38 protein-coding genes and 1 pseudogene are annotated in these 46,415 nt (G+C 67.7%); 22 read left to right on the plus strand and 17 right to left on the minus strand.

The features are described from left to right. Positions 1-189 (minus strand): annotated as a pseudogene (locus ENSA7_RS45000) (hypothetical protein); the annotation flags it as partial. A gap of 127 nt (positions 190-316) precedes the next feature. After that, positions 317-715: a hypothetical protein gene (locus ENSA7_RS08185; RefSeq protein WP_106088658.1), complete on the minus strand. Its 399-nt coding sequence runs from the start codon at positions 713-715 to the stop codon at positions 317-319. A gap of 159 nt (positions 716-874) precedes the next feature. On the opposite strand from ENSA7_RS08185, the gene mmuM reads away from it, so the two are divergent. From mmuM to ENSA7_RS08215, 6 genes are all read left to right on the plus strand, one after another. After that, positions 875-1,813, plus strand: coding sequence for a homocysteine S-methyltransferase (gene mmuM / locus ENSA7_RS08190; RefSeq protein ID WP_106088659.1), 939 nt, complete (start codon positions 875-877; stop codon positions 1,811-1,813). Positions 1,814-1,958: 145 nt separating this feature from the next. Continuing rightward, the gene (locus ENSA7_RS08195) at positions 1,959-2,501 is read left to right on the plus strand and encodes a hypothetical protein (RefSeq protein ID WP_146157460.1); all 543 of its coding nucleotides are present in this window, start codon (positions 1,959-1,961) and stop codon (positions 2,499-2,501) included. 80 nt (positions 2,502-2,581) lie between these two features. Continuing rightward, positions 2,582-3,823, plus strand: coding sequence for a Mur ligase family protein (locus ENSA7_RS08200; protein ID WP_106088661.1), 1,242 nt, complete (start codon positions 2,582-2,584; stop codon positions 3,821-3,823). Positions 3,824-3,854: 31 nt separating this feature from the next. After that, complete coding sequence (locus ENSA7_RS08205) at positions 3,855-5,558, plus strand: FG-GAP-like repeat-containing protein (protein WP_181233441.1); 1,704 nt, start codon at positions 3,855-3,857, stop codon at positions 5,556-5,558. A 158-nt stretch (positions 5,559-5,716) separates the two neighbouring features. Next, on the plus strand, positions 5,717-6,337 hold the full coding sequence (locus ENSA7_RS08210; protein WP_146157462.1) for a hypothetical protein: 621 nt from the start codon (positions 5,717-5,719) through the stop codon (positions 6,335-6,337). A gap of 226 nt (positions 6,338-6,563) precedes the next feature. After that, complete coding sequence (locus ENSA7_RS08215) at positions 6,564-7,862, plus strand: protein kinase domain-containing protein (protein ID WP_106088664.1); 1,299 nt, start codon at positions 6,564-6,566, stop codon at positions 7,860-7,862. Here ENSA7_RS08215 and ENSA7_RS08220 read toward each other — a convergent pair. From ENSA7_RS08220 to ENSA7_RS08230, 3 genes are read right to left on the minus strand one after another with little or no spacing between them, the layout of a single operon-like run. Continuing rightward, a complete protein-coding gene (locus ENSA7_RS08220) occupies positions 7,848-10,061 on the minus strand; it encodes an ATP-binding protein (RefSeq protein WP_181233443.1) in 2,214 nt (737 codons plus the stop codon). The two genes, ENSA7_RS08215 and ENSA7_RS08220, sit on opposite strands and share 15 nt — an antisense overlap. After that, positions 10,061-10,741 (minus strand): hypothetical protein, encoded by a 681-nt coding sequence (locus ENSA7_RS08225; RefSeq protein ID WP_146157463.1) that lies wholly within the window; start codon positions 10,739-10,741, stop codon positions 10,061-10,063. The genes ENSA7_RS08220 and ENSA7_RS08225 overlap by 1 nt, the downstream gene beginning before the upstream one ends. Positions 10,742-10,746: 5 nt before the next feature. Beyond that, positions 10,747-11,772, minus strand: a complete 1,026-nt coding sequence (locus ENSA7_RS08230) for an aldo/keto reductase (protein WP_106088667.1) — start codon at positions 11,770-11,772, stop codon at positions 10,747-10,749. A gap of 68 nt (positions 11,773-11,840) precedes the next feature. On the opposite strand from ENSA7_RS08230, the gene ENSA7_RS08235 reads away from it, so the two are divergent. Then, complete coding sequence (locus ENSA7_RS08235) at positions 11,841-12,569, plus strand: SDR family oxidoreductase (protein ID WP_244923751.1); 729 nt, start codon at positions 11,841-11,843, stop codon at positions 12,567-12,569. A gap of 77 nt (positions 12,570-12,646) precedes the next feature. Here ENSA7_RS08235 and ENSA7_RS08240 read toward each other — a convergent pair whose 3' ends face one another. From ENSA7_RS08240 to ENSA7_RS08250, 3 genes are all read right to left on the minus strand, one after another. After that, positions 12,647-14,029, minus strand: a complete 1,383-nt coding sequence (locus ENSA7_RS08240) for a DUF1552 domain-containing protein (RefSeq protein WP_244923752.1) — start codon at positions 14,027-14,029, stop codon at positions 12,647-12,649. After that, positions 14,026-15,678 carry a DUF1592 domain-containing protein gene (locus ENSA7_RS08245; protein WP_244923753.1) on the minus strand — a complete coding sequence of 551 codons (1,653 nt, stop codon included), beginning with the start codon at positions 15,676-15,678 and terminating at the stop codon, positions 14,026-14,028. The genes ENSA7_RS08240 and ENSA7_RS08245 overlap by 4 nt, the downstream gene beginning before the upstream one ends. Positions 15,679-15,742: 64 nt before the next feature. Beyond that, positions 15,743-17,752, minus strand: a complete 2,010-nt coding sequence (locus ENSA7_RS08250; RefSeq protein WP_146157464.1) for a nucleotide-binding protein — start codon at positions 17,750-17,752, stop codon at positions 15,743-15,745. Positions 17,753-18,055: 303 nt separating this feature from the next. Here ENSA7_RS08250 and ENSA7_RS08255 point away from each other — a divergent pair, with 303 nt between their 5' ends. Next, entirely contained in the window at positions 18,056-19,468 is a 1,413-nt protein-coding gene (locus ENSA7_RS08255) for a CotH kinase family protein (protein ID WP_106088671.1), read from the plus strand. An 84-nt stretch (positions 19,469-19,552) separates the two neighbouring features. Here the strand turns inward: ENSA7_RS08255 and ENSA7_RS08260 are convergent, their stop codons facing one another. The 4 genes from ENSA7_RS08260 to ENSA7_RS08275 all read right to left on the minus strand — a co-directional run bounded on the left by ENSA7_RS08260 (position 19,553) and on the right by ENSA7_RS08275 (position 25,427). Then, a complete protein-coding gene (locus ENSA7_RS08260; protein ID WP_181233445.1) occupies positions 19,553-19,786 on the minus strand; it encodes a helix-turn-helix domain-containing protein in 234 nt (77 codons plus the stop codon). Positions 19,787-20,186: 400 nt separating this feature from the next. Beyond that, the gene (locus ENSA7_RS08265; RefSeq protein WP_106088673.1) at positions 20,187-21,542 is read right to left on the minus strand and encodes a Vgb family protein; all 1,356 of its coding nucleotides are present in this window, start codon (positions 21,540-21,542) and stop codon (positions 20,187-20,189) included. 55 nt (positions 21,543-21,597) lie between these two features. After that, a complete protein-coding gene (locus tag ENSA7_RS08270) occupies positions 21,598-23,727 on the minus strand; it encodes a glycosyltransferase 87 family protein (RefSeq protein WP_106088674.1) in 2,130 nt (709 codons plus the stop codon). Continuing rightward, the gene (locus ENSA7_RS08275) at positions 23,724-25,427 is read right to left on the minus strand and encodes a DUF8728 domain-containing protein (RefSeq protein ID WP_106088675.1); all 1,704 of its coding nucleotides are present in this window, start codon (positions 25,425-25,427) and stop codon (positions 23,724-23,726) included. Before ENSA7_RS08275 ends, ENSA7_RS08270 begins: the two co-directional genes overlap by 4 nt. A 105-nt stretch (positions 25,428-25,532) precedes the next feature. Between ENSA7_RS08275 and ENSA7_RS08280 the strand changes: the two genes are divergently transcribed. The 7 genes from ENSA7_RS08280 to ENSA7_RS08310 all read left to right on the plus strand — a co-directional run bounded on the left by ENSA7_RS08280 (position 25,533) and on the right by ENSA7_RS08310 (position 35,757). After that, entirely contained in the window at positions 25,533-26,660 is a 1,128-nt protein-coding gene (locus tag ENSA7_RS08280; RefSeq protein WP_106088676.1) for a glycosyltransferase family 2 protein, read from the plus strand. Between the two features lie 5 nt (positions 26,661-26,665). Further along, positions 26,666-27,298: a class I SAM-dependent methyltransferase gene (locus ENSA7_RS08285; protein WP_106088677.1), complete on the plus strand. Its 633-nt coding sequence runs from the start codon at positions 26,666-26,668 to the stop codon at positions 27,296-27,298. Beyond that, positions 27,295-30,054, plus strand: a complete 2,760-nt coding sequence (locus ENSA7_RS43350) for a putative glycosyltransferase family protein (protein WP_181233447.1) — start codon at positions 27,295-27,297, stop codon at positions 30,052-30,054. The genes ENSA7_RS08285 and ENSA7_RS43350 overlap by 4 nt, the downstream gene beginning before the upstream one ends. A 19-nt stretch (positions 30,055-30,073) precedes the next feature. Further along, the gene (locus tag ENSA7_RS08295; protein ID WP_146157465.1) at positions 30,074-30,997 is read left to right on the plus strand and encodes a hypothetical protein; all 924 of its coding nucleotides are present in this window, start codon (positions 30,074-30,076) and stop codon (positions 30,995-30,997) included. 47 nt (positions 30,998-31,044) lie between these two features. Beyond that, complete coding sequence (locus ENSA7_RS08300) at positions 31,045-32,727, plus strand: DUF2330 domain-containing protein (protein WP_106088679.1); 1,683 nt, start codon at positions 31,045-31,047, stop codon at positions 32,725-32,727. Between the two features lie 178 nt (positions 32,728-32,905). Beyond that, entirely contained in the window at positions 32,906-34,321 is a 1,416-nt protein-coding gene (locus ENSA7_RS08305) for a CotH kinase family protein (RefSeq protein WP_181233449.1), read from the plus strand. A gap of 284 nt (positions 34,322-34,605) precedes the next feature. Further along, positions 34,606-35,757, plus strand: coding sequence for a VWA domain-containing protein (locus ENSA7_RS08310; RefSeq protein ID WP_181233451.1), 1,152 nt, complete (start codon positions 34,606-34,608; stop codon positions 35,755-35,757). A gap of 8 nt (positions 35,758-35,765) precedes the next feature. Here ENSA7_RS08310 and ENSA7_RS08315 read toward each other — a convergent pair whose 3' ends face one another. The 3 genes from ENSA7_RS08315 to ENSA7_RS43355 all read right to left on the minus strand — a co-directional run bounded on the left by ENSA7_RS08315 (position 35,766) and on the right by ENSA7_RS43355 (position 37,581). Beyond that, positions 35,766-36,305, minus strand: a complete 540-nt coding sequence (locus tag ENSA7_RS08315) for an SRPBCC domain-containing protein (RefSeq protein ID WP_106088682.1) — start codon at positions 36,303-36,305, stop codon at positions 35,766-35,768. Between the two features lie 63 nt (positions 36,306-36,368). Further along, entirely contained in the window at positions 36,369-36,983 is a 615-nt protein-coding gene (locus ENSA7_RS08320; protein ID WP_146157466.1) for a hypothetical protein, read from the minus strand. Between the two features lie 136 nt (positions 36,984-37,119). Then, a complete protein-coding gene (locus ENSA7_RS43355) occupies positions 37,120-37,581 on the minus strand; it encodes a hypothetical protein (RefSeq protein WP_181233453.1) in 462 nt (153 codons plus the stop codon). A 108-nt stretch (positions 37,582-37,689) separates the two neighbouring features. On the opposite strand from ENSA7_RS43355, the gene ENSA7_RS08330 reads away from it, so the two are divergent. Beyond that, positions 37,690-39,240, plus strand: a complete 1,551-nt coding sequence (locus tag ENSA7_RS08330; RefSeq protein WP_181233455.1) for a CapA family protein — start codon at positions 37,690-37,692, stop codon at positions 39,238-39,240. Here ENSA7_RS08330 and ENSA7_RS08335 read toward each other — a convergent pair. Together ENSA7_RS08335 and ENSA7_RS08340 are read right to left on the minus strand one after the other, a co-directional pair. Next, the gene (locus tag ENSA7_RS08335) at positions 39,153-40,235 is read right to left on the minus strand and encodes a tRNA dihydrouridine synthase (RefSeq protein ID WP_146157467.1); all 1,083 of its coding nucleotides are present in this window, start codon (positions 40,233-40,235) and stop codon (positions 39,153-39,155) included. The genes ENSA7_RS08330 and ENSA7_RS08335 overlap by 88 nt on opposite strands. A 40-nt stretch (positions 40,236-40,275) precedes the next feature. Beyond that, a complete protein-coding gene (locus ENSA7_RS08340) occupies positions 40,276-40,635 on the minus strand; it encodes a hypothetical protein (protein WP_106088687.1) in 360 nt (119 codons plus the stop codon). Positions 40,636-40,763: 128 nt separating this feature from the next. Here ENSA7_RS08340 and ENSA7_RS08345 point away from each other — a divergent pair, with 128 nt between their 5' ends. The 6 genes from ENSA7_RS08345 to ENSA7_RS08370 all read left to right on the plus strand — a co-directional run bounded on the left by ENSA7_RS08345 (position 40,764) and on the right by ENSA7_RS08370 (position 45,970). Next, positions 40,764-41,513: a class I SAM-dependent methyltransferase gene (locus ENSA7_RS08345; RefSeq protein ID WP_106088688.1), complete on the plus strand. Its 750-nt coding sequence runs from the start codon at positions 40,764-40,766 to the stop codon at positions 41,511-41,513. A gap of 127 nt (positions 41,514-41,640) precedes the next feature. After that, a complete protein-coding gene (locus ENSA7_RS08350) occupies positions 41,641-42,651 on the plus strand; it encodes a hypothetical protein (protein WP_146157468.1) in 1,011 nt (336 codons plus the stop codon). A 104-nt stretch (positions 42,652-42,755) separates the two neighbouring features. Beyond that, the gene (locus tag ENSA7_RS43360) at positions 42,756-42,917 is read left to right on the plus strand and encodes an MYXO-CTERM sorting domain-containing protein (protein ID WP_181233457.1); all 162 of its coding nucleotides are present in this window, start codon (positions 42,756-42,758) and stop codon (positions 42,915-42,917) included. A 175-nt stretch (positions 42,918-43,092) separates the two neighbouring features. Then, positions 43,093-44,616 (plus strand): SBBP repeat-containing protein, encoded by a 1,524-nt coding sequence (locus tag ENSA7_RS08360; protein ID WP_106088691.1) that lies wholly within the window; start codon positions 43,093-43,095, stop codon positions 44,614-44,616. A gap of 102 nt (positions 44,617-44,718) precedes the next feature. Further along, positions 44,719-45,126 carry a thioesterase family protein gene (locus tag ENSA7_RS08365; RefSeq protein ID WP_106088694.1) on the plus strand — a complete coding sequence of 136 codons (408 nt, stop codon included), beginning with the start codon at positions 44,719-44,721 and terminating at the stop codon, positions 45,124-45,126. A 172-nt stretch (positions 45,127-45,298) separates the two neighbouring features. Next, a complete protein-coding gene (locus ENSA7_RS08370) occupies positions 45,299-45,970 on the plus strand; it encodes an alpha/beta hydrolase (RefSeq protein WP_106088692.1) in 672 nt (223 codons plus the stop codon). The last annotated feature ends 445 nt before the right edge of the window (positions 45,971-46,415 follow it).

Raw genomic sequence — 46,415 nt, forward strand, 5'->3', positions numbered from 1 at the left:
GTCTGCGTCCCCGTCCCCGTCCCCGTCTCCGACACCTTCACCGCCCTCGGCGCCGCCGCTGCTACCCGAGTCACCTGCCTCCGTCGCCCCCATGTCGACACCCGCATAGTCGGGGTTGGGGACGAAACAGGCTTCGACGAACATCGAGGTGGCCAACACAGCCACTGAGCGCACCCGAAGACCGACCATCGGCGCATTGTACCCGAGCGCGACGACTTCGGAGCCGCACATCGTGCGCGCTCGCCTCGCCCGAGCCCCGGATCAGTGGATCAGTGCCCGGATCAGTGCCCGGATCAGGCTTGAAACAGGCGACCTCTCAATCGCCGACGAGATACGCCCGGTCAAACCGAGTCGTCTCCTCCTCGGTCTCCGCGACCGCGAGGACCTTGCGACTCTGCGAGCGCAAGAATTCACGCGTGCGTTGAAACTCGAAGGCGACCGGCACCCCATCGTCTATCGCCACCGACTCCAAAGCAATATCTGCGCCCACTGGCCTCGACGACTCACGGAAGCCAGCGAGCGGGGCATTGTGGTGGATTGCCCGGGGTAGCTCGCCCGCAGCGTCGGGCATATCATCATCGTCATCGAGTGCACGGGTGAACTTTCGGGAAGCCACCATACGCCCCAGCCCGAAGATGCATAACGCCAGAAGTGATCCAATTAGCAGCGGGGTAAAGAGTGCGAGGGTGAGTTTGGCTGCGAGTAGGGCGATCATGGGTGTCTCCTCCGTGGCGAGTCATCGTACCCCGCCGCATATGGGCGCTGGAGTTGCAAGGTACATGCCTGCGCACAGCTCGGACTTCCGGCGACGTTCACCGGTTTTCGAGCGCCATCCTTCTAGGCGTGGCCACATTTTCTGCCATCATTCACGCGAATGATCAACCGCCTTCGCGAACTGCTCGAGCGCGCGCCCTTTGTGATCCTCGATGGTGGGCTGGCCACCGAGTTAGAGCGCGATGGTGCGACACTCGATGACCCGTTGTGGTCGGCCAAAATGTTGATCGAGCAGCCCGCGCGGGTGCGGGCGGTACACCGTCGTTATGTCGAAGCTGGGGCCGATCTGATCACGACCGCCAGCTACCAGGCGACGATCCCCGGGTTGCTCGCGCGCGGGCTCGACGAGGATTCGGCGCACGCCTTGCTGCGAGACTCGGTCGTGATTGCGCGGGCCGCCGCGTCCCCAAGCACGCTGGTCGCCGCGTCAATCGGCAGCTTCGGGGCGTTCTTGGCCGATGGTTCGGAGTACCGCGGCGACTACGGGCTCGACCGCGCGGCCCTCGTCGCGTTTCACTCACCGCGCGTCGCCGTGCTGAGCGCGGCGGGGCCCGACCTGCTCGCGTTCGAGACCATCCCCAGCGCGCTCGAGGCCGCGGCGATCGCCGAGCTCCTAAACGCCAGCTCGGGTCCGTGCGCCTGGGTGTCGTTCTCACTGCGGCCGGGGTCGGACGTGGCAGTGAGTGACGGAACGCCGCTGCGTGAGGCCGTGGCCCCGTTGCTCGGGCACCCACGGATCGCGGCCATCGGGGTCAACTGCGTGGACCCGCGCGAAGTCCTGCCGGCGATCGACGCCCTCGTCACGCTCGAGGCCAGCGCGGGCTCGGGCGAGGTGATCTTCGCGTACCCAAACTCCGGGGAGCGGTGGGTCGAGCACGCGTGGACGGGCCCCCAGACCGAGCTCGAGCAGTTCACCGAGCTCGCGGGTCGGTGGCTAGACGCGGGCGCGCGCATGATCGGCGGGTGCTGCCGGACCGGCCCAGGTCACGTCCGCGCGCTCGCCCAGCTCCGCCGCGCCCGCGCAGGTGGGATCATATAATGCCACATGACCTATGGATGGTGATCGGAAAGGGGCTACTTCAAGAATACCGAGAGCGATACAACAAATGGCTACAAAAAAGAAGAGTAAGAAACAAGCCGCGTCAATGCAAGGCGCGTCATTCTGCAGCTCCCTCGATTCGGCGATGGGCGTCCGTTCGCTGGCAATGAGCGCCGGGGACATGGGCGTGTTCGTGATGCAAGAGGTCACGCGCATCATGGAGGACCACAAAAACAACCAAGCCCGCGCGATTCAAGTAGGCATTGATCGCCTGCAGGCCGACGGTCACATCTCGCGGCCCGAGGCCAAGGATCTCAAGGCGATCGCCCGGACGGTGCTCCGCTCGACCCGCAAGAACCCCGACATCGCGGGCGCGGCGATGGAGCTGCGCCAGATGTACAAAGAGATGGCGATGTCGAGCAAGGCCAGCCCCGTCGCGCTGGCGATCTCCAGCGCCGCCAGCGCTTCGCTCGTCAACCTGCACATGCAACGGGCCTCGATGCCGAAGGGCGCCGCAGCCAAGCTGGACGTGATCCCGGGCAACGCGGGGGTCGGAGCGGTCGTCGGTGGTGTGCTCGGCGGGGTGATCGGTGGGATCGCTGGTGGGGGCTTTGGAGCTGGTCTGGGCGCCGCGATCGGAGCCGCGGCCGGTGGCGCGATCGGCTACTGCAATGAAAAAGGTGTGTAGAGGGGCCGCGGCCAAACTCGGCCGCGAGTAAACCCGAATCCACGCGCGCGCCCCAACTGTGGGATTATTCGCGCGCGGACATGCACACAGCAACAGCGACCCGACCGGTCCCGCCCGCGGCTGCGTGGGCCGAGGATATGTTCAGCTTCGGTGTGACCGGCACCAACGGCAAGACTTCGACCACGCACCTGCTCGCGGCCGCGGTCGCGGCTGCCGGGCACTCGACGCTGCGGGTGGGCACGGTGGGGGTCGAGCTCGACGGCGAGACCCTGCCGCGCGGCAAGAATTTTCACGACTTCCTGGCGACCATGCGGCACGCGGCCACCCGCGGCTGTCGTCACGCCGTGCTCGAGGCGACGAGCCTGGCGCTCGCGCAGGGCTACGCCCGGGCGTGGCGCTTCGACCTTGGCGTGTTCACCAACCTCTCGCCCGATCACCTCGCAACCCACAAGACCTGGGAGCACTACCTGGCCGCCAAGGCCCAGCTATTCGTGCACCTTGGGCCCGGGCGCACGGCCGTGCTCAACGCGGGGGATCCGTACGCGGCGTTCATTGATCAAGCGATGCCGGCCGACGTGGTGCGCCGCTACTTTGCGGTCCCGTCGCGCGGTCCGACCCACTGCCCCGCAGATCTGGAGGCCGCGCGGGTTCAGGTCACGCCGACCGGGACTCGGGTCGAGCTGCTCGCGTCGCCGCTCGCGGACCAGCTCGGCGGCGAGCTACGCACGCGCATGGTCGGCGAGGTGTTCGGCGAGAACGCGCTCGCGGCCGCGCTCGCTGGCCTCGCGGCAGGGCTCCCCGGCGAGGCCGTGGCCCGGGGGATCGCGGCGTGCCCAGTGGTCCCCGGTCGGTTCGAGATCCTCTGCGCTGATACCCAGGGCCCGGTGATCGCCGTGGACTACGCCCACAGCCCCGACGCGCTCGCGCACACCTGCGCGACGGCTCGCCAGCTCGCGGGCGCCAGCGGGCGAGTGATCGTGGTGTTTGGGGCGGGCGGGAACGCGAGCGCGGACAAGCGTGAGCCCATGGGCGCGACCGTGGGCGCGGGGGCCGAGCTGGCGATCGTCACCAGCGACAACCCGCGTGGCGAGGATCCCCAGTTGATCGCCGACATGCTGCTCGTTGGGCTGCGCCGCGGCGAGGCCCGGGTTGTCGTCGAGCTCGATCGAGCCCGGGCGATCGAGCTCGCCCTCCACGAGGCAGGCCCGGGCGACGTGGTCGTGGTCGCAGGCAAGGGCCACGAGACCGGCCAGGTCGTCAACGGGCGCACCCTCCCGTTCTCGGACGTGGAGCAGATCAGGCGGCTGCTCGACCCAGGTTGATTTTGCGCGTTAACCTTGAAAAGGTATGCCCATGTTGTCCATCCCTCGAGTGTCTGCGCTGTCTGTAATCTGCCTGAGCTCAATTGTGGGCTGCGGCGGTTCGTCCGACGAGGGCGGCTTGATACTCGACGGTCCGGGCCCGATCACGGCCGCGCCGAACGACACCGAGACGGGCGACGACAGCTCGACCGAGACCTCGTCGCCGACCAGCTCGACCGACACCGACTCCGACACGGACACCAGCGACAGCGCCGAGGGCGGCACCAAGTTCGACATGGCGCAGCTCCCCGACACCGACGACGAGCCGCCGCCGCCCAGCTGCAAGGTCGTCGACGACATGGACGCGGTCGGGATCTGCCGCGAGTCGGCGCCGCCCGACAGCTTCGACCCCGACGTGCAGTGGACCTTCATGGGCCCGCCCGGCTTCGACGAGTCGATCGTCTCGCCGCTCGTCATCAACCTGACCGACGACAACGACGACGGCGAGATCGACCTGTGCGACATCCCCGACGTGATCGTGGTCGCCGGCCCCAGCGGGCAGCTGAGCGATACCAAGCCGTCCAAGATGTTCGCGCTCGACGGCGAGACCGGCGAGCTCCAGTTCGAGTTTGCCGCGCTCGTGCAATTTGGCGCGACCCCGGCGACCGGCGACATCGACGGTGACGGGCTGCCAGAGATCATCTCGGTCCAGCCGGGCGGCAGCGGGCGGCTGCTCGCGTTCGAGCACGACGGCGCGCTCAAGTGGACCAGCGACACGGTCTGGGGTTCGGCCCAGTCCAGCGCGATCGCCCTGGCCGACGTCGACGCCGACGGGGACGTCGAGATCATCGCGGGCCACGTGCTCTACGACCACACGGGTCAGCAGATCTGGGCCCAGCCGGGCGACCACATCTACAGCGCGTCGACGGCCGCGGACCTCGACGGTGACCAGCAGCTGGAGATCATCACGGGGGTCGGCGCCTGGCGCCCGGACGGAACCCAGTACTTTCTCAACCAGCAGATCGTCGCGGCGACCCCCAGCATCGCATCGCATCCGCAGGTCGCCGACGTCGATGATGACGGCGAGCCGGAGGTCGTCGTCGCGGTCGACAACGGGATCTACCTGCTCGAGTCCGACGGCAGCGTGGTCTGGTCACAGTTTCGGCCGACCGGCGAGGCGGGCGACTGGAACCGACCGCTCAACATTCACGACCTCGACGGCGACGGCTTCCCCGAATTTGGCGCCAGCGCGCCCCAGCACTACGGCGTGTGGGAGTTCGACCAGAGCACCGTGTGGTCGGCCAACATCGCCGACCCCAGCGGCCAGGCCGGCGGGACGGCCTTCGACTTCCTGGGCGCGGGCCAGGCTCAGACCGTGTACGCCGACGAGAACAACCTGCACGTCTACGACGAGACCGGCTTCGAGCTGCTCTCGACCCCGCGCAAGAGCGGGACGATCATCGAGTTCCCGGTCGTCGCCGACATCGACAATGACGGCTCGGCGGAGATCCTCGTGGTCTCGAATTCTGGCTTTGGCGGCAACTTTCCCTATACTGTACGCGCGATCCGAGACGTCCAAGATCGCTGGATTCAAGGCCGCCGAATCTGGAATCAACACACTTACCACGTGACCAATGTGCGCGAAGACGGGACCATCCCGCAATTCGAGCCGCCCAACTGGGAGGGACTCAACACCTTCCGTACGCAAGCGCAGATCGAGGGCGGCGGGCTGTGCCTGCCAGAGCCGCAGGGCTGAGCGCCAGATCTCAGCCCAGCGCTCGCGCCGTCCCCAAGGTCGGCGCCCATCCAGTCATATTCAAGCGTTTCGACGCGCTTGCAGTGCGTGCCCACACGGCCCTCGGTGCCATTTTCGGCGCCTTGCTGCTCGACCACGAGCGACCGAGCCTGGCACCTTTGATCCTGATTTCGGAGCTCAACATGAAGATCGACCTCAAAAAATTCTTGGCCATCACCGCGTTCATGAGCCAGGGCCTCGCGGCCTCCAGCGGCTGCCTGATCGTCTCCAGCAACGACTCGGACTCGAGCACCAACAACGGCGACGGCGATGGTGACACCGCCGAGACCGGCTCCGAGCAAGGCGACGGCGACGGCGATCCCAGCGGCGACGGCGACGGCGACGGTGATCCCAGCGGCGACGGCGACGGCGATCCCGGCGATGGCGACGGCGATCCCGGCGACGGCGACGGCGACGGCGACGGCGACGGCGACAGCTGGATGTGCACCGACGGCTCGACGATCCCACTCGACTTCGTGTGCGATGAAGAGGCCGACTGTCCCGACTACTCCGACGAGATCTCGGGCTGCGGTATCCCGGCCGCGCACTGCGGCGACGGCATGGAGATCCCCGAGAGCTACCTGTGTGATGAGTTCGAGGACTGCTTCGACGCCTCGGACGAGATCGAAGGGTGCGGTCTCGAGAGCTTCGTGTGCGAGGACGGCTATCACATCCCGGCCGAGCTCGCGTGCGACACGGTCGAGGACTGCCCCGACGGGTCCGACGAGCTGAACTGCTGAGCGCGACGTCTCGATCTGATTGATCCGACGACCCCTTTCGCGCTTCCGGGGCGGTTCCGGCTGCGGTCGGTTCGCGCCTCGGGGTCGCCAACCCACATACTTTCGCGATGATGCATTGTTTGCGGGGAGAGGTGCCGTGATACGCGCCAACTTTGCTGCCACGAACCCGACGAACTACCAAAAGTGAGCCGCGCTCGGCGCGACTAAAGGTCTATCGTATGAATAGGTGGCGAACTATCGAAAGCGGATCGACACACCGGCTGACGCCGTGACATTGGTCGACGATGCGCCGCCCAGCAACCCGCTCGCGCCCGAGCCCGGTGAGCTGCTCGAGCATGTCTACCGGGTCCAGCGCCTGCAGGGTCGTGGCGGCGGCGGCACGGTGATGCTGGCCCACGACGAGATGTTGGATCGGCCGGTCGCGCTCAAGTTTCTCCACCCCACGCTGACCGAGCTCGAGGCGCAGCGCACCCGGTTCTTGAACGAGGCGCGGGCGATGGCGAGGATCCGCCATCCGAACGTGGTCGGCATCCACGGCGTCGGTCAATGGGAGGGCACGCCCTACCTGGTCATGGAGTACCTGCCGGGGCCGACGCTGCAGGCCTACCTCGACGAGCGCAACCATGACCTGGCACTCGATGACGCGATCGGTCTGTTCGAGCAGATGTGTCGAGGCGTCGCCGCGATCCATGAGGCCGGCGCGACCCACAACGATCTCAAGCCGTCGAACATGATCATTGGGCCCGCGTCGCGCCTGGGGATCACCGACTTCGGGCTGGCCGAGTGGGCCCGCAAGCAGGGGATGCGGCGCGGCGGCACGATCGGCTTCATCGCCCCGGAGATCATCCGCGGCGAGCCGATTCCGGCCCCGCTGCGGACCGCCGCCGACATCTATAGCCTCGGGGTCCTCGCCTTCATCCTGTTCGCCGGTCAGATGCCGTTTGGCAACGACACCATCGAGGGCGTGGTCGGGCGGCAGCTCAACACCGACTCACCCAGGCCCAGCTCGCTGCGACCGGGGCTGCCCGTCGAGCTCGATCGACCGGTCACGCAGGCCCTGTCCAAACACCCGGGGTTCCGGCCGCGCCGGGCGGACGAGCTGCTCGGCGCGTGCATGGACGCGCTGTCGAGCCGGACCAGCGCCGTGGTCGGGCCGCGGATCCTCGCGATCGAGGACGACCTCGTCATGCACCCCTGGCTCGAGGCCTCGCTCCACGCCGTGCTGCCCGACGCGACCGTGGCGTGCTTCGCCAGCCCGGTGGCCGCGCTCACCGACGCGATCCGCAACCCACCGCAGCTGGTCATCACCGACCTCAACATGCCCGAGATGACCGGCTTCGAGGTCGTCAAGACGCTCCGTGCCCGGGCCCGGACCCGGCATGTGCCGATCATCGCGATCACCGGGACCGCTGCCCAGGACGACTGGGATCGGCTGACGATCCTCGGCGCCGACGGGTTCTTGGCCAAGCCCTTCGAGCCCTGGGCGCTCCGTGCCGTGGTCCGCAGAATGCTAGTCAGAGCTTGACCCGAGGTTGGTCAGGGCCGAGAGCTCGGGTCGGACAGCCTCGAAGGTCGCGCGCAGCTCGGCGACGCGCAGACCCGACGCACGGCCCGAGCGGGCGTCGGCCTCGATCAGCGCCGCGACACCAGCGAGCGCGCGAGCGCCCATGGCCGCGCTCGATCCCTTGAGCGCGTGAGCGGCCTCGGCCACCGCCGCGAGGGCCTCGCCGCCGGCCTGCTCGATCAGCTGAACCTGCCGCTCCGACTGCTCGAGGAATTGGCGGCTCATGCTGGCGAGCAACCCGGGCTTGACCCCCTCGAGCTCGCGCAGCTCGGCGAGCGTCTGGGGATCGAGCCGACTGTGGCGGCCCGGAGCCACCGCGCGCAGGGCCGCAGCGAGGACCTCGAAGCGCACTGGTTTGGCGACGAACTCGTGCATCCCGGCCGCGATCGTCAGCTCGCGCTGGCGCTCGGAGTCGTGGGCTGTGACGGCGATGAACGGGGTCTCGCGGTTGGGCCCCGGCCGGCCCCGAACCGCCCGCGTCAGCTCGAGGCCGTCCATGCCCGGGAGCTGACAGTCCATCAAGACCACGTCGAAGCGGCGGGCAAACAGCAGCTCGAGCGCGTCGGAGCCGGTGGTCGCGGGCACCCGGGTGTGGCCGAGCCGGGCCAGCATCGCGTCGCTGACCTCGAGGTTCACGGGGTTGTCCTCGACGATCAGCACCTCGAGCGGAGCGCTCACGCGCTCGACCGTCCACCAGGGCGACGCGAGCTCACCGGGCAGCGGGGCGATCGGCGCGGCGAACTTCAGCGTGAATTCGAAGCTGGTGCCCAGGCCCAGCGTGGACTCGAGGGTCAGCTCCCCACCCATCTGCTCGACCAATTGCTTGGCGATCGTCAGCCCGAGCCCGGTCCCGCCGTACTCGCGGGTGGTCGACGAGTCGGCCTGGACGAACGGCTCGAACACGCGCTGAGCCGCGTCCTCGCTCATGCCGACGCCCGTGTCACGAACCCGGACCCGGACCCACACGCCGTCGGGATCGAGGTGATCGAGATCGGCCTCGACGCTGACGCTACCTTCGGGCGTGAACTTGACGGCGTTTCCGGCCAGGTTGGCGACGATCTGCGACAGCCGGTTGGGGTCCCCGCGCAGCCACCGGGGGATCGCGTCGTCGACCTTCAAGCCCAGCGCGAGCTGGCGCCGGGCCGCGACGACCTGCAACGGCGCGAGCGCCCCCTCGAGCGCGTTGGTCAGCCCAAAATCGAGCTGTTGCAGCTCCACGCCCTCGGCCTCGAGCCGCGAGAAATCGAGCACGTCGTTGACGAGCCCGACCATGGTGGTTCCGCAGTTGCGGATGGTCTCGACGTGACGGCGAGCCGGCTCGGGGAGATCGGCCTGGGCGAGCAAGTCACCGATCCCCAGGATCCCGTTGAGCGGCGTGCGGATCTCGTGGGACACGTTGGCCACGAACCGAGCCTTGGCCTCGGTCGCGGCCTCGGCCTCGTTGCGGGCGTCGAGCAAGTCGGCGTGGATCAAGTTACGGATCTGAACCTCGTCGTGGAGCTTGGCGTTGGCCTTGCTCAGCGCCGCGGTCCGCTGCTCGACGCGGACCTCGAGCTCGGCCAGCACCGTCTGCAGCTTCTCGGTGGTCGCCAGCCAGCCTGCGCGGGCGCGCTCGGTCGCGGCCACGGCCCGCGAGACCGCCCACGCCGCCATCAGCAGCCCCGTCAGCGCCGCGATCACCGTCGTGGTCACGCCCCCGGGGTAGTCGGGCACAGGCAGCAGCCCGCGCTGCTCCGCCAACAGCAGACCCACGACCAGCACGCCGCCAACAACCGCCAACGCTGCGATCGCCTGGCGACCCAGGGCCAGGCCGGCCATGAAGATCGCGATGGCGTAGAGGTAGACGACGTCGAGCACGGGCGTCGTCCACACGGCCGTGACCGTGATCAGAGCGTAGATCGAGAGCACCAGCAGCAACGCCCCACTCCGCACTCGGCCCTGGCGCGTCAACCACAGCGCAACAGTCAGCGGGACCGCGGAGCTCAGCGTCACCCACGTGGTCACGGTGATCAGCTGGGCGAGCACCGCCCCGACGATCGTGGAGCCGACGGCCGCGAGCAGGGCCGCCCAGCAGACCGGCTCGACGACCTCGGACCGCCACCGCGATCCATCGTCCATGGTCTCCGCGTTGCGCGTCGCCGCCTCGGTTAGATCGGGCATCATGGGTCCACGCTCTCGAGCCGAAGCTCGAACGCCTCGCTCGGGATCCCCTCGGTCAGTCGAGCGACACGCTCGGCCCGGCGGTCGAGCAGCGGCAGGTGCTCGGGCAAGAACTCGCCGATCACGTCCGCGAACGGCTGGGCGCAGTACAGCGTGAGCCGCGAGAAGATCCACAGATCCATCCGCAAGATGCGGGCGCTCGAGCGCGACACCTGGCCCGCCAGCGCGGTCGCCCGCGCGTCGGCCAGCCGACCCATGGCCCGCCCGAACAATGCCAGCGTCGAGCTCGGCCAGTCGACGTAGACAAACAGATGGGCACCAGCGGCGAGCAGCCCACGCAGGACCCGGACATGCGAGGCGAACAACAGGTCGCCGAGCTCCTCGCGCTCGTGATCGTCGAGCTCGGGATCGAAGCGGACTCTCGCGGACGCGTCGTCGTTGGCCCCACGAAACACGAACACCCGCGGCCTCGTGCGGGCGCTGACGAACGCGTTGATGATCTCGGCGTCGCGCGGGGAGTTGGCCACGCGACGCCGCATCTGCTCGAGCTTGGACCGGTCCCAGTCGATCTTCTCGGTGGGCGTGACGACCAGCGCGCCCCACGAGCCACCGAGCGCGCGCTCGATGTAGCTCAGACCGCTCTCGGCGACAGCGGCGTGGGGCGCGACGGCGTCGGGCATGCGCGTCACCAGCTGGCTTGGATGCCCTTGATCATGCTGTAGGGGTAGCCAAGCTCGAACGCGCTGGCCTCGTCGAGCCGCTGCATGTCGGCGTCGCTCAGCTCGAGCTGCGCGGCTTTGAGGTTGTCGTCGAGCTGCGCGACGCTGCGAGCCCCGAAGATCACCGAGGTCACCGCCGGCTTCTTCAGCAACCACGCCAGCGAGACCGCCGCCGCGGTTGACTCGTGCGCGGCTGCGATTGCCTTGACCGCGTCGAGGATCGCCCAGTTGCGCGGGGTGTTGAAGCCCTCGTAGCGCTGCTTCCACTTGTCGAGCCGGCTGCCCGCGGGTGGCCCACCGACCTGCTCGTACTTGCCCGTCAAGAACCCGCCGGCCAGCGGCGACCACGGGATGATGCCGAGCTCATGCGACCGGCACAGGGGCACGTGCTCGCGCTCGATGTCGCGGGTGACCAGGCTGTACTGAGCCTGCAGCGCGATGAACCGCTCGAGCCCGAGCCGCTCGCTCGTCATCACGCTCTCCATCAGGCGGTAGGCCGCGTAGTTGCTGGCGCCGATGTAGAGCACCTTGCCGGCCCGGACCAGATCATCGAGGGCGCGCAGGGTCTCTTGCTCGGGCGTGTCGATGTCCTGCATGTGGATCTGGTAGAGATCGATGCGGTCCGTCGCGAGCCGGCGCAGGCTGTCTTCGACGGTCTTCACGATCCGCCGCCGCGAGGCCCCGGTGTTGTTGGGGCCCTCGCCCATGCGAAACCGAAACTTGGTCGCGAGCACGACCTCATCGCGGCGCTTGGCCTGCGTGAACCACTTGCCGATCACCCGCTCGGTCAGGCCGTCGTTGCCGTAGACGTCCGCGGTGTCGAAAAAATTGATGCCGGCGTCGAGCGCCTTGTCCATGATTGCAAACGAGGTGGCCTCGCTCGCGCCGACCCCATGCATGAACGAGTTCTCGTCGGCCTCGCCGAAGGTCATGGTGCCGAGGCAGAGGGTCGAGACCTTCAGGCCGCTGTGTCCGAGCTTGCGATACTCCATTTGCCGGCCATGGTGCCCCACTTCCAGGTCGATCTGACAGCGCCGTCGGTTGCGGTGTACGTTCACCCGTGGCCACGAGCGGACCTGTGTTCATCGCTGGCGCGACCGGTTACACCGGGCGCGAGGTCGTGCGCGAGTGTGTCGCACGCGGGCTCGAGACTGTCGCCCACGTGCGGCCGGACAGCTCGCGGCTCGACCATTGGCGCAAACATTTCGGGGCCGTCGGAGCCCGCGTCGACACCACCGCGTGGAGGCTCGACGAGATCGGAGCCACGCTCGCGCGCCTGCAGCCGAGCCAGGTCCACGCGCTGCTCGGGACCACCCGCAAGCGCGGCAGCGGATCGGGCAGCGGATCGGCGGTCGTCGACACCTACGAGGCGGTCGACTACGGCCTGTCGATCATGTTGCTCGAGGCCGCGCTCGCGTGCGGCAGCAACCCTCGGTTCGTGTACCTGTCTGCGCTCGGCGCCGACGGACGAGCCGTCAACGCCTACATGGGGGTGCGCAAGCGGGTCGAGGCGGCGATCCGGGGCAGCGGCCTCCCCTACCTGGTCGCGCGGCCGGGGTTCATCACGGGCGACGACCGCGATGAGACCCGCGCGGCCGAGCGGATCGCGTCGGTCGTCGGCGACGGACTGCTCGGACTGCTCGGGGCGCTCGGGGCCAAGCGGACCCAGGCTCGCTACTCGTCGCTGACGGGGGCGCAGCTGGGGGCGGCGATCGTCGAGCTGGCGTGTGAGGCACGCGAGCACGCGGTGCTCGCGGAGACCGAGCAACTGCGGGCGTGCGTGAGCTAGGAGCGGCTCGATATCTGGACTTGGGAGTCGTTCGCGGGGGTCGGGCGCACACGGACGCTCAGAGCTGCGAACCTTCGTCACGTCAGCCCGCTCAGCGGGCCCGTTCCGTAGATCGGGTTGCCGAACTCCGTGGCGTCGATGTCCATCGCGTTGAGCAGCGAGACCAGGAGACGGTTGTGGCCCGTGTCGCCGGGGAACTCCACGTAGCGCCCTGTGTTGAACACGCTGTCGACGCCGCCTGCGAGCACGTAGGGCAGATCGTGGCGGTCATGATTGTTGCCGCGGGCCTGCTCGTTGGTCCACAGGATCACCGTATTGTCGAAGACCGTTCCGTCGCCCTCGGGGATCGCCTTCAGGCGATCGATCAATGCCCCGAGTTGACTGGCGTACCAGGTGTTGATCAGCGTGTTGTGATGGACCTTGACCGTCTCCTCGTCACCCTTGTGGGCGAGGGCGTGGTGCCCGTCCTTGATCGCGGGATCGATGAAGGAGAGCACGGCGCTCGATGTCGAGTTGGTCCACATCAAGGTTGCGACCCGGGTGAGGTCGCAGGCGAAGGCCATCGCCAGGAGATCCATCTGCAGGCCGCCGATGATCGGCATGTTCTCGATCTTGTTGACGTCGAGCGCGGGGCCGAGGTCGAGCGGCTGGCAGACGCCGTCGAACTTGACGACGGCCTTGTCGAGTCGATCGCGGATCGCGTCGATCCCGAGCAGGTGGTTGTGGAGCTTCTCCCTGTCTTCGCCCCCAAGCCGGTCGCGCAGGCGCTTGTAGTCTTCGGCGACCACGTCGAGCACCGAGTGGCGCCGGGCGATCCGTTGCTCGACCTCGAGCGGGTCGCCGAGCGAGTCCCCGAACAGGCGCTGGTAGGCGGCGTAGGGGCTGTTCTCTGGGGGCAGGGGCTGGCCGGGGCCGCGGTAGGAGATCCGCCCGCCGACGTTGGCGCCCTGTACGGCGACGCCGAGCTCGACCGATTTATAGGGTGTGTTTTGGCCGATGTGATTGGCGATTGCCTGGTCGACCGAGATACCGCCGGCCCAGCCCGCCGTCTGTCCGCCGCCGCCGATGAAGTTACCCGGGAGCAGCTCGGTCGCGGTCAGGCACCCACCGGTGCCCTTTTGATGAGCGTCACCGGGGGACTTGCCGTCGAGGTTGGGCGCCATCGCCGAGAGCATGTCGACGCCGCCGATGATGAGCAGATCGTCTTTGTGCTTGGCGAGCGGCGTCAAGATTGGCGAGAGCTGAAACTCGGTCTCCGAGAGCACGCTCGTCGGCCAAAAATTCTTGGCGATCGTGCCATTCGGCGTGTACATGACGATGAATCGCTTGGGGTGCTCCGACCCGCCCGCGTGGGCCGGGGACCCGCGCATGGCGTCGAGCAGGGGCAGGCCAAGGGCGAGGCCACCGAGGCCACGCAGGACCGTACGTCGGGTCAGGGGGATGCGGCGAATGAGGGTCATGGCGAGTTCTCCTGGACCGCGTGGCGGTAGCGGAACGCGTCGGTCTGCGTGAGCGCGACGATCAGCTCCTTGATGTCGTAGTTGGAGGCGGCGAAGGCGGCTCGGATCTCGTCGACCGAGCACTCGTCCTGCTCGGTCTCGATCCGGCCGTAGCCAAATCGGAACCACTGACTGACCACGCAGTTCTTGACTTGATCACTGCTGGCGAGCAGCTGGGCAAGCTCGATGACGCCGTTGAACGCTCCGTCGATGTCGGTACCATTGAGCTGGCCGGTCGCGTCGATCTCGAGACCCCACTCGGTCTCGCGGTAGCGTCCGATGCCATCGAAGTGTTCGAAGCCAAACCCGATCGGGTCCATGAGTGAGTGGCAACCTGCGCATACTGGATTCTCCGAGTGCTCGGCGAACTGCTCCCGCGTCGTCTGGGTCGTGTCCACCGAGGGTGGCTCGGGGACGTTGTCGGGCGGCGGCGGCGGGACCTGACACAGGATCGTCTCGCGCACGAACTTACCGCGGTGGATCGGCGACGAGCGATCGGGCTTTGCGAACAGGGCCAGGAGCCCTGGCTGGGTCAGGAATCCCGCGTACTTGCCAGGGTCGAGGTCGACGCGGGTGAACTCGACGCCGCCCGGGCCGTCGACGCCGTAGAAGTTGGCGAGCTCCTGATTCATCATCGTGTAGGGCGCCGTGAACAGGAGCTCGACGTTGGCGTCCGCCTCGAACACCGCGTGGTCGATGAACGCCTCGGTCTCGGAGCGCCACAGCAGTGGCAGGCCGTCGTAGAAGTCTGGGTACAGGCCGGGGTCCTTGCCGCTCGCCAGAATCAGCGGCTCGATCGCGTCGAGCTGCAGCCACTGGCGGTGGAAATTCCTGACCGCCTCGCGGGCTCGCGGCGTGGCGAGCATGCGCCGGGCCTGCGCCTCGATCTCGGCCGGGTCACCGAGCTGCCCGGCGTCGGCGGCGTCGAACAAGATCGCGTCGGGCATGCTGTTCCACAGCAGATACGACAGGCGCGAGGCGATCTCGTAGTGGGTCAGGGCGACCACGTCGCCGTCGACGGGCTCGGCCATGCCGAACTCGACCCGATAGATGAAGTTTGACGACTGCAGCAACGCCTGAACGACCAGCTGGATGCCCATGGTCGCCGAGAACGGCGCCTGATCGAGCGCCGCGCCCTCCGTGAACAAGCTGACGTAGGTCTGGACCTCCTCGTCGGTCAGCGGGCGTCGAAACACGCGCTTGCCAAAGCTGCGAATGAACTCGTTGGCATCGCTGCCGCAGCTGGCCTGATCGACCGGGAGACCCTGACAATTGACGAGTTCCTGCACCAGGGTCGGCGTGTGGGTCGCCGCGAGGGTCTCGGCCGCGACCAGGTAGTGCTCGGCGAGCAGCGGGCTGACGACGAGTACGTCGGCCTGGTTGTCGAATCCGCCGGCCTCTTCGTCGGGTGGGAACGCGTTGGCCGGCTGGCTGTTGTCGCCGAACAGCTGGTAGACCGTGTTGTTGTACTCGACCCGCGTGAGCCGGCGGATCGGGGTGGGCCCGGGCTCGGGGGGCGACTTCACCTCCCCGTCCCCGTCACCATCACCTTGTGCGCTGTGCGTGCCCAGCTCTCCCGACCCCAAGCTACAGGCGAGGAGCAGGAGCAAGACAGCCAAGCCGATCGTAGTAATTCGAGATACCGGCATAATCATGATCCCGGGTAATGGTGGCTCACAGCGGGGCCAACTTGACGAGGAAGCCGTCGCTGCGACCGGCGTTCTTGAAGCTACCGAGCTCCCCGAAGTCGACCATGAGCCCGAGGCTGCGCCCGGCATGGAGCACGTAGCCCGATTCGGTGATCGCGATGTCGTGACCGAAGTCCGACCCGGTGTCGCCAAACCGCCAGCCGCCGATGTAGTCGCCGTCGGCGCTCAGCTGGGCGTGAAAGACGTCGGGCTTGTCGCCGTCGGTGATCAGCTGATCGTCGCCGCCGAAGTCGAGCACCCCATAGAACGCGCCGCCGATGTGAATGTCGCCGTTGGCGGCCAGGGCCAGGCTGAGCCAGCTCTCGGTGCCACCGACCTCGAATTGATCAGTCGCGTCGCCGTAGCTGGCGCTCCACACATGATTGCCCTGGCCATCGAGCGTGGCCACGAAGATGTCGCGCGCGCCCTCGCTGGTCAGGGGGCCGCCGCCGAAGTCCACGCTCTCGGAGATCGCCCCGATCAGCACGATGTCGCCATTGTCCTGGAGCCGGAGATCATGGATCTCGTCGGTGCCAGGGCCGCCGAACGACCGCGCCCACAGGACGTCGCCCGCGTCGTCGAGTCGAGCGAGGTAGATGTCGAGGTCACCGGAGTGGGTCAGCATCTCGCCGCCGAGCTCGAGCGGCGCGCCGAACCGGCCAGCGATGACGACGTCGCCGTCTTGGTCGACGTCGACGCCAAACCCATAGTCGTCGCCCGGTCCGCCGATCTGCAGGGCAAAGGTGGGCTCGCCCGTGTCGCGATCGAGCTGGAGGACCAGGGCGTCGCGCATGCCCGCAGCCACGAGCTCGGCGGCGCCGAAGTCGGCCGTGCCCGTGAACGCCCCGGTGAGGATGACGTTGTCCTCGGCGTCAAATGTCAGACGGGCGGCTCGGTCAGGCTCGCTGCCGCCAAAGATCCGACTCCAGATGTGGTTGCCCTCGCCGTCGAGCTTGAAGACGATGATGTCGTTGCCGCCGGACGCGTGGAGCTTGCCGCCGCCGACGTCGATCGTGCCGTACATGCGGCCGAGAAACACGAGCTCGCCCTCGCTGTCGATCGCCATCTTCTGGGCGATCTGGGTGCTGCTATCGCCAAACTTGCGGCTCCACAGCGGGTTTCCGTAGCGGTCATGCTTGGTGACCACGAGGTCCTGCCGCAGCGGATCCGACGGCTCGGCGGTGAGGGGCGCACCGCCGAAGCTGACGGCCCCCTCGAAGTCGCCGAAGCTGTAGATGTCCCCGGTGCTCTCGTCGATCGCGAGCGAGCGAATCGCCTGGTCGTCGGGGTTGCCGAACCGACGGGCCCAGACCTCGGTGCACTCGGGGACCGCACCGTCGCAGTCCTCGTCGAGCTCGGCGGTGAAGCAGTTCTCGCCGAGCGGCGTGGTCTCGCCCTCGCACGCGCTCCAGCCCAGACCGCTCGTCAGGCATGTATGCGTTCCGCTCTTGCACATACCGACGTTGGCCGTTCCCGCGGGGCCATTGTAACAATCCTCGACGATGCCCGGCTCGCACAGGCAATCGTCGCATTCGTCCTCCGGCGGCAGCAGGCCAGAGATCCAATACTCCATGCACGTCACCTCGTCGTCACCGAGCGGATCACCACCGAGCGGCATCAAGACGCCACAGTCGGGTTGGGTGACCTTCGTGTAGAGCAGGCTGGCCTGAGGATTGGACGAGTCTGCGAGGATTCCGCCACAATTCGTGCCCGAGACTCCAGACACCCTGGCTTCGACATTTGGAGAGATCAGGTCGAGAACGGACGTAGAAGACACCCCGGTGCCATGGCATGTCTCACCACTGCAACGCTGAGCAAACAGCTCGGGAACGTCGCAAGTGAACACCGGCTCCTCGGGGGCGACCTCGGGCATCTCGCCGTCGGTCCCGGTCTCGGACTCCGCGCTCGTTTGTACCGTGGTGTCCTTGCAGCCGAGCATGAGCACAAGGGTCGCCACGGGCAGCGCGACCCGCTTCGAAGCAAGAGAAATATCCATTTGACGGTGTTGATACCCCCATTGCCGAGAGGTCTCAAACTCAAACTTTGCGCGTTTTATCGCCGGCTGCGCAGGTTCGGGTGTGTAGCGAGCGCGAGGTGACGGTTCGGATACAGAGTGAATGCGCGCACATCCATAACTACTATCTGGTAGGGCGACAAGCCCCGCGGATCTCGCGCGAGCCTCAGCTCGCGGGGGCAATGTTGTGAGCAGCGCCGGTCTGCTGCTGCCTCGCAGATGTCTGCTATACAGTAGCCCGGAGGATACAACATGATACAATGTGTCAGTCGTTCTCTAATCATATTGTCGCTCGCAGCGACCCTGGCTTGCACAGATAGCACGAACGCATCGGACACCACCGCATTCGCATCAGTCTCGGATACCGGCGCCGCGGACTCGACCGACGGCGGCGCCGCAATTGACACCGGTGACACGACCGACGGCGGCGACCCCGAGATCCGGCTAGACCTGGACCCCTCGATCGAGATCCTCGACCTGCCACCCGACCCGGGGCCCCCACCCGATCCCAACGAGCAGCTCCCGCCGCCCGACGACGACGGCTGCCACGGGCTGTATGCCCAAGATCTGCTGCCAACCTTCAATCTCACCCTCGAGCCGGTCGTGTGGGAGCAGCTTCAGTACGAGTGGAACAACGGCGCGGACATTGACGACGACGGCGGCAACCCCAAGATCTACCACCCGATCACGGTGTTCGAGTACGAGGACATCGCGATCTACAACGCCGAGATCCGGCTGCGTGGCAACACCACCTGGTGGGACCCAATCCCCGACGACAAGATGCAGTTTCAGATCGGCTTTCACACGAACGACGAGAACGGCCGATTCCTCGGCCTCAAGCGCCTCGCGTTTGACGCTGCCACCGCCAATCGGCACCTTCTGCGCGACCGCCTCGCGCTCAGGATCATGCGCAGCGTCGGGATCGTGGCCCCGTGCGCGAACAATGCCCGGATCTTCGTCAACGGCGAGTACTACGGGATCTTCACCAACATCGAGAAGCTCGACGAGACCTTCCTCGAGCGCAGGTTTGACGATCCGACCGGTGACCTGTGGTACCGGACCAACTGGGAGCTCAAGACCAACCTCGACACCGCCAACGACGACCGGATCGAGGCGCTCAACGACGCAGAGACGCCCGAGGAGCTGTACACCTACCTCGACCTCGAGCAGGCGCTGCGGGTGTTCGCCGCCGAGTCCGTGCTGCCCTTCTCCGACGGCATGTGGGCCGGCGGGCTCAACTACTATTTTTACGATGAGCCGATTAGCGGCAAATTCATGATGCTGACCTGGGACCTCGACAACACCTTCGAGCGGTTTCACGACAAGCAAAACGGCGAGTACCCCCATAACCCCGACCCGGTCGTGTGGGAGAAGTGGACCAGCCACGGTCGCCCGATCTACGAGCTCGCGCTCGAGGACTCGATGTGGTTCCAGTACTACATCCAGATGATCGGCGAGGTGTTCGAGGAGGGCTACCAGCCCGATGACCTGCACGAGCTGATCGACACCTACACGGCACAGATCCAGGAGGCCGTGCTGGCGGACACCAACAAGCCCTACTCGAACGAGGTCTACCTCGAGCATGTCGAACTGCTGCATTGGTACGTGCAGCAGCGCGCCGAGTGGCTCGAGGACTGGCTCGAGTGCTGGCAGGACGGCGGCGTCAACGACGGGGACGGGTTCTGCGAGGAACCGTAGCAAATCTACGATCCGGCCAGGACGACGGCCCCGACTCGTCGGTCGAGGGCGTCGTCCCTGAGCCGGTCGATGGAGGCGGCTGAGTCACTCGGTCTCGTCACCGCCCGAGTCCTCCAGCGCCTGCGCCTCCCACATCGTGAAGATCATGTGCAACGGGATCCCGAGCCCGCCCGCGAGCTCCGTCAGCGTGTCGAGGTCCGCCGGGTGCTCGCCACGCTCGAGCGCGTGGATCACCTCGGCGTCCAGCCGACAGCGCTCGGTGAGCTGCTCGATCTCGAGGTTCAGCGCGAGCCGTAGATCGCGGAGGTGGCGGCCCAATTCCACCTCCGAAGGCCGAGGCCGGGTTCGCTCGCTGCTGTCCACATCTCATGCTGGCGCAGTTGTCGCGACTTTTGGAGCGAGCAACCGCGCGGATAGATCAGACACATTTGCCAGGTCGTGTCGCGAAATGTGTGGGGTACCCATCACCGGTCGAGGCACCGCCCCAACAAACGATTGGGTATGCGCGAGTCGAGCCGGCATATCAGCTGGGTATGTTCATGCACCCACGACCCCGGTCGGGGCCATCCCCACACCGATCGGTGGGGTCAGCCCGACACATCGATTGGGTAGGTGCAGGCCTACGCGATGGCTAACTCACGAACCCAGCCTCGTGATCGGCCACCAAGCTGCCCAAATCGGGCGGCGCCGGCAGGCGTGCCCGGGGTGAGCTCGCAAATCAGCCGTTGGGGATGCCGACGTTGCTCAGCGCGTAGCCTGTCATGTCGGAGTAGGTGTACGCGCCGACCAGGCCGCCGTAGGTGGTGAACTGCCCGGTGTCGGGGTCGACCTTGTGCGCGTTGTTGCCGAACGCGACCGCCCACACGTAGCCCTCGAAGTCGATGCTGATCCCGTAGGAGCCGCCGGTGTTCCAGTTTTTCTCGACCTGCAGGGTGTCGCGGTTGACGCCGACGATGCCCGACCCGCTGGCCATCCACAGCAGGCCGTTGTCACTCGCGTCCGCCATGCACCCGGACGAGCCGCCGGCTTGCGCGGTGGCCCACGTCTGTGTCTGCGGATCGAAGCGGCCGACCGTGGCGCTGCACAGCCAGACCATGCCGTCGGCGTCGACGGTCATGCCGTACCACCACGGGCCCGCCGGCGCCGCCCAGGTCTGCCAGGTCATGTCGGCGCGATTGACCCGGATGATCCGCGCGTTGCCGCCCAGCTGCGAGCCCCAAAAGTCACCGTTGCCGTCGACGGCCCCGCCGTAGATCCCGTAGGTGATCCCGTTGCCGTCGTTGGAAAGACCGTTGCCGCCGGTTGGCACCGAGATCATTTCTTTGGTCGTGCCGTCGTCACCGTCGAGTACGTAGATGTCGATGACGCCGTTTTGATTGGTGCCCGCGGTCCACAGCTCTTCGTCTTCGTACTGGCACGTGCCCTGGTTGAACTGCCCGAGCCCCCACGCGACCGGGCGCTGCGAGGCGTAGGCCATGGGCTTGTGCCACGCGATGCACTCGTCTTGGCCCCACGGCAGGTAGGCCGCGCTGTTCGAGGTCTGGATGCCCGGGGTGCCGTTGCTCTCCTGGCAAAATTGTTGGTCGGCGTAGACCTTGGTGACGCCGCCGTTGCGATTGGCGACCGCCACGTGCCCGCTGAGACTGACCGAGGTGCGCGAGGGCGAGCCGGCGCTGTCGGGGCGGACGATATAGCGACCGACCTCGGTCACGGTCTTGGTGTCGATCTTCGAGATCGTGCCTTGCTGGCTGTTGGCGGCCCACAGGTAGGAAAACTCGAAATCGTTGGCACCCCCGCCGCCGCAGCTGGTGCCGCTGTCCGGGATCACGCTGGTGTCGAATTTGGGCGGGCCGCCGTCGGCGCTGCCGGGGTCGCCGTCGCCGTCGCCGTGGTCGCCGTCGCCGTCGCCGTCACCAGACATGCTCGCGCTCGCGCTGCCAGTATCGCTGAAGGTGAACGAGCTGATCCCGGTCGCGCCGGACTCGGAGCCGTCGGAGCGGGCACCGTCGCCGCCGCAGCCTAGAACCACGCTGGCACCCAACACGGCAATGATCGTCTTTTGCATGTCTCGCATCTCGTCTCTCTACCGGGCGCCCAGGCGCGCCGCTACGCGCGGAAGGATAGCAGGATCACCGACCCGGCGGCGCGACCTCCCACACCCATAGATCATCGACGAGCAGCGCGGCCTTTGGATCATCGTCGACCACGTGCAGCCGAACCTGCACACCAGCCCACTCACTCGGCACGACCCAACGCACCGGGCGAAGATCCAGGCGGGTCTTGGGTAGCTTCAAGCTGACGCTGCGGCCGTCGTCGCTGACCAGCTTGGCGGCCAGCCGCTTGCGCCGACCCGTGGTCCCCAGCGAGAGCTCGACGGCGCCGCCCTCGGGCAGCACGAACGGGGGAGAGCGCAGCTCGCCGCGCGCTTCCAGCAGCTTGCGCGAGGCCGCGCTCGACAGCAGCCGAGTCCCGCCGTGAGGTCCGAGCGGCGGCAGCTTGCGCGAGAAGCTGCGCACCGAGCCGTGACCGAACGCTGTACCGGAGACCTGCTCGAAGCCGTCGAGGGTCCCGTCTTCGAAGTCGGCGATCACCTCCACGCCCTCCGGGACCTCGCGTGGTCGCGGCGGCGCGAGCAACAGCTGCTCGCCGCGCCAGGCCGTGACCATGCCCGCCTCGGACATCCAGCCGCTGAGCGGACGGACCCGCTGGCCGCCCCAGCGGCGCTCGTGGACCGTCCAGCCCGACAGCTCCCGCGTGAGCCAGCCCGGCACGCTGCCGTCGATCCACACCGCCTGGATCTGTCCCGAGGCGACTCGATCGCGGATCGCCTGCTGCAGCTGCGTGCGCTGCTCGGCCGTGACGTCGGTGATGCCCATGGCTCCGACATGTCCCGCGCCGCCGGCCATGATCGGCCACCACGGTCGGTGCAGGGCCAGCAAGCTGGCGCCGTCCATGGCTTCGATCGTGGTTCGCAGCCCGCGGGCGTTGGCGCGCTGGCGCCCGGTCGGAATGGTTCGCCAGGGATCCTGCCACGCGTAGCTGTGGCGCAGGCCGACGCGAACGCCGTTGGTCTGGATCGGCTGGTACATCGGCTCGACCGCGAGCGCGAAGCCCAGCTGGAGGGCGACGAGGGTGAGCCCGACCAGCTCGGCCCACTTGGCCCACTCGGCCCGCTCGGCATTCGCGTGCGGCAGCGCGACGGCCAAGAACGCCGCGCACAGGCACACCCCGGGGATGAACGCGTTGGGCTCCGCGAACTGAGTCGAGTAGCCGAGCGCGCTCACCAGCAGGCCGCCCGCCGCCATCGCACCCCAGTAGATCGTGCCTCGGCTCGCGCGCAGGCCCTGCCACAGCGTGCGGAGCCCGAGCGCGTCGCGACCCAGCCGCATCGCGCGACGGATCACCACGCTCACCCCGAGACCGAGCAACACCGCGCACAGGCCCGCCGCGAACGGCTCGGCGTGCAGGAACATGCCCCAGGTCTTGGACCAGAACCGCTCGTCGTTGAACGCGTGGCCCTGGTGCATCTCGTAGATCCACGTCCACAGCCAGCCGTCCGTCAGCCACTGGCCAAGCAACACGCCGCCGCCGTCGATCAGCGCGATCGTGCCCGCGTAGGCCCACAGCTGGCGCGGGGCGATCAGCAGTCCAGCCACGCCCGAGATCACCACGAACACCGCCGCGGTCTGCTTGGTCCAGAAGGCCAGCGCGACCAAGACCCCCGCGAGCGCGGCCCGCTCGAGGCTGCCTTCGGACTCGCGCAGCAGCACCAGGCCCCAGAGCAGCAGGGCCAGGAACAGCGCGTCACCGCGGGCGATGTCCAGCCAGCGAAAACAAAACACGTAGCCCGACAAGAACAGCCCGATCGCCAGCCAGCCGTGCGCGCTGGGCTTGGCCTCGATCCGACACAGCCGCCACAGCGCGACGCCTGTCGCGATCACGGCACAAATCGAGACCGCCCGCGCCAGCACGTAACCCAGCGGGAACACGACCCCGAGCAGCGCGACCAGGGCCGGGTACAGCGGGGTGTACAAGAACGGCACGAAGTCCGGGCTGGGCGGGCCGTAGACCGGCAGGCCGTGTTGCACGCGCCACGCCTGCTGCAAGCTGCCGCCCTCCATCCACTCGAGCTCGAGCGGAAACCCGATCCGGCAGGCGAACACGATCGCGATCACCAGCACCCAGACCAGCGACAAGCCGGTGACCACGCGGCGCATCCACACCACCGGTCGCGTCGCTGCGGCTGCGTCGGCGCTCACTCGTCGAGCTCCTCGAACCGGCCACGCGGGCGCGCGCAGCAGTAGTGATGGCTGGGCAGCTCACCCGCTTCGGCGCGCGGATCTGGGATCGCGCCGGTCTCGACGCAGGCCCAGCCGGTCCAGCCCCTCACGCCACGCAGCCGGCGGGCCGCGGCGCGCGAGGGTGGGCGGGTGCCCGCGTAGCCAATGTGACACAGCAGATCCGGCTGGTGCGCGCGCAGCATGTAGTCGAGCGGCGCCTGCAGCTGGTGACCCGGTCGCGCCCCCTTGGTCTTGGGTTCGGCGACCGCGACCACGCCCGGATCCACGAGCCCGTAGCTGTCGAAGGCCGGCAGCTCCGACGCGTAGGGCAGCGCCCCCGCGGCGCCCACCGTGATCCGCGTGTCGGCCGGGACGCTGGCGCGAAACGCCAGACCGGCCGCGTAGCGAACCGCGGCGAACCGGTGCATCGCGTCGACGCCCTCGAAGCCCGGGGTCTGCTTGGGATCCTCGTAGTCGATGTGCAAGAACGCGTGCTCGCGATCTTCTTGGATCCGCGCCGGGATCTGCCGGGCGTAGCCAACCATGAGCGCGAGCGCGACCCCGGCCCAGACCAGCTCGGCCCAGACCAGCGACAGCCACCCGCGCAGACGCAGCTGATCGCGTGCCTCACCCAGAACCAGACCCAGCAGCAGCAGCGTCAGCGTGGTGGCGGGGAGCAAGAACCGCCCGTAGGCCATGAAGTCGCCGCCGATCGACCACGCCCACCCCAGCTGGACGGCGATCGGGAGCACCAGCGGCAGGTGACGCGGCCGCAGCAACAGCGCCGCCGGGATCAGCCACACCAGGTCGACGCGATCCGCCCAAAATTTCAGGTAGCCGACCCCGTAGAACTCGCGCAGTCCAGCCCCGTGGTGCTTGACCGCCCAGGTGTTGGGCAGCCACTCGCCGTAGTAGCTCTTGCGCGCGATCAGCTGGATCACCAGGGGGACCACGAACAGCGCCGAGCCGATCAGCACGCGCCGCCACGGGATCTGCCTGGGCCCGCGCTCGAGGCCGACCACGCTCAACCACCCCAGACCGAACGCGGCGATCCACACCAGCGCGTCGAGCCGCGTGAGCCCGGCCAGGCACGCCGCGACCGCGGCGAGCTCGATCCGCCCGCCGAGCCACAGCCAGATCGCCGCCAGGCCCAGGCTCAGCGCGACGCTGGTCTCGAGCCCGCTGCTGCCCCAGACCACGAACTCTGGCAGCGTCGCGAGCAGGGCCGGGGCGAGCAGGTCGGCATACTCGAGCTCGTCCGTGTCCGAGCTCGGGCCCAACTGGGCGCCACGCCTGGCCGGACCAAATCGGCGCCGCAGCTGCGCGCTGATCAGCGCGACCAACAGCAACCCCGCGAGCGAGGCCACCGCCGTCAGCACGGGCGCCAGCGTCTCGGCCCGGACCCCGAGCGCGTCGCCGAGCCCGAGCATCAGCACCCACAGCAAATTCGTGTAGCCCTCGACCCGCTCGAAGGGCGCGAGGTTGTAGACCAGCGCCCCGTGCTGCCCGAGGTTGCGAGCGTAGCGAAAGCTGATGAACGCGTCGTCGCACACGAACGACCACTCGCGCAGGTGCAGCAAGAACCCAGCGCCGATGCCCACGGCCAGCAGCCGGGCCGGGAGCTTGGATCCCGGGCTTGGCTGTTTGACCCCGGTTCGAGCCTCGTCGCCCTCGCGCATGCGTGCTCGGCATGGTAGCGGTTCAAGCTCTCACCGCGAGTCCTCGCGGTGAGGGCCTGAACGCGAGTCCGCAGCGCAACAGGCGCAAGTTCGATGAACGCACCCATGACCGAGCTGACGACCGAGCCAACGCTGGCCCCCGCGCCCGCGCCCGGTGCACAGGCGCCCCAGCAGGGCGCCACGCTCGAGGGTCCCAAGCTCATCATTCAGATCCCCTGCCTCAACGAGCGCGAGCACCTGCCGGGGACCTTCGCGGATCTGCCCCGCTCGATCCCCGGCGTCGCCCAGATCGAGGTCCTGGTGATCGACGACGGCAGCAGCGACGGCACCCGCGAGCTGGCGATCGAGCTCGGCGTCCACCACATCGTCCGCTTCCCTCGCAACCGGGGCCTGGCCGCGGCCCACACCGCGGGGCTCGACGCGTGCCTGCGGCTCGGCGCCGACCTCGTCGTCAACACCGACGCCGACAACCAGTACCGCGGAGACGACATCGCCCGGCTGGTCGCGCCCGTGCTCGAGGGCCGCGCCGACATCACCGTGGGCGATCGCCAGACCGACACGATCGCCCACTTCTCCTGGCTCAAGCGGGTCCTGCAGCGCTGGGGCTCGGCCCTGGTCCGGCGGGCCTCGGGCGTCTCGGTCACCGACTCGACCTCGGGGTTCCGGGCGATGAACCGCAAGGCGGTCTCGACCCTGTTCGTCCACAACAGCTTCACGTACACGCTCGAGACCATGATCCAGGCCGGCAAGGCCGGGCTCGTGGTCGACAACGTCAAGATCGAGACCAACCCCCAGACCCGCGAGTCGCGGCTGTTCTCGTCGATCCCCGAGTACCTGCGCCGCAACGGGCTGGTGATCCTCCGCGCCTACGGCATGTACTGGCCGCTGCAGACGTTTGGGTTCATGGCCGCGTTCCTGGTCCTGCTGGGCGCGGCGCTGGGCGGGCGCTTCTTCTACTTCTACATGCTCGAGCCCGACGTCTCGGGTCACATTCAGAGCTTGCAGATCGGCGTGGGCGCGGTCGTGCTCGGGTTCGTGGTCGGGCTCATGGCCTACCTCGGTGATCTGCTGGCCGCGAACCGCCGGCTCAACGAGGAGCTGCTCGCCCGCGTGCGGCGGCTCGACGCCGAGCTGTCCAGCGAGCGACGACGGCGAGGGAGCCCGATCGAAGGCATCCACAGCACAGGCGCCGCCGTCTGGCAGCCCGACCCGCCCAGCCGTCCACGCCCCTGACCGCCATGGCCACCCACGCGGATCCCAACAACGTCGTCGGCAACTTCGAAGACAAGTACGCCTCGCGCAACCCGATCGCCCGGATGCTGGTCACCGGGTTCCTCAACGCCGTCACCGAGCTGTTCGTGCACGCCCAGCCCGGTGGCAAGACCGTGCTCGAGGTCGGCTGCGGCGAGGGCAAGCTCGCGACCCAGCTGATCCGCAACGCCAGGGCCCCGAGCCGCTACCTGGCCACCGACGTCTCGCTGGACACGATCAGCGCCGAGCTCGACCCCCGGATCGAGACCCAGGTCGCGTCGATCTACGACCTGCCGTTCGAGCCGGGCAGCTTCGACATCGTGGTCTGCTGCGAGGTGCTCGAGCACCTCGAGGATCCCGCCCGCGGGCTCGCGCAGATCAGCCGGGTCGCGCGCGAGCGCGTGTTGCTGTCGACCCCGCAAGAGCCGGTCTGGCGCGCGATGAACATGGCCCGCGGCAAGTACCTGCGCGCGCTCGGCAACACCCCCGGACACATTCAGCACTTCTCGCGGCGCGAGCTGCAGGCGCTCGCGGCGACCCAGCTGCGGCTGCTCGAGGTCCGCACGCCGTTGCCGTGGACGGTGATCCTCGGCGAGCCGCTGGCGCTGGCCCACGCATGACCGAGCCCCGCCCCGATCCGTCGAACCCAGACCGCGCCGCGGCGATCCTCCGCGCCCTGGTTCCGGCGCTGATCGTGATGGCGTTCGCGGGCTGGCTGCTGTGGCCGGTCCCCACCGGGGTCATGCCGCTGTCGGCCGACCACACCGTGCACCTGACCCGGATCGTGCTCACCGCTCAGCGCTTCACGACCACGGGCGCGCTCTCGGGCTGGGAGCCAACATGGTTCTTCGGGTTTCCGCTCGGCGATCTGTACCCGCCGCTCGGCGACCTGCTGATCATGCTGATCCACGCGCTCGGCCTCGGGGCCCTGGACTGGCCGTCCGCCTACGCGCTGGGCTTTTATCTGGTGTTTGCGATCCAGGGCCTGGTCTTGATCCGGATCGGTCGACTGTTCGGATTTGGCGCGTGGCCGGGCCTGATCGCGGCCCTGTTGATGCTCGCCGACGCCGGCTTCACCCGCGAGGGCGGCTGGATGTACACGGTCTACTTCGGGGTCTGGCCGCAGGCGCTCGCGACCAGCCTCGCGTGGCTGGGCCTCGGCGAGCTCGCGCGCGCGCTCGGCTGGCGGTCCACGCAGGCGCTCGCCGAATTCGACCCCGAGCCCGTCACGGAAAACCAGGGCCTGCGCGCGAGCCTGTGGGCCGGGCTGTGGTTCGGCGCCGCGCTGCTGGCCCACCCGATCGTGCTGCCGACCCTGGGCATCGGCGGGCTGCTGTTGATCATCACGCTGATCCCCCGCGCCCCCGTCAGCTGGCGCGTGGGCCTGGCCCGCTGCGCGCTCGCGGGCATCGGCGCCGCGCTGCTGGCCGCCTGGTGGTGGGTGCCCATGCTCCAGCACAAGGCCTGGATGGCGAGCTACGGGTGGCTGTTCGCAAGCTTCGAGACCATGGCCAGCTGGCTGGCCGAAGACGGCCGCTGGGCCCAGCGGATGCCGGCCGCGGTCGGGTTCGTCGCGCTCGCCGGGATCGCGCTCGCGGGCCTCGGCGCCGGTCGGGTCGCCCGCTTCGTCGCGCTGTTCACCCTGGTTCAGTGGCTGCTCGCCAGCTCCGACGCGTTCTGGCAGCTGCGCCTGGATCGCTTCAGCGAGGGCTTTACCCACATTCAGTATCAACGGTTCTTGATCGGCGCGAAGCCGGGTCTGTACCTGTGCGCAGGGCTGGCGAGCGTCGCCCCGGCCGGCTGGGCCCGGCGGCTGTTCATCGAGCGCGAGCGGCTTCACTGGCCAGTGTTCAGGTCGCGCGCGGTCCCCAGCCAGCTCGCGGTTGGAGCCGCGATCTTGCTCGCCCCGATCTCCGTCGCCGCGTGCCTGTGGCTGATCGACGACGTCCGCGCGAGCCTGACCAAGCACGAGGTCGGCGAGGTCCAGACCCAGCGCGTCCCCAACAACCCCGAGTTCGACGCCGACTATCAGGCGTTCTTGCAGTGGGCCCGCGCGCAGTGGGACGCACGCGAGCACGACTACCGGATCGCGGTTCGCGACCAGCGCAACAGCCACGTGTTCATGGACGCGCCCGTGTGGACCGCCACGCCGCAGTACAAGATCGGCTTCACGCCCGGCGACAACTTCGTGCACAAGCCCGAGTCGGCCGACCGCGAGCTGCTCGACAAGCTCGGCGTGCGCTGGGTCGTCGGCCGCGATCGACGGCGCGGGCAAGCGCGCGCCAACGAGGTCGCCCGGTTTGGCAACATCTTCGTCAAGGCCCACCGCGGTCAGCCCCGGTCGCTCGCCTGGCTCGAAGGCGCCGGCCAGCTCGATGTGCTCCACGCGGATCTCCGCGGCGGGCTCGTGCGGGTCCGGGTTCGCGACGTCGAGCCTGGCGCCCGCGTCGTGTTTGGCGTCGCCGGGTACCCGCGCTGGCAGCTCACGCTCGACGGGCAAGCGCTCGAGTGGTTCGAGCAACCCGTGCACGGCGACGCCGCGCCGATCAGCCTCGACGCCCGACGGGCGGGTCAGCTGCGCGGCGGCAAGGCGGCCGGCGACGACGGCAGCGAGCCCACGCTGATCGCCGCCGAGCTGCCCGCGGGCACCACCGACGCGATCCTCGAGCTGCGCTACCTCGAGCGCAACGGAGTCGAGTGGCTCGCCGAGCTGCTCTCGCTGCTCGCCTGGGTCGCCGTTGGCCTGGCCCTGATCACGACGCGGCCCGGCCCGAGCGCACGCCTCGCGCAGATCCAGGCCAGCCTGGTTCGGCTCATCCACCCGCTCACCGTCATGGTCCTGATCCCCGCGATCATGGGCCTGGCCTACGCCCGCTGGCAGCTGGCCGCGCAGGACGAGGCCGACGAGCTGCTCGGCTGGGTCGAGGCCGGGGCCGCAACCACCTCCCGCGTCGAGCCCGGCCCCGTCAAGACCGAGATGCTGATCCGCCCGGCCGTGATCATGCGCCCGCGACCGCGCAAGCCGGCCGTGATCGAGCTCGAGCTCGAGCGCGTGCCCGAGACGATCAGCGGCTGGGTCGGCATCGACGACGATCAAGCCCAGACTGGTGGCCGCTGGGCCCAACATAATCTACGCCTGGAGATCCGCTGGACCGGCCACCCCGAGTCGCAGTGGCTGGTGCTCGAGGAGCTCACCGTTCCCCACGACGCCAAGCGGATCGAGTTCAGCGCGAGCACGGGGGCGCTCTCGTACCTCCCGGTGTACTTGCGGATCACGGATCAGACCGACGGCAAGCGGCTGCCTCGGCTGGGGATCAACCTCGAGCTGGGGGCGGTCCCCGACAGCTCGGTGGACCAAGCCCACCCCAGGCGCTAATAATCTGGGGACCACCTCGATGGACACCTCCAGCATCAATCAAATGATCGAGACCGCCCTCGCCATCGAGGCGAAGGAGGGCCACCTCGCCAACTACCTGCAAGATCGCGCGGCCGAGCGCGGGCTGGCGCTCGGGCACAAGCAGCGGCGCGAGGCGATCGAGCTGTTCGAGGGCTACGTCCGCAGCGTGCCCGATCACCTGTCGGCGGCCTCGGCCTCCTCGCAGGGGACCCCCGTCGAGGCCACCATGGCCCAGGTGATCCGCTCCGCGGTCGCCTACTGGGACGAGCCCGACGACCTGATCCCCAACGAGCTCGGCCTGCTCGGTCTGCTCGACGACGCCTACTTCACCATGCGCGTGCTGCAGCTGGTGTCCGAGCGGCTGCAGGCCGAGTCGGGCCAGGCCCTGATCAAAGACAACCTCGCCCCGCTCGAGGTCGTGATCCGCGAGATCCTGGGTGACCTCGCCGACGTCCTCGACGAGCTGGTCGAGCTGGCCATGGCCAACACCGCCGTCGACGAGCTGATCGCCAAGGTCATGCAGTACAGCGGCTCGTTCATCTTGAAGTCTGCGCAGACGTCGTTCGCCGGCATGTCCATCGACGCGCTCGTCGAGAACCGCCTGAGCTTCACGACCGCGCCCGACGACTCGCTGCGCGACGAGCTGATCGCCGCGCTCGACTCGGTCTCGACCAGCTTCGCCAACCAGACCACCGCCCCGACTCCCCAGCAGATCAGCGCGGGCACGACCGCGCTCGAGCAGGTGCTCCGGCGCGAGCGCGACGACTACCCGTTCGCCAGCGAGTCGGACATCGAGGCGATCAAGACCATGCTCGTTGGCGCGCTGGTCGTGCGCGTGCTCAACAGCGGTGACCAGGGCTACGCGCCCAACCGCGGCTTCGTCGAGCGCTGCGTCGATCTCGTGCTCGACGGCGCCGAGTAGTACGATGCTCGCGGCCGCCTGCCTCTGCGCGCGGTCGATCGAGCACCATGTCCACCGCCACCGTTGGAGTCCTCCGCAAGCTGGGTCTCGGCGTCGTCCTGATCGCCGCCGCCGCCACTGTCACGCTCTCGAGCCCGCGCGAGGCCGAGGCGTTCTGTGGGTTCTACGTCGCCGGGGCCGACGCCAAGCTCTACAACAACGCGACCATGGTCGTGTTGATGCGCGACGGGACCCGCACGGTGCTGTCGATGGCCAACAACTACCAGGGCCCGCCGCAGGACTTCGCCATGGTGATCCCGGTCCCGGTCGTGCTCGGCGAGGACGACGTCAAGGTGTTGCCGGCCGAGATCTTCGATCGCGTCGACAAGCTCGCGGCCCCGCGGTTGGTCGAATACTGGGAGCAAGATCCCTGCATGCCCCAGATGGTCTACCCATCGGCCATGCCATCGGGCGCCGCGGACTTCAACATGGCCGAAGCGGGCGGCGGCGCCCCCGAAGACCACGGCGTGACGGTCGAGGCCCAGTTCGAGGTCGGCGAGTACGAGGTCGTGATCCTGTCCGCCAAAGAGTCGACCGGCCTCGACACCTGGCTGCGGCAAGAGAAGTACAACATTCCCGCGGGCGCGCAGCCGCTGCTCGAGCCCTATGTCCAGAGCGGCAGCAAGTTCTTCGTCGCCAAGGTCAACGCGAAAAAGGTCAAATTCGACGCCCAGGGCATGGCCAAGCTGTCGCCCCTGCGGTTTCACTATGACTCCCCCGAGTTCGCGCTGCCGGTTCGGCTGGGGCTGATCAACGCCCAGGGCCCGCAAGATCTGCTGGTTCACGTGCTCGCCCGCAACACCCGCTACGAGCTGGCCAATTACGACAATGTCACGATCCCGACCAACATCGACGTCAAGGACGCGGTCCGCGAGCGCTTTGGCCAGTTCTATGCCTCGCTGTTCGATCACACCCTCAACAACAACCCCAAAGCGGTGATCACCGAGTACTCGTGGTCGGCCGGCAGCTGTGACCCGTGCCCCGAGCCAGCCCTGACCCTGTCCGAGCTCGTGACCCTCGGCGTCGACGTGCTGCCCAGCTACGAGCAGGCCTTCGCGCAGCAAGCCGTGCCCAGCGGCTACGAGTGGTCGGTCCCCAGCGAATTCGTGCTCACCCGCCTCCACGCCCGCTACGACCAGCGCTCGCTCGGTGAAGATCTGGTGTTTCAAGCCGCGCCCGCGATCGTCGGTGGCCGCGAGTTCATGCAGCAAGACGGCCAGCTCGAGCGCGGCGCGGTCCAGGACCAGGGCGGGTACAATAATTTCCAGGCCCGCTACATCATTCGCCACGAGTGGACCGGGCCGATCAAGTGTGACAACCCCCAGCGCGGCGTCTGGGGTGGCCCCTGGGATGACGCCGCCGCCCAGGGTGCGAGCGCCCAGCCCCAGGTCGCGCGTGACCTCGCGTTCGCCGAGCGCGGCGGCTCGCTCGCCAACTTCGTGACCAAACCCGGCGCCGCACAAATCGAGGCCGAGGTCGGCCGAATCCCCGCAGGCCCGATCCGCGCTGCCCTCCCCGATCCCCGCGGTGGTGGCAACAAGGCCGGCACCAATGGTGCCAATAGTACCAACGATGGCGGCTGTGCCCATTGCACGACTCAGCCCGGCGGTGGTGGAGCCCTCGGCCTGGGGCTCCTCGGTCTGCTCGGGCTCCTCGGCGTCACGCGTCGCCGCCGCGGCCGTCGCTCATGACCCAGTCCAGCTTCGCCCGCACGCTGGCGTGGCGGCAGCTTCGCCGTGGTGCGCCGCGAGCTACGAACAGTGCGGATGGCGGACGATCGGACGATCCGAGCCGGCAGAACGCAGCCAAGTGGTGCAGGCCTGCTAGACACCCGTCAGAGCGTGGACCATGGCGAAGTGTCTTACCCCAATGTCTGTCGCAATCGCGCTGGGATCGAGCCTGGCGTGCTCTGGTGCTCGAGACACGCAGTCCGACCCCACCAGCTTCGGGGGCGTCTCGACGACGGACGCCACCACCGAAGATTCCCTGACCACTGGCGCCGAGCCTCATCCCGTCGAGACCGACACCAGTGACCCGGAGCCCGGCACCACCGACGAGAGCGGCGAGACCGACGACGGCGGCCTCCCGGATCCTCCTGGTGACGACATGCCTCCGCCGGACGAAGAGGGCTGTCACGCGATCTATGCGCAAGATCTGCTGCCGACATTCAACCTCACGATCGACCCCGTCGTCTGGGACCTCCTGATCTATGAGTGGAACCACGGCCAGGAGATCGAGGACATGGGCGGGAACCCCAAGAATTACCACCCGCTCGCCGCCTTTCAGTATGGCGACATCGTGATCCAGAACGCCGAGATTCGGCTGCGCGGCAACGCGACCCACTGGGACCCGATCCCCGGCGACAAGATGCAGTTTCAGATCGGGTTTCACACCAACGACGACAACGGCAACTTTCTGGGCATCAAGCGGCTGGTCCTCGAGGCCGCCACCTACAATCGGCACATGCTCCGCGACCGGCTCTCGCTCGCCTTCATGCGCGACGTTGGGGTCGACGCCCCCTGCGCCAACCATGCCCGCGTCGACGTCAACGGCGAGTACTACGGACTCTTCACCAACGTCGAGAAGCTCGACGAGGTGTTCCTCGAGCGCGTGTTCGACGACCCGACCGGCGACCTGTGGAAGCGCGCCAACTGGCAGCTCAAGACCAACACCGACAGCAGCAACGACGATCGCCTCGAGGATCTGAAGGACGCCGAGGGCTCCGAGGAGCTGTTCACCTATCTCGACATCGAGCAGGCCCTGCGGGTGTTCGCCGCCGAAGCTGTGATCCCCAACTCTGACGGCATGTGGGCGGGCGGGCTCAACTTCTATCTATATGATGAGCCGATCGGCGGAAAATTCTTTCTGCTGCCCTGGGACCTCGACAACACCTTCGAGCGCTTCAATGACCCGCCTGACGGCGAGTACCCCGAGAACCCCGACCCGATCGTGTGGGAGAAGTGGACCAGCCACGGCCGTCCGTTCTATGACATCGCGCTCGAAGACCCGATGTGGTTCAGCGCCTACATCGAGCTAATCGACGAGATCGTCCACCACGGCTACACGCCCGACAAGATGCACGAGCGCATCGACACCTGGACCGCGCAGATCCAGTCCGCCGTCGAGCAGGACCAAAACAAGCCCTGGTCGAACGAGAAGTATCTCGACGAGGTCGAGGACCTCCACATTTATGTCCAGGCCCGCTTCGAGTTCCTCGAGGCGTGGCTCGAGTGCTGGAACAACGGCGGCGTCGACGACGGCGACGGCTACTGCGAATCGCCCTGACAACCCGGATCAAGCAGCGACTGAACCGGCATTAATTGCCGGTGTCCACAATAGCGGAGTTTCGCGCGATTACCCGCGACTCCGCCGGCCCAGCGCCCAGTTTCCCCGATGAGCTTCGCCTCGAGGTCCGCATCAATTTGTCTTGGCCAAGATCACAAATACACTGGATCACGAGAGTACGAATGAACACCTGGATAAACGTCTCGCCAGCCATCCCTGGTCGAGGAACATGTGGTGCAACGCCTCGCGCCGCCTCGCTCGCCCCCGTCGCCAAAGCTCGCGGGTTGCCCGGCGGGCTGTTCACGGCCCTGATCGTGCTGTGTGCGTCGCCGGGCTGCGGCACCAGCCCGGCCGGCTCGAACGACGAGGACGCGATCAACACCCTCGCCTCGAGCGGGGGCGAGAGCACGGAGGGTCCCTCGTGCGCCTCCAACAGCGAGTGCGCCCCGGGTGAGCTCTGCCAAGGTGGTGCCTGCACTCCCAACCTGCCCGGCGGGCCGTGTGAAGACAGCTCGAATTGCGTCGACGACGAGACCTGCGAGAACGGCACCTGCGTGCCCGAGCAAGGCACCGACGACGGCATGGGTTGCGGCGGCGAGGTATACACCGCCACCGCGATCCCGCCCAATGTACTGATCGTTCAGGATCGCTCGGGCAGCATGGACCAAAAGGTCGGTGACGAGGGCACCAAGTGGATGCTCGCCAAGGCTGCGATCGAGCAGGTCGTGACCGACTACGCCGACGAGGTGTTCTTTGGGCTGATGCTCTACCCCGGCCTGGATCCGGACTGCGACGACGGGAAGAGCTGCGGTCCGGGCGTGATCGCCGTCGACGTTGGGCCCGCGACCGCGACCGCGATCACCAGCGCGCTGAACGACGCCGACACCTGCAGCCTGGGTACCCCCACCGCCGAGACCCTGGAGGTCTTGCAGGACTACTCGGGCCTCGCGGATCTTGGGCGGCCCAACTATGTGTTGCTGATCACCGACGGGCAGTCGAGCTGTGACGACCCGGTGCCGATGGTGGCTGAGCTGCTCGAGCAAGATCCGCCGATCAAGACCTTCGTGGTCGGGTTTGGCGACGGTGTCGACGTCGCCGAGCTCAACGAGATGGCCGAGGCCGGCGGCACCGCGCTCATGGGGGATCAGATGTACTACCAGGCGGGCAATGCCCAGTCGCTGGTCGACGCGTTCGCCGACATTGCCGGGAGCGTGCTGTCTTGCTCGTTCGTTCTGGATGTCGTGCCGCCGGATCCCGACAAGCTGTTTGTGTTTATCAATGATGTCGAGATCCTGCGGGATCTCGGACACGACGACGGGTGGGACTATGAGGCTGAGAGCAACCAGGTGACGTTCTATGGGCCGCCCTGCGAGCTGATGCAGTCTGGGCAGATCATGGACCTGCAGTTCGTGTTCGGGTGCCCGGAGCCGCGCTGAGGGGTTCGTCATCGAGCTCGACGCGCGACCTCTTCGCCGAGCGCCGTGGTCTCGTTCACCAACGAGGTCTCGAGTCGCGCGCCGTAGCGTGTCTGCACGGTCTTGCGGAACGCACCGCCGATCGTGAGCACCACACGAAAGTCCGTGCCGCCGTGCCCGTCGGTGACCAGCTCTCGACAGCGCATGCCCGTAGCGAAGCCCGTGGTCGGTCCGGCGTCGCGCCAGCAAAACCGGTGGGGCGCGTCGACGTGAACGACCCGATGCCACATGTCGCGGGGCTTGTCCCCGAGCGTGTAGGTGATGTCCACGCGGCCACCAAGCACCGCGGGACCCGAGGCCCACACGACCCATGGGTTCCAGTCGGTGTAGCTGTCGAAGTCGACGAGCACGGCCCAGACTTGCTCGGGTGGCGCGTCGAAGTGGGCCTGGTGAGTCCACTCGATGACCTTCGGCGGCTGTGGGATCTTGCGATCTCCGGCCGGGTCGTAGGCACACCCGGCGACGAGCCATGCGAGGGTGACGGCGATCCAGCTGCGAACGAGGTGCATGCGCAAATGGCTGGCGCGTATGGTCCAGAGGACGACTGAGACGGGGCGTGCCTCTCGACCCGGCTACGGGCAAGGGATCTCGAGCTTCGGCTGCAAGTTCGGAAACCCATACGCCTCGTTCGACATGTAGAGCTCCTGCGTCACCACCCACTGCGCACCAATATCGGCGATCGTCTCATCCTTCTCGCTCAGCACCGGAATGTCCCCCGCAGCGTAATGCAAGAACATCCCGAGATCAGCCTTCGAGCCAGGATACTGAGCCTGGTACATCTCGAGCTGCTGCTCGACATCGGCGAGCTGTTGACACACGTTGCTGCCAAACGAGAACTCACCCTCGAGCCTGATCTGATTGTCGGCCGCAAGCGTCGCAGACAGGATCTCGAAGCGCGAGTACGAGTACTGAGAGCCGTAGTCGAACGTGCCGATGTCGGCGTAGAAGCTGCCCTCGTAGGTGTAGCTCCCGTACTGCGGATCGGTGTAGGTCACCGAGTAGGTCTGAGCGACGCTGATCCGAAAGTCGTTGGGGTCGATCTCGTCAACGTTCGCCACGGGCCGGCTGAAGGTCAACGTGATCGTCGCGTCGCCGTCGAAGTCGACGCTCGTGATCCTGAACGGCCCGCCGTCGCCGATGTCACCGGGACCGCAGCCCAGCAGCGGCAGGCTGGCAACGAGTGTCACGAGCGGCCAGCGAGCACGCGACGCGGAGGGAACATCGAGTTCGTAGGTCATGCCGGATCATCCCACGCGGCGCGACGGCAGGAAACCGCGACCCACGATAACTGCTCAATCGCCGATACAACCCGTTCATGGGGGTCTAAGCGGTGATCCGCTGCATGAGATCATCATGGGCAGCGACCAGTCGGGCGGGATCGAGGCCGACCAGCTCCCTGCACATGCGCTCGGCCCCGACGGCGACGCTGGTCGTCATCTGTAGGTCGACGCCGAGCAACACGCCGATCCCGGTCGACGCCCCCGAGGCCGCCGATGCCCAGAACCCGAGGCCGAGCATCGAGCAGACCATGGTGAGGTGATCGTTGTAGGGCTGCAGACGGTCGGCGACGTAGCGGCGCACCGAGCTGTCGGGAACCGGCGCGCCATGGTGGGCGACCACCCAGATCCCGACCGCGGACCACCGCTGGAACGTATCGTCGACCAGCCCGACCAGGTCGTCGATGTCGGTGATTTCGGTGGGCGCCGACGCGATGATTCGAATCACCACGGGCCCCACGCAGCCCACCGCCTGCTCGCTGTCTACGTAGTGAGGGACGAGCTCCACGCATGGATCCTAGATCGTTTGTGGCGGACCGGCCGCCGCGCCCGGTCCACAGATGACCAAACTGGCCAGAGTTCGGTTGAGATCGCAAAACCCGGTACTCTGCGCCGGATGTTCCGCCGATCATTCCTCGGACTGTGCGCCGCGCTGGCCCTGACCCTCGCCGCTGGTGGGTGCATCCGCGACAACAAGCCCGACAGCCGCAGGCGCCCCGGCAGCGAGCTGCAGACCCGCGTGGGCAACAACGATCCGCGCGGCGTCGACGATCAACCAGACTGGGACCGACAGGCGCGCGAGCTCAAGCAGCGCGTCGATCCCCGCATGCCCAACGAGCTCCCCGCCGACGCGCGCACGGCCTGTGAGGCGATGCTGGGCGAGGCCGCGACCTTCTACATCTCCGTCGAGGGCGATCCGGAGCAACGCGCCGCTCGCATGGCCCAGATGCAGCAGACCCGCGAGCGTGACCTCGAGGGTTGCATCCGCGACACCAGCGTGGCCGCGGCGGTGTGCGTGACGCTGCTGCTCAAAGATCGCGACAGCGAGTTCCCGTGGTTGCTGGATCAGTGCAGCCGCGCGTACCCAAAAGACGAGCAGGTCGGCGCGCGCGAGGTCCGGGCTCCCGAGCTCGAATTCACGTTCGTGGGCGACGTGATCTTTGGCCGCTACCGCGAGGACAACCGGTTCGACGCGATCGTCGAGCCCGACAAGGTCACGGAGAAGCTGCCGCTCGCTGGGCCGTTTGCCGAGCTCGAGACCCAGCTGCGCAGCGATGTGCTGGTCGGCAACCTCGAGACCCCGGTCGTGGAGGTGCGGCCGGAGAGCTCGCCGATCGGCAGCTCGATTCGGTTTGGCGGCGGCCGCGAGGACGTGCAAGGGCTCACCGACGCCGGGTTCTCGGTCATGTCGCTGGCCAACAATCACTACTACGACCTGCGCGTAGAAGGCCAGCTGCAGAGCCCCAAGGTGCTGGCGGACGCGGGGATCTTTGCGATCGGCGCGAGCCGGACCGAAGCGCCGCTCTATCGGGTCGAGAGCTTCGAGACCCAGGGCTGGCGGATCGGGTTCATCTCGGTCACCAACCGGATCAACACGCCCGTCAGCACCGACACGCCGACGCCAGACAAGCCGCAGGTTCCCTACATCGAGGCCGGCGACATGCCCGAGAAATTGTTGCCGCTCGTCGAGCAGGCCCGCGCCGCGCACGATCTAATGATCGTCGTGGTCCACTGGGGCGACGAGTACGCCGAGCAGCCCAGCGGCAAGCAACAAAAGGTCGCGCACGCGCTGATCGAAGGTGGCGTCGACATGCTGATCGGGCACCACCCGCACGTGCTGCAGGGGATCGAGCAGCACCAGGGCGGGCTGATCGCCTACTCACTCGGGAACTTCTTGTTCGAGAACACGGGCGGGATCCCGCGCCTGACCGGGGTCCTGCGAGCCAAGTGGGTGGCGGGCGACAAGCCGTGCCTGGGCGACGTCGTGTTTCACCCCGCGTACGTGAAGCGCTCGCCGTATCCGCACCCGACCGCGGCGACGGGGGGTCTGGGCAAGCAGGTCCGCAAGCGCGTGATCGATCAAGCTCGGGGGCTCGGCGGCGCCTTCGTGGAGATCGAAGGCAGCGAGGACTTGCGGCTCGACAGCTTGGCGACCTGCGGGGCCTGAGTGAGCGTGGCCTCGGCTTCGGCCAGGGTCTGCAGCCGCTTGATGTCGTCGAACCACTGCGCCATGTCGGCGCGCAGCAACCCGCCCATGCGCAGCCACTGCTTGAGCCGGCCGAGCGTGGCGTGCTGGCCCGCGCCGTCGGCCAGTAGCTGGGCGACGTAGCGCAGCAACAGCTGCTGCATGTCCGCGCGGCTGAGCGACTCACGATCGCTTCCTGTCCGCGCTTGCACGAACAGCTCTGGCCGACCCATGGCCCCGCGGCCGATCATGAACGCCGAGCACCCGCTGACCTCGGCGCAGCGCTGCAGCGCGCTGACGCTGAACAGATCCCCGTTGGCGACGACGGGCATCGAGACCGCCTCGCGTGCGCGGCCGATCGCGTGCCAGTCGACCGGCGGCTTGTAGAGCTGCGTGCGGGTGCGGCCGTGGATCGTCAGCCACGTCGCCCCACCCTGCTCGGCCGCCATCGCGATGTCGACCATGGGCGCCGCGTCGTCCCAGCCCACGCGAACCTTGACCGTGACGGGGATCGAGGCCGGCACCGCAGCTCGGACCGCGTGGGTGACTTGCTCGACGCGGCACGGCTGCTTGAGCAAGGTCGCGCCGCCGTCGGAGTTGTTGACGGTCTTGGCGGGGCACCCGAAGTTGAGATCGATGCCCGGTGCCCCGAGCGCGACCGCTCGCGCTGCGGCTTCCGCCATCCATGCGGGATCGCTGCCGAGCAGCTGCACGAACACCGGCACGCCCGCGCGGGTGCTGCCGCCGCGCGCGAGTTCGGGGCAGTGGCGCAGGAACACCGCCTCGGTGACCGGTTGCCGCAGCACCCGCACGAATTCGGACACGCACACGCTGATGCCGGACCGACCGCCGAACATCGCGGTCAGGACCTCGCGATAGCTGCCGTCGGTGACCCCGTCCATCGGCGCGAGCGCGAGGAACAGACCCGGTGCATCGGGGCGCCGGGCGATCGGGTGCTCGATTTTGAAACTAGCCAATTTTCTCGGCCAATTCGGCGTTTTGAGGCGGAGTTGTGGATCAGCGCTTGGACGACGCCGCGCCCTCGAGCGGAGCTTGCGTCGCGGCCGGCTGCGGATCCGTGCCGCCGAGATCGAGCTCGAGTTGGGCGTCGAGCGCGGGCGACCAGGGGATCAGCACGAACTCGTAGGTGCGGGTCTCCGCGCCGCGTCCGCTCTGGCTGGGCTTGCGAACCTTGCGACACACGAACCCGTTGGGGGTCAGGCGGCGGCGCTGCATCAGCCGCCAGATCGCAAGCTCGACCTCTTGCTCGGGCCCGCCATCGGCGACGAGGTGGTCGACGATCTTGCCCATCGTCACGCCGGTCTTGGCGTGGGCTTCGACGATCGCAAGCACCGCGTCCTGGAGCTGGTCAGCCATGGCGCGGCGAGCATGGCCCGTGCGGTCCAGACTGACAAGGGCAGCCGCCGCGCTCGCCGAATCCGGGCCTCCTGGCGAACGTCGAGAACCGTTGGGTGGTCAGCGGCCGCGGGGTAGCATCAGATCGCATGCGCGCGTGGTCGTCACTGTTGGTCTGCCTCACGCTTGCGACGTCGCTGATCGCGTCGCCTGGCTGCAGTGGCCACCCGCCCACGACGGCGCCGGCGAGCTCGCCGATCGAACCCGAGCCGGGCGGCCTCGTCAGCGTTCACCCGGGCATCAACGACCGCTACTTCGAGGACGACGCGGTGAAGGTCTGGACCGACACGCTCGAGGCCGAGCGGCGCGAGGTGATCGCCGAGCGCGATCAGATCGTCGCCGCGCTCGAGCTCACGCCGGGCAGCACGATCGCGGACATCGGCGCGGGGACGGGAGCGTTCTTGGCCGCGCTCAGCGCTGGCGTGGGCGAGGCGGGCACGCTCCTCGCGATCGAGATCGTCCCGGTGTTCGCCGCCCACCTGCGTGAGCGGGCCAGGGCCGAGGGCCTGTCCAACGTGGTGGTCGTCGAGGCGAGCGCGACCGATGTCGGGCTCGAACCCGACAGCGTCGACCTCTTGTTCATGTGCGACGTCTATCATCACATTGAGTATCCCGGCGTGTATCTGCCGACCCTGTATCGCGCGCTGCGACCGGGCGGGCGGCTGGTGATCGTCGAGTTCGATCGGATCCCCGGCAAGACCTCCGAGCGCATGATGAAGCACGTGCGCCAGGATCAGGCGACCCTCACCGCCGAGGTCACGGCCGCAGGGTTCGTGCTCGACCACGAGATCGAGCAGGTCCCGCTCGACGAGAACTACATGTTGGTGTTTCGCAAGTGACCGCAATCGCCCGCCCGCACGCCCCACGCCCGCACGGACGGGGTGCGGAACCCGTGACGCGTGCAGTCTGTCGCCCCGCGCCGCTCGAGTTGTTCCGGGGCGGCCGTCACCGTCTATAGTGGCGGTCGTGGACCGAGCGCTCAGCGATCCTCTCGAGCGCGCGCTCGCACCGGTCGATCGCCTACGGGTCCGCCTGCTCCGGGCCACCATGCCGGTCTCGAGTCGTCTGGCGGGCGCCCGCGAGCTGCGGGTCGCGGTGATCGGTGTCTCGGTCGTGATCGTGGCGCTGCTCGCCAGCTTGATCGCGCCGCTGTGGATGCTGGCGCTCGGACCGATCGTGCTCGGGGTCCCGCACCTGCTCGCGGATCTTCGCTACTGTGTAGTCCGACCGGGGTGGCATCGTGACCGGAGGCTGTGGCTCACGGCCGCGGCTCCGCTCGTCGGAGTGGGCCTGGGGGCACCACTCGAGTATGGCTTGCTCGGCGTGGCTGCGAGCGCGCTCGTCATTGATGGGGCGTGGGCTCGCCGGATCGCCGTGGTGGTTGCGGCACTCGGGCTCGGCGTTGGCGTCCGCGCGCTCGGGTCCACCGCCGATCTGATCTTCGCGCACGCACACAACTTCGTCGCGGTCGGGTTGTGGGCGGCCTGGCGGCCGCGCGAGGGCAAGCTCCACCTCGCGGTGTTGGGTGCGTTCGTGCTCGTGAGCGCTGCCCTCAGCCTGGGGTTGGGCGACTTCGTGTGGTCCGCGGGGCTCGCCGCTGGCGTTCCAGCGGGCCTCGACGCGCGGACTCATGTCGCGACCTTGGCCCCGGGCTTGGGGCAGCCGTGGGGGCTTCGCCTGGTGCTGCTCTACTGTTTCGCCCAGTCGGTTCACTATGGCGTGTGGCTGCGCCTGGTGCCCGAAGATGACCGCGACCGTCCGACGCCGCGCTCGTTTCGGGCCAGCTATCGGGCGCTTTGCGGCGAGCTGTCGCCGTGGTTGCTCGGGCTGTTCACGCTCGCGGCGATCGGCTTGGCGGTCTGGGCGTGCGTGGATCTGACCCAGGCGCGGACGGGCTACCTGCGCTTCGCTCGGTTTCACGGCATGCTCGAGCTGACCGCGGTGGGGCTGTTGATCGTCGGCGGCCGGCGAGGCTGAGGGGTAGAACGTGGTTTTTCGAGCACGGGATCGGTGCGACCGATACACTTGGGCCGATGCACGGGATCACGGCCCTCTCCACCTGCTTGTTCACAGTTCTTCTGATGGGGAGCTCGGCGGTTGCCCTCGCCGACGAGCCACCGGCGCGCGAGAAGAAGGAAGAGAAGTCCAGCGGCTGCTCGGTCGCGGCCGAAGACAACGCCGTGATCGGCCTCGCGGCGGCGGTGTTGCTGATCTCGGGTGTGGGTCTGCGTCGACGTTCGTAGGATTTTTGGGGCTCGGCTTTCGATCTGGCCCAATCCACTTCGTGGGGCGGGCTGTCGGTGGCTTTGGTCGGCAAGTGTAGTGAACTAGGCGCTCGCCACTGTTGCAAGATCGGGCATCACATTTAATATAACGCCTGGGTGAATGCTCATGGTATACAGCGACCAAGGTGCACTCATGAAAGTGGCGTTTTTCGTCATTCCCACGTTGCTGTTCTGCGTACTCGGCTGCGAGGTCGAAACCGAAGGCGAGGGTCAACTGCGGGTCGCGCCCGGCGAGAGTGACAGTGACAGTGACGAGGGCATGGACGACGCCGGCGAGTCGGAGACCGGCGAGGAGCCGGAGCCGACTGCGCTGCGGATCGTGCTGGGGGGAGACGGCTCGCAGTTCGTCGGCAACACCCTCAATGCCTTCGCCGGGGGCAATTATGACGGCATGCTGGTGTCGATCTACATCGACCCGGTCTCCTCTCACTACGAGTGGCGGCGCTTTCATGGCGGGGCCAAGAACGACGACATCCGTGACCTCGACATCGACGCGAATGGGCGGATTTGCGGATCCGGGTGGACCACGTCCGTGAACCTGCCCGTGACCGTGAACGCGCCTCAGTCCGCCTTCGGCGGTGGGACCCGCGACTTGTTTGTTGGCTGCTGGAGCGCGGAGGGTTCGCTACAGTATTCGACGTACCTCGGTGGCAAGCTGGCGGAGCTCACCGACACCGCGCTCACCTTGTCCGCCGATGGCACGCCGCTCGTGACCGGCTCGACGTTGTCGGTCAACCTCGCAACCACGGCGACGGCTCTGCAAGGCGCTGCCCCGGCGGGCGCCAACGGGCTGGTGTTCGACTACGGTCCGACGGGGGTGATCAACTGGGGTAGCTACCTCGGGGGCGCGGGCACCGACTCGGTCGGTCTGCACAGTGACCTCGGGCCCAACGACGAGGTCTGGATGATCGGCACGAGCGACTCGGCCGACTTTCCGGTCACCGATGGTTCGCTGCTCGAGGGCGGGCTCGACAGCGTCGTCGCGCGGATCTCGGCCAACGGCGCGACGCTGGAGCTGGCGACGCTGCTGGGCGGCAGCGCGGGTGACTACGGGAAAGCGATCGTCGCGCTGCCCGACGGGACCGCGATCACCTGCGGCAACACCTACTCGGAAGACTTTCCGGTCAGCTTGGGGGCTGTGCAGACCATGCATGGTTCGCAGCAGCAGGAACCGAACTATGATGTGGTGCTCTCGCACCTAGACAGCGACGGCAGCGTGCTTGCGGCGACGTACCTCGGCGGCGAGGGGTTTGATGTGTGCTCGTTCATCGACGTCGATGGCGAGGGCAACGTGTATGTGGCCGGCTGGACCGACGATGTGCTGGATTTTCCGCTGACTACAGATCAGTCGGTGTTTGGGGCGTTCGATCCGAATAGTCAGGTCGGGTTCTTGGCCAAGCTCGACCCCGAACTCGAGGTGCTCGAGTATGCTGTGCGGACCAGGTCCGCGCGGGGGATGGATGTGCTCGACGACGGGCGGGTTGTCTTGCTCGCGCCGGAGAACCCTGGGTTGGCGGTGACTTCCAACGCGATCGTTGGGGAGACGGGTAACGCGTTGGTCGTGTTGGAGGCCGATGGGTTGACGCCCGAGTATGCGGGGTACGTCATGGGGGAGGGTATGGGTGTGAAGGTGCTGCGTGCGCGTGCGCTGCCCTGAAGGGCACGGGCGTTCGGTGTTGGTAGGGCTCCGGGAGGGACGCCCGCAGGCTCTCGAGCCGGTTTGGCGCTCGCGCTTCGGCGCGGCGCTATCATGGCGCTCATGCCGAACATCGGAACCCAGGCCGAGGCAACTCGGGTCGTGCAGCCAAAGGACACGGCCAAGCACCTGTTCGACCACGCAGGCGAAGCGTTCCCGGAGGTGCTGGCGACGGCGACCATGATCGCGCTCATGGAGCTCGCGGCTGCGCGGGTTTTGCTGCCGCTACTCGAGCCCGGACAGCTCTCGGTTGGGGTCGGCGTGAACGTGAAGCATCTCGCCGCGACGCAGGTTGGCGTGGAGGTGCGGGCCGTGGCGACGTATCTTGGGGCTGAGGGGAAGCTGCATCGGTTCAAGGTTGAGCTGGTCGATGATGGTGGGGTCGCGGGTGAGGGGGAGCATACTCGCGCGATCATCGACGAGGCGCGGTTGCTCGCTGGGGCGGCGGCGCGCGGGAAGGGTGGTCGATGAGGAGGTGGGGGACTCTGAGGCTGGGCTGGCGCTCTTGACGCGTGGTCGGTCAGGTCCCCTGGAGACTCCCAGGCAGGTTCGGGGCGGGTGCCTTGCCGCCTCCGCGGAGACTCTCAGACAGTTCAGAGCGCCCCGGTCCGGTTCGGCGCGGGGGGGTGGTAGACATGCGCCCATGAGCGACCTGCTCGAGTGCATCGAGATCAACCCCCCGTCCGACGCCGCTACCGCCTCCGTGATCTGGCTGCATGGCCTCGGCGCCGACGGCCACGACTTCGAGCCCATCCCGCCGCTGCTCGGACTGCCCAACACACGCTTCATCCTGCCCCACGCGGACCGCCGACCCGTGACGATCAACGGCGGGTTCGTGATGCGAGCCTGGTACGACATCCTGTCGCTCGACTTCAAGGGTGTGCGCGAGTCGGAGTCGGACATTCGTAAGTCACAGGCGCAGATCGAGGCGCTCATCCAGCGTGAGCGTGATCGCGGGGTGCCGAGCGAGAGGATCGCGGTGGTTGGTTTCTCGCAGGGCGGAGCGATGGCGCTGCACGTGGGTCTGCGCTGGGGTGAGCCGCTTGCGGGGGTGATCGTGCTTAGTGCGTATTTGCTGATGACGGACAAGGTCGCGGTGGAGCAGTCGGCGGCGAACGCGACTACGCCGATGTTGTTCTGCCACGGTACTCAGGATCCGATGGTGCCGATGTGGTTGGGGAAGGCTGCTCATGATCAGGTTGAGGCGTTGAACCCTGCGCGGCCGATGGAGTGGTTTGATTATCCGATGCAGCACGCGGTGTGCCCGGAGGAATTGGCTGAGATCGCTCGGTTCTTGCACGCTCGGCTTGGGTAAACCGGGCAACCGGGCTCCGAGTCCTGATTTTGGTCTTTCGATCAGGTTCGTTTTGTTCGATTCACCTTCACCGGGCAACCGGGCAACCGGGCTCCGAGTCCTGATTTTAGTCTTTCGATCAGGTTCGTTTTGTTCGATTCACCTCCACCGGGGGACTGAGGACGGCGGGGGCGCAGAGCGGGCCCAGAATCCGGGCTTGATCTTTAGATCAGGCACCGGGGACACTTCCCGCAGGCTGCAGCAGAAACACTGCAAACGTCGCGTTCGCGGGCCGACATCTCCTGCGTGGCTATCTCCAACGCGCAAAAACAAGCCAGTGCCGCCCGTCGGGCGGAAAATCGAGCCCGCGGCCAAGCCCGCCCCCACGCGCGGGTTCGCGCTCGGCCGATCCATCCCCACAGCAGCTACAAGGTCACCAAGCGTTGCCTCGAGCGCCGACTGTTCC

The organism is Enhygromyxa salina (genome assembly GCF_002994635.1).
Lineage (GTDB): Bacteria > Myxococcota_A > Polyangia > Nannocystales > Nannocystaceae > Plesiocystis > Plesiocystis salina_B.

Bases quoted from the DNA above. Each gene is read 5' to 3' on its own strand.
- ENSA7_RS08275 (WP_106088675.1), bottom strand. From the start codon at position 25,427: ATGCGCGAGGGCGACGAGGCTCGAACCGGGGTCAAACAGCCAAGCCCG.
- ENSA7_RS08340 (WP_106088687.1), bottom strand. From the start codon at position 40,635: ATGGCTGACCAGCTCCAGGACGCGGTGCTTGCGATCGTCGAAGCCCAC.
- ENSA7_RS43350 (WP_181233447.1), top strand. From the start codon at position 27,295: ATGACCGAGCCCCGCCCCGATCCGTCGAACCCAGACCGCGCCGCGGCG.
- ENSA7_RS08315 (WP_106088682.1), bottom strand. From the start codon at position 36,305: ATGCACCTCGTTCGCAGCTGGATCGCCGTCACCCTCGCATGGCTCGTC.
- ENSA7_RS08295 (WP_146157465.1), top strand. From the start codon at position 30,074: ATGGACACCTCCAGCATCAATCAAATGATCGAGACCGCCCTCGCCATC.
- ENSA7_RS08205 (WP_181233441.1), top strand. From the start codon at position 3,855: ATGTTGTCCATCCCTCGAGTGTCTGCGCTGTCTGTAATCTGCCTGAGC.
- ENSA7_RS08360 (WP_106088691.1), top strand. From the start codon at position 43,093: ATGAAAGTGGCGTTTTTCGTCATTCCCACGTTGCTGTTCTGCGTACTC.
- mmuM (WP_106088659.1), top strand. From the start codon at position 875: ATGATCAACCGCCTTCGCGAACTGCTCGAGCGCGCGCCCTTTGTGATC.
- ENSA7_RS08230 (WP_106088667.1), bottom strand. From the start codon at position 11,772: ATGGAGTATCGCAAGCTCGGACACAGCGGCCTGAAGGTCTCGACCCTC.
- ENSA7_RS08365 (WP_106088694.1), top strand. From the start codon at position 44,719: ATGCCGAACATCGGAACCCAGGCCGAGGCAACTCGGGTCGTGCAGCCA.
- ENSA7_RS08280 (WP_106088676.1), top strand. From the start codon at position 25,533: ATGACCGAGCTGACGACCGAGCCAACGCTGGCCCCCGCGCCCGCGCCC.
- ENSA7_RS08285 (WP_106088677.1), top strand. From the start codon at position 26,666: ATGGCCACCCACGCGGATCCCAACAACGTCGTCGGCAACTTCGAAGAC.
- ENSA7_RS08265 (WP_106088673.1), bottom strand. From the start codon at position 21,542: ATGCGAGACATGCAAAAGACGATCATTGCCGTGTTGGGTGCCAGCGTG.
- ENSA7_RS08220 (WP_181233443.1), bottom strand. From the start codon at position 10,061: ATGCCCGATCTAACCGAGGCGGCGACGCGCAACGCGGAGACCATGGAC.
- ENSA7_RS08250 (WP_146157464.1), bottom strand. From the start codon at position 17,752: ATGGATATTTCTCTTGCTTCGAAGCGGGTCGCGCTGCCCGTGGCGACC.
- ENSA7_RS08200 (WP_106088661.1), top strand. From the start codon at position 2,582: ATGCACACAGCAACAGCGACCCGACCGGTCCCGCCCGCGGCTGCGTGG.
- ENSA7_RS08185 (WP_106088658.1), bottom strand. From the start codon at position 715: ATGATCGCCCTACTCGCAGCCAAACTCACCCTCGCACTCTTTACCCCG.
- ENSA7_RS08300 (WP_106088679.1), top strand. From the start codon at position 31,045: ATGTCCACCGCCACCGTTGGAGTCCTCCGCAAGCTGGGTCTCGGCGTC.
- ENSA7_RS08240 (WP_244923752.1), bottom strand. From the start codon at position 14,029: ATGACCCTCATTCGCCGCATCCCCCTGACCCGACGTACGGTCCTGCGT.
- ENSA7_RS43360 (WP_181233457.1), top strand. From the start codon at position 42,756: ATGGGGAGCTCGGCGGTTGCCCTCGCCGACGAGCCACCGGCGCGCGAG.
- ENSA7_RS08225 (WP_146157463.1), bottom strand. From the start codon at position 10,741: ATGCCCGACGCCGTCGCGCCCCACGCCGCTGTCGCCGAGAGCGGTCTG.
- ENSA7_RS08195 (WP_146157460.1), top strand. From the start codon at position 1,959: ATGGGCGTCCGTTCGCTGGCAATGAGCGCCGGGGACATGGGCGTGTTC.
- ENSA7_RS08345 (WP_106088688.1), top strand. From the start codon at position 40,764: ATGCGCGCGTGGTCGTCACTGTTGGTCTGCCTCACGCTTGCGACGTCG.
- ENSA7_RS08330 (WP_181233455.1), top strand. From the start codon at position 37,690: ATGTTCCGCCGATCATTCCTCGGACTGTGCGCCGCGCTGGCCCTGACC.
- ENSA7_RS08370 (WP_106088692.1), top strand. From the start codon at position 45,299: ATGAGCGACCTGCTCGAGTGCATCGAGATCAACCCCCCGTCCGACGCC.
- ENSA7_RS08305 (WP_181233449.1), top strand. From the start codon at position 32,906: ATGTCTGTCGCAATCGCGCTGGGATCGAGCCTGGCGTGCTCTGGTGCT.